General features: G+C 60.5%; 58 protein-coding genes, 3 tRNA genes and 1 pseudogene (1 of these 62 cut by a window edge). 32 read left to right on the top strand and 30 right to left on the bottom strand.

Annotated elements, in window-relative coordinates; all coding sequences use genetic code 11:
* Positions 1-403, top strand: partial view of a Stf0 family sulfotransferase gene (locus ACN0X0_RS02815; protein ID WP_417277921.1) — the 3' portion only. It extends 392 nt beyond the left edge of the window; 403 of the gene's 795 nt are visible here — the last part of the coding sequence; the start codon falls outside the window, past its left edge; it ends in the stop codon at positions 401-403.
* Between the two features lie 20 nt (positions 404-423).
* Here ACN0X0_RS02815 and ACN0X0_RS02810 read toward each other — a convergent pair whose 3' ends face one another.
* Both ACN0X0_RS02810 and ACN0X0_RS02805 read right to left on the bottom strand, forming a co-directional pair.
* A complete protein-coding gene (locus tag ACN0X0_RS02810) occupies positions 424-855 on the bottom strand; it encodes a nuclear transport factor 2 family protein (protein WP_226549793.1) in 432 nt (143 codons plus the stop codon).
* Positions 856-955: 100 nt separating this feature from the next.
* Positions 956-1,810, bottom strand: a complete 855-nt coding sequence (locus ACN0X0_RS02805; RefSeq protein WP_417277920.1) for an SDR family oxidoreductase — start codon at positions 1,808-1,810, stop codon at positions 956-958.
* Between the two features lie 110 nt (positions 1,811-1,920).
* Between ACN0X0_RS02805 and ACN0X0_RS02800 the strand changes: the two genes are divergently transcribed.
* The 6 genes from ACN0X0_RS02800 (at position 1,921) to ribD (ending at position 5,368) form a co-directional block, all read left to right on the top strand.
* Positions 1,921-2,310: a winged helix-turn-helix transcriptional regulator gene (locus ACN0X0_RS02800; RefSeq protein WP_417277919.1), complete on the top strand. Its 390-nt coding sequence runs from the start codon at positions 1,921-1,923 to the stop codon at positions 2,308-2,310.
* A 119-nt stretch (positions 2,311-2,429) separates the two neighbouring features.
* Positions 2,430-2,687, top strand: a complete 258-nt coding sequence (locus ACN0X0_RS02795; protein WP_417263559.1) for a hypothetical protein — start codon at positions 2,430-2,432, stop codon at positions 2,685-2,687.
* Positions 2,688-2,793: 106 nt separating this feature from the next.
* Positions 2,794-3,243, top strand: coding sequence for a hypothetical protein (locus tag ACN0X0_RS02790; protein ID WP_417277918.1), 450 nt, complete (start codon positions 2,794-2,796; stop codon positions 3,241-3,243).
* Entirely contained in the window at positions 3,240-3,659 is a 420-nt protein-coding gene (locus ACN0X0_RS02785) for a secondary thiamine-phosphate synthase enzyme YjbQ (RefSeq protein WP_417277917.1), read from the top strand. The genes ACN0X0_RS02790 and ACN0X0_RS02785 overlap by 4 nt, the downstream gene beginning before the upstream one ends.
* A gap of 141 nt (positions 3,660-3,800) precedes the next feature.
* Positions 3,801-4,268 (top strand): transcriptional regulator NrdR, encoded by a 468-nt coding sequence (gene nrdR, locus ACN0X0_RS02780; protein WP_167600004.1) that lies wholly within the window; start codon positions 3,801-3,803, stop codon positions 4,266-4,268.
* The gene (gene ribD / locus ACN0X0_RS02775) at positions 4,265-5,368 is read left to right on the top strand and encodes a bifunctional diaminohydroxyphosphoribosylaminopyrimidine deaminase/5-amino-6-(5-phosphoribosylamino)uracil reductase RibD (protein WP_417277916.1); all 1,104 of its coding nucleotides are present in this window, start codon (positions 4,265-4,267) and stop codon (positions 5,366-5,368) included. The genes nrdR and ribD overlap by 4 nt, the downstream gene beginning before the upstream one ends.
* On the opposite strand, the gene ACN0X0_RS02770 is transcribed toward ribD, so the two are convergent.
* The 3 genes from ACN0X0_RS02770 to ACN0X0_RS02760 all read right to left on the bottom strand — a co-directional run bounded on the left by ACN0X0_RS02770 (position 5,354) and on the right by ACN0X0_RS02760 (position 9,800).
* On the bottom strand, positions 5,354-7,105 hold the full coding sequence (locus ACN0X0_RS02770) for a capsular polysaccharide biosynthesis protein (protein WP_417277915.1): 1,752 nt from the start codon (positions 7,103-7,105) through the stop codon (positions 5,354-5,356). The genes ribD and ACN0X0_RS02770 overlap by 15 nt on opposite strands.
* Before the next feature lie 5 nt (positions 7,106-7,110).
* Positions 7,111-8,241: a polysaccharide biosynthesis/export family protein gene (locus ACN0X0_RS02765; RefSeq protein WP_417263564.1), complete on the bottom strand. Its 1,131-nt coding sequence runs from the start codon at positions 8,239-8,241 to the stop codon at positions 7,111-7,113.
* 254 nt (positions 8,242-8,495) lie between these two features.
* Positions 8,496-9,800, bottom strand: coding sequence for a capsule biosynthesis protein (locus tag ACN0X0_RS02760; RefSeq protein ID WP_417277914.1), 1,305 nt, complete (start codon positions 9,798-9,800; stop codon positions 8,496-8,498).
* 251 nt (positions 9,801-10,051) lie between these two features.
* Here ACN0X0_RS02760 and ACN0X0_RS02755 point away from each other — a divergent pair, with 251 nt between their 5' ends.
* From ACN0X0_RS02755 to nusB, 5 genes are all read left to right on the top strand, one after another.
* Positions 10,052-10,651, top strand: a complete 600-nt coding sequence (locus ACN0X0_RS02755) for a riboflavin synthase (RefSeq protein WP_417277913.1) — start codon at positions 10,052-10,054, stop codon at positions 10,649-10,651.
* The gene (locus tag ACN0X0_RS02750) at positions 10,648-11,211 is read left to right on the top strand and encodes a hypothetical protein (RefSeq protein WP_417277912.1); all 564 of its coding nucleotides are present in this window, start codon (positions 10,648-10,650) and stop codon (positions 11,209-11,211) included. The genes ACN0X0_RS02755 and ACN0X0_RS02750 overlap by 4 nt, the downstream gene beginning before the upstream one ends.
* Before the next feature lie 166 nt (positions 11,212-11,377).
* Positions 11,378-12,493 (top strand): 3,4-dihydroxy-2-butanone-4-phosphate synthase, encoded by a 1,116-nt coding sequence (gene ribB, locus ACN0X0_RS02745; protein ID WP_417277911.1) that lies wholly within the window; start codon positions 11,378-11,380, stop codon positions 12,491-12,493.
* A 3-nt stretch (positions 12,494-12,496) separates the two neighbouring features.
* Positions 12,497-13,033 (top strand): 6,7-dimethyl-8-ribityllumazine synthase, encoded by a 537-nt coding sequence (locus ACN0X0_RS02740; protein WP_417277910.1) that lies wholly within the window; start codon positions 12,497-12,499, stop codon positions 13,031-13,033.
* Between the two features lie 13 nt (positions 13,034-13,046).
* Complete coding sequence (nusB, locus tag ACN0X0_RS02735; RefSeq protein WP_417263570.1) at positions 13,047-13,532, top strand: transcription antitermination factor NusB; 486 nt, start codon at positions 13,047-13,049, stop codon at positions 13,530-13,532.
* A gap of 125 nt (positions 13,533-13,657) precedes the next feature.
* On the opposite strand, the gene ACN0X0_RS02730 is transcribed toward nusB, so the two are convergent.
* Both ACN0X0_RS02730 and ACN0X0_RS02725 read right to left on the bottom strand, forming a co-directional pair.
* Positions 13,658-14,332, bottom strand: a complete 675-nt coding sequence (locus tag ACN0X0_RS02730; protein ID WP_417277909.1) for an acyltransferase family protein — start codon at positions 14,330-14,332, stop codon at positions 13,658-13,660.
* Between the two features lie 115 nt (positions 14,333-14,447).
* Positions 14,448-14,672, bottom strand: a pseudogene (locus tag ACN0X0_RS02725) (acyltransferase family protein); the annotation flags it as partial.
* Positions 14,673-14,901: 229 nt separating this feature from the next.
* On the opposite strand from ACN0X0_RS02725, the gene ACN0X0_RS02720 reads away from it, so the two are divergent.
* On the top strand, positions 14,902-15,213 hold the full coding sequence (locus ACN0X0_RS02720; RefSeq protein WP_417278220.1) for a hypothetical protein: 312 nt from the start codon (positions 14,902-14,904) through the stop codon (positions 15,211-15,213).
* A gap of 301 nt (positions 15,214-15,514) precedes the next feature.
* Complete coding sequence (locus ACN0X0_RS02715) at positions 15,515-15,982, top strand: MmcB family DNA repair protein (RefSeq protein WP_417277908.1); 468 nt, start codon at positions 15,515-15,517, stop codon at positions 15,980-15,982.
* A gap of 56 nt (positions 15,983-16,038) precedes the next feature.
* Here ACN0X0_RS02715 and ACN0X0_RS02710 read toward each other — a convergent pair whose 3' ends face one another.
* Complete coding sequence (locus ACN0X0_RS02710) at positions 16,039-16,230, bottom strand: DUF6324 family protein (protein WP_167600017.1); 192 nt, start codon at positions 16,228-16,230, stop codon at positions 16,039-16,041.
* A gap of 188 nt (positions 16,231-16,418) precedes the next feature.
* Between ACN0X0_RS02710 and ACN0X0_RS02705 the strand changes: the two genes are divergently transcribed.
* Positions 16,419-16,495 (top strand) — tRNA-His (locus ACN0X0_RS02705).
* A 627-nt stretch (positions 16,496-17,122) separates the two neighbouring features.
* On the opposite strand, the gene ACN0X0_RS02700 is transcribed toward ACN0X0_RS02705, so the two are convergent.
* Complete coding sequence (locus ACN0X0_RS02700; protein ID WP_417277907.1) at positions 17,123-17,458, bottom strand: DUF6476 family protein; 336 nt, start codon at positions 17,456-17,458, stop codon at positions 17,123-17,125.
* On the opposite strand from ACN0X0_RS02700, the gene ACN0X0_RS02695 reads away from it, so the two are divergent.
* The 4 genes from ACN0X0_RS02695 to ACN0X0_RS02680 all read left to right on the top strand — a co-directional run bounded on the left by ACN0X0_RS02695 (position 17,457) and on the right by ACN0X0_RS02680 (position 21,856).
* Positions 17,457-18,473 (top strand): RluA family pseudouridine synthase, encoded by a 1,017-nt coding sequence (locus tag ACN0X0_RS02695; RefSeq protein ID WP_417277906.1) that lies wholly within the window; start codon positions 17,457-17,459, stop codon positions 18,471-18,473. The two genes, ACN0X0_RS02700 and ACN0X0_RS02695, sit on opposite strands and share 2 nt — an antisense overlap.
* A 209-nt stretch (positions 18,474-18,682) precedes the next feature.
* Positions 18,683-19,579 (top strand): RNA polymerase sigma factor RpoH, encoded by an 897-nt coding sequence (rpoH, locus tag ACN0X0_RS02690; protein WP_417263576.1) that lies wholly within the window; start codon positions 18,683-18,685, stop codon positions 19,577-19,579.
* 107 nt (positions 19,580-19,686) lie between these two features.
* Positions 19,687-20,655 (top strand): Gfo/Idh/MocA family protein, encoded by a 969-nt coding sequence (locus ACN0X0_RS02685; RefSeq protein ID WP_417277905.1) that lies wholly within the window; start codon positions 19,687-19,689, stop codon positions 20,653-20,655.
* 424 nt (positions 20,656-21,079) lie between these two features.
* On the top strand, positions 21,080-21,856 hold the full coding sequence (locus tag ACN0X0_RS02680) for an esterase/lipase family protein (protein WP_417277904.1): 777 nt from the start codon (positions 21,080-21,082) through the stop codon (positions 21,854-21,856).
* A 97-nt stretch (positions 21,857-21,953) separates the two neighbouring features.
* On the opposite strand, the gene ACN0X0_RS02675 is transcribed toward ACN0X0_RS02680, so the two are convergent.
* Positions 21,954-23,123 (bottom strand): dipeptidase, encoded by a 1,170-nt coding sequence (locus ACN0X0_RS02675; protein WP_417277903.1) that lies wholly within the window; start codon positions 23,121-23,123, stop codon positions 21,954-21,956.
* Positions 23,124-23,266: 143 nt separating this feature from the next.
* On the opposite strand from ACN0X0_RS02675, the gene ACN0X0_RS02670 reads away from it, so the two are divergent.
* Together ACN0X0_RS02670 and ACN0X0_RS02665 are read left to right on the top strand one after the other, a co-directional pair.
* Positions 23,267-23,584 carry a DUF4389 domain-containing protein gene (locus tag ACN0X0_RS02670; protein WP_167600024.1) on the top strand — a complete coding sequence of 106 codons (318 nt, stop codon included), beginning with the start codon at positions 23,267-23,269 and terminating at the stop codon, positions 23,582-23,584.
* 1 nt (position 23,585) lies between these two features.
* Positions 23,586-23,855, top strand: coding sequence for a DksA/TraR family C4-type zinc finger protein (locus ACN0X0_RS02665; protein WP_167600025.1), 270 nt, complete (start codon positions 23,586-23,588; stop codon positions 23,853-23,855).
* On the opposite strand, the gene ACN0X0_RS02660 is transcribed toward ACN0X0_RS02665, so the two are convergent.
* The 4 genes from ACN0X0_RS02660 to ACN0X0_RS02645 form a co-directional block, all read right to left on the bottom strand.
* Positions 23,856-24,335, bottom strand: a complete 480-nt coding sequence (locus tag ACN0X0_RS02660) for a GNAT family N-acetyltransferase (protein WP_417277902.1) — start codon at positions 24,333-24,335, stop codon at positions 23,856-23,858.
* Positions 24,332-26,167 carry a M3 family oligoendopeptidase gene (locus tag ACN0X0_RS02655; RefSeq protein WP_417277901.1) on the bottom strand — a complete coding sequence of 612 codons (1,836 nt, stop codon included), beginning with the start codon at positions 26,165-26,167 and terminating at the stop codon, positions 24,332-24,334. Before ACN0X0_RS02655 ends, ACN0X0_RS02660 begins: the two co-directional genes overlap by 4 nt.
* A 72-nt stretch (positions 26,168-26,239) precedes the next feature.
* Positions 26,240-27,205 carry an alpha/beta fold hydrolase gene (locus ACN0X0_RS02650; RefSeq protein WP_417277900.1) on the bottom strand — a complete coding sequence of 322 codons (966 nt, stop codon included), beginning with the start codon at positions 27,203-27,205 and terminating at the stop codon, positions 26,240-26,242.
* Positions 27,206-27,211: 6 nt separating this feature from the next.
* The gene (locus tag ACN0X0_RS02645) at positions 27,212-27,502 is read right to left on the bottom strand and encodes an SCP2 sterol-binding domain-containing protein (RefSeq protein WP_417277899.1); all 291 of its coding nucleotides are present in this window, start codon (positions 27,500-27,502) and stop codon (positions 27,212-27,214) included.
* Between the two features lie 90 nt (positions 27,503-27,592).
* On the opposite strand from ACN0X0_RS02645, the gene ACN0X0_RS02640 reads away from it, so the two are divergent.
* From ACN0X0_RS02640 to ACN0X0_RS02620, 5 genes are all read left to right on the top strand, one after another.
* On the top strand, positions 27,593-28,162 hold the full coding sequence (locus tag ACN0X0_RS02640; RefSeq protein ID WP_417277898.1) for a tetratricopeptide repeat protein: 570 nt from the start codon (positions 27,593-27,595) through the stop codon (positions 28,160-28,162).
* Between the two features lie 61 nt (positions 28,163-28,223).
* Positions 28,224-31,109, top strand: coding sequence for a helicase-related protein (locus tag ACN0X0_RS02635; protein WP_417277897.1), 2,886 nt, complete (start codon positions 28,224-28,226; stop codon positions 31,107-31,109).
* On the top strand, positions 31,110-31,490 hold the full coding sequence (locus tag ACN0X0_RS02630) for an RNA-binding S4 domain-containing protein (RefSeq protein WP_417277896.1): 381 nt from the start codon (positions 31,110-31,112) through the stop codon (positions 31,488-31,490).
* Between the two features lie 53 nt (positions 31,491-31,543).
* Entirely contained in the window at positions 31,544-31,882 is a 339-nt protein-coding gene (gene fdxA / locus ACN0X0_RS02625) for a ferredoxin FdxA (RefSeq protein WP_417263588.1), read from the top strand.
* Positions 31,883-32,296: 414 nt separating this feature from the next.
* On the top strand, positions 32,297-32,806 hold the full coding sequence (locus ACN0X0_RS02620; RefSeq protein ID WP_167600034.1) for a CarD family transcriptional regulator: 510 nt from the start codon (positions 32,297-32,299) through the stop codon (positions 32,804-32,806).
* A gap of 346 nt (positions 32,807-33,152) precedes the next feature.
* Here the strand turns inward: ACN0X0_RS02620 and ACN0X0_RS02615 are convergent, their stop codons facing one another.
* Positions 33,153-34,874 carry a hypothetical protein gene (locus tag ACN0X0_RS02615; RefSeq protein WP_417277895.1) on the bottom strand — a complete coding sequence of 574 codons (1,722 nt, stop codon included), beginning with the start codon at positions 34,872-34,874 and terminating at the stop codon, positions 33,153-33,155.
* A 183-nt stretch (positions 34,875-35,057) separates the two neighbouring features.
* Entirely contained in the window at positions 35,058-35,822 is a 765-nt protein-coding gene (gene cobS / locus ACN0X0_RS02610) for an adenosylcobinamide-GDP ribazoletransferase (RefSeq protein ID WP_417277894.1), read from the bottom strand.
* A 73-nt stretch (positions 35,823-35,895) separates the two neighbouring features.
* On the opposite strand from cobS, the gene cobT reads away from it, so the two are divergent.
* Positions 35,896-36,912, top strand: a complete 1,017-nt coding sequence (cobT, locus tag ACN0X0_RS02605) for a nicotinate-nucleotide--dimethylbenzimidazole phosphoribosyltransferase (protein ID WP_417277893.1) — start codon at positions 35,896-35,898, stop codon at positions 36,910-36,912.
* 30 nt (positions 36,913-36,942) lie between these two features.
* On the opposite strand, the gene ACN0X0_RS02600 is transcribed toward cobT, so the two are convergent.
* The 3 genes from ACN0X0_RS02600 to ACN0X0_RS02590 all read right to left on the bottom strand — a co-directional run bounded on the left by ACN0X0_RS02600 (position 36,943) and on the right by ACN0X0_RS02590 (position 43,301).
* On the bottom strand, positions 36,943-38,829 hold the full coding sequence (locus tag ACN0X0_RS02600; protein ID WP_417263592.1) for a monovalent cation:proton antiporter-2 (CPA2) family protein: 1,887 nt from the start codon (positions 38,827-38,829) through the stop codon (positions 36,943-36,945).
* A 220-nt stretch (positions 38,830-39,049) separates the two neighbouring features.
* The gene (locus ACN0X0_RS02595; RefSeq protein WP_417277892.1) at positions 39,050-42,115 is read right to left on the bottom strand and encodes a hypothetical protein; all 3,066 of its coding nucleotides are present in this window, start codon (positions 42,113-42,115) and stop codon (positions 39,050-39,052) included.
* A gap of 181 nt (positions 42,116-42,296) precedes the next feature.
* Positions 42,297-43,301, bottom strand: a complete 1,005-nt coding sequence (locus tag ACN0X0_RS02590; RefSeq protein ID WP_417277891.1) for a hypothetical protein — start codon at positions 43,299-43,301, stop codon at positions 42,297-42,299.
* Between the two features lie 132 nt (positions 43,302-43,433).
* On the opposite strand from ACN0X0_RS02590, the gene ACN0X0_RS02585 reads away from it, so the two are divergent.
* Complete coding sequence (locus ACN0X0_RS02585; protein WP_417263595.1) at positions 43,434-43,859, top strand: hypothetical protein; 426 nt, start codon at positions 43,434-43,436, stop codon at positions 43,857-43,859.
* A 3-nt stretch (positions 43,860-43,862) separates the two neighbouring features.
* Here the strand turns inward: ACN0X0_RS02585 and ACN0X0_RS02580 are convergent, their stop codons facing one another.
* Positions 43,863-44,591 (bottom strand): dienelactone hydrolase family protein, encoded by a 729-nt coding sequence (locus ACN0X0_RS02580; protein WP_417277890.1) that lies wholly within the window; start codon positions 44,589-44,591, stop codon positions 43,863-43,865.
* Between the two features lie 119 nt (positions 44,592-44,710).
* Positions 44,711-44,794 (bottom strand) — tRNA-Tyr (locus ACN0X0_RS02575).
* A 155-nt stretch (positions 44,795-44,949) separates the two neighbouring features.
* Between ACN0X0_RS02575 and rlmB the strand changes: the two genes are divergently transcribed.
* The 3 genes from rlmB to ACN0X0_RS02560 all read left to right on the top strand — a co-directional run bounded on the left by rlmB (position 44,950) and on the right by ACN0X0_RS02560 (position 46,917).
* Positions 44,950-45,747 carry a 23S rRNA (guanosine(2251)-2'-O)-methyltransferase RlmB gene (rlmB, locus tag ACN0X0_RS02570; RefSeq protein WP_417277889.1) on the top strand — a complete coding sequence of 266 codons (798 nt, stop codon included), beginning with the start codon at positions 44,950-44,952 and terminating at the stop codon, positions 45,745-45,747.
* Positions 45,748-45,956: 209 nt separating this feature from the next.
* On the top strand, positions 45,957-46,394 hold the full coding sequence (locus tag ACN0X0_RS02565; RefSeq protein WP_417263598.1) for a CoA-binding protein: 438 nt from the start codon (positions 45,957-45,959) through the stop codon (positions 46,392-46,394).
* A gap of 4 nt (positions 46,395-46,398) precedes the next feature.
* Positions 46,399-46,917, top strand: a complete 519-nt coding sequence (locus ACN0X0_RS02560; RefSeq protein ID WP_417277888.1) for a hypothetical protein — start codon at positions 46,399-46,401, stop codon at positions 46,915-46,917.
* Positions 46,918-46,946: 29 nt separating this feature from the next.
* On the opposite strand, the gene ACN0X0_RS02555 is transcribed toward ACN0X0_RS02560, so the two are convergent.
* The 5 genes from ACN0X0_RS02555 to hisA all read right to left on the bottom strand — a co-directional run bounded on the left by ACN0X0_RS02555 (position 46,947) and on the right by hisA (position 49,682).
* A complete protein-coding gene (locus tag ACN0X0_RS02555) occupies positions 46,947-47,255 on the bottom strand; it encodes a phosphoribosyl-ATP diphosphatase (protein WP_417263600.1) in 309 nt (102 codons plus the stop codon).
* 21 nt (positions 47,256-47,276) lie between these two features.
* Positions 47,277-48,074, bottom strand: a complete 798-nt coding sequence (gene hisF, locus ACN0X0_RS02550) for an imidazole glycerol phosphate synthase subunit HisF (protein ID WP_417277887.1) — start codon at positions 48,072-48,074, stop codon at positions 47,277-47,279.
* Positions 48,075-48,134: 60 nt separating this feature from the next.
* On the bottom strand, positions 48,135-48,596 hold the full coding sequence (locus tag ACN0X0_RS02545) for a DUF2867 domain-containing protein (RefSeq protein ID WP_417277886.1): 462 nt from the start codon (positions 48,594-48,596) through the stop codon (positions 48,135-48,137).
* Between the two features lie 79 nt (positions 48,597-48,675).
* Positions 48,676-48,963: a hypothetical protein gene (locus tag ACN0X0_RS02540; RefSeq protein ID WP_417277885.1), complete on the bottom strand. Its 288-nt coding sequence runs from the start codon at positions 48,961-48,963 to the stop codon at positions 48,676-48,678.
* Positions 48,960-49,682 (bottom strand): 1-(5-phosphoribosyl)-5-[(5-phosphoribosylamino)methylideneamino]imidazole-4-carboxamide isomerase, encoded by a 723-nt coding sequence (gene hisA, locus ACN0X0_RS02535; RefSeq protein ID WP_417277884.1) that lies wholly within the window; start codon positions 49,680-49,682, stop codon positions 48,960-48,962. The genes ACN0X0_RS02540 and hisA overlap by 4 nt, the downstream gene beginning before the upstream one ends.
* Positions 49,683-49,836: 154 nt before the next feature.
* Between hisA and ACN0X0_RS02530 the strand changes: the two genes are divergently transcribed.
* Positions 49,837-50,220: a DUF2147 domain-containing protein gene (locus ACN0X0_RS02530; RefSeq protein ID WP_417277883.1), complete on the top strand. Its 384-nt coding sequence runs from the start codon at positions 49,837-49,839 to the stop codon at positions 50,218-50,220.
* 83 nt (positions 50,221-50,303) lie between these two features.
* On the opposite strand, the gene hisH is transcribed toward ACN0X0_RS02530, so the two are convergent.
* The 4 genes from hisH to ACN0X0_RS02510 all read right to left on the bottom strand — a co-directional run bounded on the left by hisH (position 50,304) and on the right by ACN0X0_RS02510 (position 53,839).
* Positions 50,304-50,942 (bottom strand): imidazole glycerol phosphate synthase subunit HisH, encoded by a 639-nt coding sequence (gene hisH, locus ACN0X0_RS02525; protein ID WP_417277882.1) that lies wholly within the window; start codon positions 50,940-50,942, stop codon positions 50,304-50,306.
* A 20-nt stretch (positions 50,943-50,962) separates the two neighbouring features.
* Positions 50,963-51,550, bottom strand: coding sequence for an imidazoleglycerol-phosphate dehydratase HisB (gene hisB, locus ACN0X0_RS02520; RefSeq protein WP_417277881.1), 588 nt, complete (start codon positions 51,548-51,550; stop codon positions 50,963-50,965).
* Between the two features lie 104 nt (positions 51,551-51,654).
* Entirely contained in the window at positions 51,655-53,490 is a 1,836-nt protein-coding gene (locus ACN0X0_RS02515; RefSeq protein ID WP_417277880.1) for a hypothetical protein, read from the bottom strand.
* A gap of 274 nt (positions 53,491-53,764) precedes the next feature.
* Positions 53,765-53,839, bottom strand: a tRNA-Gly gene (locus ACN0X0_RS02510).
* Positions 53,840-53,893 lie beyond the last annotated feature (54 nt).

Raw genomic sequence — 53,893 nt, 5'->3', positions numbered from 1 at the left:
TTATCGGGGCGACCTTTTGGGACAGGCGATTTCTTTTGAGAAGGCCAACCAGACCGGGCAATGGATCAGCGGAGCGCCAGCCAAGGGCAAGGCAACCTATCGCTACGGCAAGATCGTCAAGGCGGCGGAGAACCTGCGATCACAAAACCTCGCCTGGGCCGCCTATCTGGCCGATCATGAGGGCGAGGTTTTGCGGTTAGATTACGCCTCTTTGATCGCGGCGCCCGAGTTTAAACTGACCGAGATCCGCGATTTTCTCGACCCGGAAAGCACGGCCCAACCGCAGCCGTCCGAACGGACGCAGAAGCAGTCTGATGGCCTCTCGAAACAGTGGCGAGAGCGGTTTCTGGACGACATGCGCCCAGAGCACGCCTGGATCGCGGAGCCCTTCGCGTTGGAGTAGCGCCGCTCTCGTTCTGACGTTTACGGCGCAGGCGTCCACATCGGGTTGCCAGAGGCGGTGTCGCGCACTTCGGGCTGCAGCACATCCCAATGCTCGGCGATCTTGCCGTCCTCGACGCGGAACATGTCGACGCCCACCATCGGCTCAGGGCCCCAGCCCGTCGCGCGGAAATGCACGGCGACCATCTGGGCCTCTTCATCGGCGATCACGTTGCCGATCTCATAGGCAAAGCCTTCGGCAGGGGCGCTGGCGAAACCGCGCAGGGTGTCGAGACCATTCGGAAAATTCGGATTGTGTTGGATGTAGTCTTCGCGGAACAGGCGGTCGATGGCCGCCACATCCGGTTCGATGAAGACGGCAGTGACGCCCGCGATCACGATGTCGCGCGCGCTTTCTGCTTGTGTCGCGATGGGGGCGGCGATCAAGGCCGTCGCCAGTAAAAACTGTTTCATCTGTGATCTCCCTTTGTGACATTTAAGCGGTTCGCGGCGCGGCTGGCAATCAGCTCCGCGCCGCGAGGACGTTTAGGCCAGAATGATTGGGCCTAGATGTTTAAGCGAGCGCGGCTTTGATCGTCTCGGCAATCGGCTCGGTCGGGTGGCCGATCAGTTTGGACAGCGTTTTGCTGTCGTCAAACAGCGACCCTTTGGCGGCTTTCGCGTCCGAATCCGCGAGAATCGCGGCGAAGGGGCCGGGCAGACCAGCGCCCACGAGCGCCTCGGTGAACGCGGCTTCGGGCATGTCGGTGTATGTGACCTCTTTGCCGGACAGTTCGGTCACGGTGGCGGCATATTCGGTCAGCGTGTAGGCCGCGTCACCGGCGAGTTCGAGAACTTCGCCGTCATGACCGCCAGCGAGCACAATGGCGGCGGCTTCGGCGTAGTCTTTGCGCGATGCGGTGGCGAGTTTTCCGTCCTGCGCGGCGCCAAAATGCTGACCCAGTTCAAGGTCTTGGCCCAACGTCATGGTGATGTTTTCGGAATACCAGCCGTTGCGCAACAGGGTGTGGGGGATGCCGCTATCCTTGAGTGCGGCTTCGGTCGCGAGATGCTCTTCGGCCAGCGCCATGTTGCCCGTGTCGGCATTCAGGATCGAGGTGTAGGCGATGAATTTGACGCCTGCGGCTTTGGCGGCTTTGATGACATTGCCGTGCTGGGTGGCGCGCTGGCCGACTTCGGAGGAGGAGATCAGGAGCAGGCGGTCGACACCGGCAAAAGCGGCTTCGAGGGCAGCTTCATCGGTGTAATCGCCGCGGCGGGTGGCGATGCCTTTGGCGGCATAGGCGTCGGCGGCTTTGTCGGAGCGGACGAGGGCGAGGATGTCGTCTTTGGCGACAAGGGTGGCGAGGTGATCGACGACGAGGTGACCGAGTTGGCCGGAGGCGCCGGTGACGAGATAGGTTGTCATGATCTTTCCTTTTGGGATCGTTTCGAATATAGGTCTCATTTAGAGACCTAAATCGCCTTTGAAAAGGAGGCAGGTTTTCGGTCCCAGGTTACATGAAGGGAACCTAGGTCATGCGGGATATGCAGCTGAGCCGCCTTGAGGAATGGAAGGCGATGGGATTCGATTTCCAGAACTGCCCTGTGCGGCAGGTGCTGGATCACGTCGCGGCGAAATGGACCTCGCTGATTCTGCTCGAACTGGAAAACGGGCCGCAGCGGTTCAACGCGCTCGGCCGTGCGCTGCCAGATATTTCCAAACGCATGCTGACGCAGTCTCTGCGCGATCTCGAACGGGACGGGTTGGTCGCGCGCGAGGTCTTCGACACGAAACCGCCTTCGGTCGTCTATAGCCTCACGGAGATGGGGCGCTCGTTCCTCGAGCCGCTGCACCATATGATCGTCTGGGCCGAAAGAATGATGCCCCAAGTCGAAGCCGCAAGGGCGCAGTTCGACAAGAGCTGAAATCTCGGGCAAGGCCCCGCGACATGGGCCTTATCCACAGGAAATTCGGGCCGAGATGAAACTCGATTAACCTTTCAGGCGTTTCTTAATCAGAGCTGCAACAGCGATGAGAGAAACACATGACCAAGACGACTAAAATACTCGCCCTGATCTGTGCTGCCCTTGCGGGGGCTGCGATGGCCTCCCCCTATGTGCCTTTGAGCGACGAGCATCTCAATCCCGAGCCGGTTCTGATCAAGGTGCCAGCCGAAGATTTGGATCGCTGTGTCGCGACATTGGAGCAGGTTTTTCTGGGGCCCGTTGAACAGGCGACCGTTCAAAGCGCGTCTCTGACGGAGGCTGAGGCGGGCCCGACCGTGCGGTGCGTCGCGGAATAATGTCATGTGTGCGGGGGAGAGCAGTTTCCCCGTATGCAGGCCGGGAGAGCCGCGATAGGCTGGACCCATGAAAGCACAATTCCTTATTTGCATGAGCTGCGCCGTGATGGCCCTTCCATCTTTCGCACAGGCTCAAGACGAGCCACTGTTCCAGTGCCAGTTTGTCAGCGGCAAAGAGGTCACGCTGCGCACATCTGCGCAGGGCATGTCCTATGTTTTCGGGCGCCCGAACGCCAAGCCTGAACTCTTTCTGCTGCGCAAATATGACGAGATCGGCGTGACGCCTTGGAATGGGGTCGGCGGTTCGATTTGGGAAGTTATTGAGTTCAGAAACGCCGATGTGACCTATCGCATCTGGGGGGATTTTGACCGCATGACCGAAGCGCATGAGATCACCGGCGGTATTATGGTTGAGCGGGGCGAAGAAGACTTGGCGCGTCTGGAGTGTCTGCCCGGTACTGTGACCTACACGCCGTTTTCTTTCTCGGATGCTTATGAGGCGGCGGGGTATTGTTGGAGTTTCGACGACAGCCAGTGGCAGGAGCAGTGCGAATGAGCCATCGCGTTTTCGAGATCACGACGCATGGCCCCGGTCTCTATGAATTCACCGCCGATCTGGCGCGTTGGGTCGCGGGGGAGGGGTCAATGGAGGCCGCACTCACCGTGATGGTGCAACACACCTCCGCCTCTCTCGTCATTCAGGAGAACGCCGACCCGGAGGTGCAAACCGATCTTGCCGCGTTTTTCCATCGCTTGGTGCCGCCGACCACCGATCCGTCCATGGCCTATCTGACCCATACCTACGAGGGGCCGGACGATATGCCCGCGCATATCAAATCCGCGATTTTGCCCACAACACTCACAATTCCTGTTCTAAATGGCCGAATGACGCTTGGAACATGGCAAGGTGTTTACCTTTTCGAACATCGCAGCCGTCCGCACACGCGTCGGGTCATGGCGCTCTTGCGATGACCGTCTGAAAAGAGTGTCCCCACAACATCTAGCGATGCAAATTATCACTACCCAAATTCTGGGCTTCCCCCTATAGTGCCTGTGGATAACTGGGGCAAAGACCCCAGATGACTGAGGCAGTGATGAGATAAGGGGGCGCAGATGCGTTGTCCATTTTGCGGAAATGTCGATACCCAGGTGAAAGACAGCCGTCCGGCTGAAGATCATGTTGCGATCCGTCGGCGACGGTTCTGTTCGGCCTGTGGCGGACGCTTTACCACATACGAGCGCGTGCAACTGCGCGATCTCGTTGTGGTCAAAACCAATGGCCGGCGCGAGGATTTCGACCGCGACAAACTAGAGCGTTCCATCCGCATCGCGGCCCAGAAACGCCCGATCGAACCGGAGCGTCTGGATCAGATGATCTCTGGCATCGTGCGCCGTCTTGAGAGCATGGGCGAGACGGATATCCCGTCGAAAACCATCGGCGAGATCGTAATGGAAAGCCTTGCGCGGATCGACACCGTCGCCTATGTGCGCTTTGCCTCGGTCTATAAAAACTTCCAGGCCGCCGACGATTTCGACAAATTTGTCAGTGAGTTGCGCCCGGATCCCAAGTCTGACGAATGAGCCAAACTTTTGATGAACGCCACATGCGTCACGCGCTGTCCTTGGCGGCGCGTGGGCTTGGGCGGACGTGGCCAAATCCCGCCGTCGGTTGTGTGATCCTCAAAGACGGTCGCGTCGTTGGACGTGGCTGGACCCAGCCTGGCGGGCGACCTCACGCAGAGGCCATGGCACTCGCTCAAGCGGGCGATCTGGCGCGCGGCGGCACGGCCTATGTGACGCTGGAGCCCTGTTCCCACCACGGCAAAACGCCCCCCTGTTCCGAAGCTCTGATCAAGGCGGGCGTGTCGCATGTCGTCGTCGCCTTGGGTGACCCGGACCCGCGGGTGAACGGCAAGGGCTTTGCGATTTTGCAAAGCGCAGGTCTCTCCGTCACCTCGGGTGTGCTTGAAGCAGAGGCACGCCGCCAACAACAGGGCTTTCTCTTCAAGGTCACCAAAGGCCGCCCGATGCTGACGCTGAAATTGGCGCTCTCTTGGGACGGGCGGATCGCCACCGCAACTGGTGAGAGCCAATGGATCACCGGCCCACAAGCGCGGCGTCGGGTGCATGCCATGCGCGCCAATCACGACGCGGTTCTGGTGGGCGGCGGCACCGCGCGGGCCGATGATCCGGGCCTGACCGTGCGCGGTCTGGGCGTCTCGCATCAACCGGTGCGGGTGGTGATGTCGCGTCGTCTCGACCTGCCTCTTAACGGCCAACTGGCGCGCACGGCGCAGGAGGTGCCGGTCTGGATTCTTCATGGTCCGGACGTCAGCGCAGAGTTGAAATCGGCCTGGACAGGCCTCGGCGCGGAGCTGATCGAAGTTGGCGTTCTGGCCGGACATCTCGACCCGCAGGCGGCTTTCCAAGCGCTCGGCGCGCGTGGTCTGACGCGGGTGTTTTGCGAAGGGGGCGGGGCCTTGGCGGCCTCGCTTTTGTCGGCGGAACTGGTCGATCGCGTCGCTCTTTTCACCGCAGGTCTGGCGATCGGCGCCGAAGGCATGCCGGGTCTGGGTGCGCTGGGATTGGACCGTCTGGCGGCGGCGCCGCGCTATCGGTTGGAAAGCTTTGAGCGGATCGGACCAGACGCGCTGAGCCTTTGGAGCTTACCGGAGACCTAAAAGAGCGGCGCGCAGTTGGCGCAGTTTCGCAAGCGCAAACTGTGCGGCGCGGCTGCGCCCGTTTGGTGTCGATGCCAAAAGCTCCAACGCCTCTTCAGGCGACAAAGGCGCGCCGGTTTTCGGGTCAAAATAACGTGGATAATCAATGAGAACCGCATGGGCGAGGCCCATCACATCGGGCCGTGCCGCGCGCCGGGCGGGCGTGGAACCGAGGTCAGTGGTCAGCCCCCATCCGGCATAAAACGGCGCGCCGGTGCAGGTCACGGGCGTGCCGCGCAGGAGCGCCTCGAAGCCAATTAGAGAGGTCATGGTCCAGACCTCGTCGCAGGCCTCTATGAGGGCCAGCGGATCGGCTTTGTGAGCGATCACATCGGCAATTTGAGCCGCCTCTGAGAGTTTGCCGCGGCGCAGGCCCGCTTCGACATCCGGGTGTGGTTTGTAGACAATCACCGCCTCGGGATGGGCGGCGCGGGCGGCCTGCAACAGCGCAAGGTTGGTCGCAATCTCCCCGGCACCGAGACGGATCGAGGCGTCATCCTCTACTTGTCCGGCGACCAGAAGCCGGTGCCCCTCCGGCAACGCAGGTTGGCCCTCTCCGACATTGTATTTGCTCAGGCGCAGCTCCGTCAGGCGGCGCACGAATGTCTCGGCACGCTTGCGTTGCCGGTCGTTGAGGTCCACCCGCGCGCTGATCAAGGTTTCGAGCCGCGAAGGGCGGGTCGGATCGAAGTAAATTCCCAGATCGTCGAGCACCAGAGACAGCGGGCGGACGAGGGCTGCACCGAGACCACGCGAGCGTAGAAAGCCGTCCTCAAGGCGCAGGTCAGACTCCGCGCTCTGCCCCCATGCAAGGTGGCGCGCGCCTTCGCTCTTATGCCGGGCAATCTCTTCTGCATTGTCGGAAAACACGATTCGGCTCTGTCCCAGATACTGCCGCAAGAAAGGGCGCTTCCAAGGCAAAATATTTGAGGCGACATAGCCCGCTCTGTCGTCGCTTTCGGCCCGAATTCGGGCCTCCAGGCGGCTCAGGATGTCTTCGATCTCAAGTTCGGTGTCCCCGCTCCGCCATGCCGTCGACATCATCATAGCACCGCAGAAAAGCTGCGCGCGGGTGAGGCGGCGGGTGCTGTGAGGATTAGGATTCTCGTCCTGTGTGAGATCGAGGCTGCCGTACCAAGGACGCCCAAAGACCCGTGGGCGATGCCCCACCAGAATGGCGTCAAACCCGGCACCTGCACTATGAGTATAGACCGACGTGGCATTTTCCAAAAGCGGGTAGAGCGGTGCATCAGCGTGCAAAAGCGTCACGCGCGGGTCGTTGTGATTTACGAAAAAACCATCTTCGCAGGTCAGGATTGCGACCTGCGCATTGAGCAATTCTGTCTGCGCAAAGACCAGCATTTCGGCCATATCGGCCTCAGTCGGGGCCGCTTGCGAGGCGCGGGGCTGATCCAAAACGAGCACATATGGAACATTCGGAAGCGTCTTTTCGGACGTATGCGCCGAAAACTTAGACACTTCCAATGAAACCAGCCACTCGATTGCATCGCGGGCCCGCGCGAGTTTCGCGCTGTCGTCCAGCCCGCTCTCGGCCAGAAGAGCGTCCCAGTCCTGCCGTGTGACGCAGGCAAGATCAGGCTCTGCGAGAACCCGTTGGAACAACAGGGGCGGCGCAAAGGAAAGCCGCCCGGACACTGTCGGGGCGGCTTTGGATGCGATGCGGTCGGGATCGACCATGGGCCTTAATTGGCGAGGTTGCTGAGCGAATTGGCCGAGGTCGCGGTGCCAGTGATCGCGCCCAGAGTTTTCTGCCATTGGACGAACGGCGCCTCGGTGACGTAAAGCGTGTCTTCGTCACGGATCAGGAAGTCGCGTGCGAGGAACAGCCCGTTCGGCTGGGTCAGGTCCAGCACATAGATCATGCGTTGCGTGCCGACCAGATCGTCACGGCCCATAACCTGTTTGGCGATTTCTTCGGGTTCGTTGCGGAACACGAAGACGCCGGTCGGATCGGCGGCATTGGTCTGCAACCCGCCGACTTGGGCGATGGCTTCCAGCGCGGAGAGGTTGCGGGTCTCAAACGAGATCACGCTTTGACCGCCGGTTGCCCCCATCGCGGTGAAGGACCGGGGATCGGCTTCTACGAGAATGCGGTCGCCATCGCGCAGAGGGATGTCGTATTTCGGGTTCTCGTAGAGATCGGCGAACCAGACGGTGCCGATTGAGCTGCCGCGAATAACCTTGACCTGCGCCACATCGGGTTCGACGGAGACGCCGCCCGCTTTGGCCAGCATGGCGGTGAGGCGACGGGTCGGGCGCTCGATCGGGTAGACGCCCTGACCGGCGATTTGACCCGTGATGGTCACGGTGGCGCCATCGCCGGCGGCGCGGGCGACCATAACCTGCGGGTCAGGGGTCTGGGTGTCGAGTTTTTCGGTGATGATGCGGCGGATGGCCTCGGGGCTGTTGCCCGCGGCTTTGACGCGGCCCGCATAAGGCACAAAGATGAAGCCGCCGCCATCTACCTGAACCTCGGAGAGGACGGTCGCATTTGCGCCTTGGCCCGCCAGAAGGCCATCATCGACGTTTTCCCAGATGGTGAGCGACAGCACATCACCCGGCGCAATCGTGTCAGACCCGATCACGCCCGCGTTTTGGAACGCGGAGGAAAAGCCGAGCTCTTGATTGATGGCGGTGGCGGCGTTGACGCGGTCATTGACGGTCACGACGAAAGAATCACCTTTTTCCAGAACGGAGCCAGCAAAGATCTCTTTCTTGTTCGGACCAGAACGCGGCAAAGCACACGCGGACAGGCTTGCAGCCACGGCCACAAGCGTGATGGCGCGGGTGATGCGCGATGTCAGGATCTGCACTGGTCGAACTCCTCTGCCCCATATTTTTATCGGGTTTAATCAGAAGATTAATGAATAGCGAGTCAAAAATCCACCGTGGCGACCGGACGCGATGCGGTCCCCAAAGGGGTGTTGCGGGAAGGTCGCTGGTCCCATAGGGAGTGTGGTCGAGAGAGGTTATGCCTCATGATCTAGGGGCAAAATCCGCGTCTTGGATGTCGTTTTGTGGCCTTAATCGCCGTGGATCGCTCTGCTCAGCGCTTCACTTCACGGATTTACTTTACAAGGCGCAGCGGTTGGCGTGGCGGCGCGGTGCCGGACAGAAGCGCCACATCAGGGGCGTCCTGAGACAACATCAGATCGACGACCTGACGCATCAACTGGCGCCGTCCGCGTTTGGAATAGAACCCGCCGGGCACTTGCGAGGTTTCCAGCAGGAACTGTCGGTAATCGCGATAGGCGCGGGTGTCGGGGCGGTCGGGCTGGGCGAAAAACGCCTCAAGGGCTTGATGCGACACGAACTCCGGTTTGTCGTAAACGGCGCGACCCAGAATGCGCAAAGGGATGCCCAGAGACAGCACCTGCTGCCCGGCGGTGGAGTTCACTGTGACGGCGGAGCGTGCGCTGTGCAAAAGCCGCTGCAACTTGCCGCCCCGAACGTGATGCACACGGTGTTCTACCCCGAATTCCGCAGAGATGCGGCGAATTTCGTGACGCAGGTTGCGGCGGTCGTTTTCCAGAGGATGCGCCTTGAACACCAGATGATGATGCGGCGGCGCGCCGCGCGCAAATCCCTCGATCACATCGGCGATGAATTCGGGCATGGTGGAATAGGGGCTGTGGACCTGAAAGCTGGTGTCATGTTCGAGCTGCAACAGCGCGATATGGAACGGATGCCCGTCGGTAAGGATCGAGCGCGTGTGCCACGCTCGCGACAGCCAATGTTGCGGCATCATCGTCAGGCGTTTGAAATACAATAGAAATTCTTTGGTGACCGGCAATTCGCGATGGCCGCGATAATGTCTAAAGGCGGAGTTTCGGAACATCACGAACCAATGATAGAGCGCGCCGTAAAAGATGTGTTGGCGCATATCGCCCCAAAGCGCGGGCGGCTCGATATTGTCGTGGTCGATCTTGTCCAGGGCGGCGCGCATCTCCGCCACAGTCAGCGACATGAGGGTCGAATTGCCGTTCGAGCCGTCGCGCTCATAGGTGACCCAATAGGGACGGATATAGCCCTCTTCGAATACATGAACGGTCAGCCCCATCTCGCGGGCTTTCTCGATCGCCAGCGCATGGACGGGGCGGGTGTCGCCATAGAGGACAATGTCGGTGACGGATTTCTCGCGCACAATCTCAGCAAAGCGGGCGGGCCAGTCATCGGCGGGCTGGGTGTAGGGCAGGAAGCTTTTGGTCGAGAACCAGAACGCCCGGTCACCGGCGTTGAAGCCGACACGCCAGACTGTGGCGCCAGCGGCGCGCAGCATTTTGCCCAAAGACCAGAAAAACGGCCCATGCGGTCCCTGCAACATCAGGAACACGCGCGTTTTCGCGGTGGTTTGGACCTCTGGGTGTTTCATGGCGTCGTCTTTGAGCCTCTCGGGCTGTCTTGTCATGGTTAAAGTGTTGCTTGCCTAAAAAATCGGGCGGATTTGTGGCCGCTCGGTCGCAGAGTGGACCGCAGAGAAAACAGGTCGACGGCAGATCTATAGGACACCATTTCCGAAAAAGGTGAAGATTCGCTGAGCGGTCTCGCGACAGCATCGCTTGCAGCAGAACGCCGGGAGCGCTACCTCTGGACGCAAAGCACTTGAGCCCGACAGGAGAAGACATGTTCACAGGGATCGTCACGGACATCGGCACCGTTCTGGAACTGGAAAAGCGCGGTGATTTGCGGGCGCGGATCGGCTGCGCGTATGATGTGGATGGGATCGAGATCGGGGCGTCGATTGCCTGTGACGGCGTGTGCCTCACCGTGATTGCGCTCGGAACCGATCCGCAAAACTGGTTCGACGTGGAAATCTCTGCCGAGAGCGTGTCGAAGACCAATATTTCGGCGTGGGACTTGGGCAAAAAACTCAATCTTGAGCGCGCCTTGAAACTCGGGGACGAATTGGGCGGCCATATCGTGTCGGGCCATGTCGATGGCGTGGCCGAGATCATCGCCATGGTGGACGAGGGCGACAGCACGCGGATCAAGTTTGACGCGCCGGAGGCCCTGGCGAAATTCATCGCGCCGAAAGGCTCGGTGGCCTTGAACGGCACGTCTTTGACGGTGAACGAGGTCGAAGGCACCAGTTTTGGCATCAACGTCATCCCGCACACTCAAGAGGTGACGACCTGGGGCCGCGTGAAAGTGGGCGATAAGGTCAACCTCGAGATCGACACGCTGGCGCGCTACGTGGCCCGTCTCCAAGAGTGGCAGGCATGACGCCTCTCCACGGCGTCGGCCACAATGGCGGCCCGGCTTTTGAGGGCGGAGTGAGCTATCGTCGCTATCTTTGGAAGAATGCGCGCAAGGGGTTGATGGGGGAGACCCTGCCCATCGAGGTCATTCGCCGTCGGGTGCGCCGCGCCGAAGAGCTGGGTCTGCCCTATAAATCCTACGCTTCCATCCGCGCTTGCACCGGCCGCGATGTGATCGGGTTTCTGTTTTCGTCCAATGCCTTGCGGCTCATTCGTCAGGGCGATCAAATGCCCCCGGCCTATGCCGACAAACTGGCGCAGGTGAAGGCCACACGGCTGGTCGCCGCGCATCATCCGCTTGTACCGGAGTTGATCGAGGCCATGGAGAGCATCGACAAAGCCACCGCAGCCCCCGCGCCCTATGCGCCGTGGAGCACGCAGCGCGCCCGCCTGTCCGCACTTTTGGGGCCGAAACTGCCGCGCGCGGGCGTTGTGTTGATTGCCGATGCGCCCTTTGAGGCGGATTGGCTGATGGCGGGCAAGCTCGGCGGCCAGATCGAGGCACCGGTTTTCTTTGGGGCCTGAGACTTTCGAGAGGGGTTTTCAAGGAGATGCCTGTCTTTTCAGACAGGGTGCGTGAAGCGACCGGCGCCTGTGCGTGTGATGAGGCTGGCGTTTGGGCGCGCAAACCTGTACGCAAAGGCGACTGAAGCCCCAGAAAGCCGCCGAAACGACCATGCCGGAAATGCACATGACTGAGACACTCAAGACCGATAGCGATACCTATCACGCCGCCATTTCCCCCATCGAGGAAATCATCGAAGACGCCCGCAATGGCCGGATGTTCATCCTCGTGGACCATGAGGATCGCGAGAACGAAGGCGATCTGGTGATCCCGTCGCAGATGGCGACGCCTGAGGCGATCAATTTCATGGCCACCTATGGGCGCGGGCTGATCTGTGTGACGCTCACCGGCGAACGGATCGACGCGCTGGGCCTGCCGATGATGGCCTCGAGCAATTCGTCGCGCCACGAAACCGCCTTTACCGTCTCCATCGAGGCGAAAGAGGGTGTGTCCACCGGTATTTCTGCGCACGACCGCGCGCGCACCGTCGCCGTGGCCATCGACCCGTCGAAAACCTCCGCCGATATTGCCACACCTGGCCATATTTTCCCGCTGCGCGCCCGTGATGGCGGTGTGCTTGTCCGCGCCGGTCATACCGAGGCTGGTGTCGATGTCGCGCGTCTTGCCGGGCTGATGCCCAGCTCGGTGATCTGCGAGATCATGAACGAAGACGGCACCATGTCGCGCCTGCCGGATCTGGTGGGCTTTGCACAGCTTCACAATCTCAAGATCGGGACGATTTCCGATCTGATCGCCTATCGTCGTCGTCACGACAACCTCGTGACCAAGGTGACGGAACGTGAGGTCCGCTCCGAATTCGGTGGCGACTGGAACATGCAGGTCTACACCGACGATCTGCACGGCGCGGAACATATCGTGCTGACCAAGGGCGATGTCTCCGATGGCAAGCCGGTGCTCGTGCGCGTGCACAACCTCAACCCGCTCGAAGACGTCTTGGGCATTTGCAAGACCTCGCGCGAGATGGAAGGCGCGATGGAACTGATCGCCGAGGAGGGTCGCGGTGTGGTCGTCCTGCTGCGCGACACGCGGATGAAGCTCGCCGATGAGGACGAAGCCTCGCCACAAACTCTGCGCCGCTACGGTCTTGGTGCCGAAATTCTCGCCGCACTCGGACTGCATGAGTTGATCCTCGTGACGGATAGCCCGAAACCGAAAGTGCCGGGGCTTGAGGCCTTTGGTCTCGAAATCACCGGCACACGAAAAATCACCGAAGGGGCATGAACCATGGCCGCTGCTGAACAACATCACATTCTCGATCTGCCGTCCTTCGAAGAGCCGGTGAAAATCCTGATCGTCGTGGCACCTTATTATAAGGACATCGCCGACGAGCTGGTCGCGGGCGCCAAATCCACCGTCGAGCAAGCCGGCGGCACCTGGGATCTGGTCGAAGTGCCGGGCGCTTTGGAGGTTCCCACCGCGATCTCCATCGCCGACAAGCTGTCGAACTTCGACGGCTATGTGGCGCTGGGCTGTGTGATCCGGGGCGAAACCACGCATTACGAGACGGTCTGCAACGACAGCTCGCGCGCGATTCAGTTGATGGGCCTTCAGGGGCTTTGCATCGGCAATGGCATCCTGACCGTGGAAAACCGCGACCAGGCCGTGGTGCGTGCCGAGAGCAAAGGTCAAAATAAAGGCGGCGGGGCAGCGGCTGCAGCCTTGCATCTCATTGCGCTTTCGCGCAAATGGGCCGCTCCGAGCAAGGGCGTGGGATTCCACGCGGACGCGATCAAGCTTGCCGGTGACACCAAGCCAGCATGATGGACGCAAAAGAATGACCGAAGAGAACACCCATCTGAAACCGCCCACCAAGCGCGAGATGAAATCCGCCGCGCGGCTGTACTCCGTGCAGGCGCTGTTTCAAATGGAGGCGGCGGATATGACCGTCGACAAGGTGCGCCGCCAGTTCTACGACCATTTCTTCGGTCTGGTGACCGAGGAAGAGGGCACGTTTATTGATGGCGACAGCGACCTGTTTCACGAGATCACCGAGATCGCGGTCAACGATCAGGCGAAGATCGACCAGATGACCAACCGGGCTTTGGTGGCGAAATGGCCGATCGCGCGGATCGACTCGACGCTTCGTGCTCTGTTCCGTGCCGCAGGCGCCGAGCTTTTGTCCGGTCGCACACCGCCCAAGGTGGTGATTGTGGAATTCGTGGACGTCGCCAAGGCGTTTTACCCCGATGGTCGTGAGCCGAAATTCGTCAATGCGGTGCTGGATCATATGGCCCGCGAGGCTCGACCGGAGGCCTTTTAAGGCCGTAGGGAGAACGAGCAAATCAAGCATGTGAGGCTCGACCGGAGGCTTTTTAAGGCCATATCTGGAGCCAAGCAGTTCTGACATTTTTAAACCGGGCGCTCTCAAAAGCGTCCGGTTTTCCTTTACGCGCCCACAAGCTGACGGCTGTGATTGGGAAAGGCCCGGCGCAAGAGCGCAATGGAGCCCAGGCAGAGGGCAAAGAGCACCCCGGTCATGACCGCGATATTCGCCAGTGGCGCAGTGAAGAGAGGTCGGTAACCTACCTCAAGCAGCAGGTAAATCATCGGCGCGTGGAGGAAAAACACCCCGAAACTCGCTTCCGCAAGGGACTGGCTCCACCCAAGGGGCCGGTCTGCATAGCGCTCCAACAGGCCCAGAATCGCAAAAGACAGCGCCAGCTTTTGCGGCATCATCAGGTCGATCTCGCTCCAACGCAGGCTAAATCCTGTGTGATAATTGCCGTAATGCCCCATCTGCGCGGCCAGCATCGCCAAAAGAATGGCGCTCAGCAGGAGTGGAAAGGTCAGCCGTTTCAGGAGAGGGAGGGCCGCCGCCCGGTGCTGCATATAGGTCATGCCGGTGAGATAGACGGGCGTGAAATAGATCACCGATTGCGGGATCACCATATCCTCGACCGAGCGCTGCACAATGTTGGACAGAAGGTAAAGCACCGCCAAGAGGCTGAGCTGATGGTTCAGAGACAGGCGTTGATAGGCCATGTGCAGAGGCGACATCAGGAATATCACCAGAATGGCGGGCACATACCAATAGGCGATCACCGTATTGCCGCTGAGCAAAAGATGCGCGCCATAAAGAACCCGCGCGCCGATCTCGCCCGAGGGAGGCCTCGCGCAGCACGACGAACACGGTCAGAGGCAGCGCCAGAACGAGATAGGGCAGGGCGACATTGCGGAGCTTTGAACGCATGAAACGCCGAAACGTGTAGCGCGGCACAAAGACATGTTGGAACAGAATGCCGGAGATCAGCACAAAGAACACGGTCGCGCCGGTCAGCAGGTTGATGAAAGTGCCCTGCGCCAGCGTCGGGCTGTCGTAATGCGCAAGCAGGATGCAGTGGGAGGCCACGACAAAGACAATCGCCAGCGCGCGGAAATGGGTGATGGCATGGAGCGTCATGGGGTCCTCATCTTCGGCCAGTTTTGGGGCGTGTGGCGTGCCGCTTTTGACCAGATAACAGGCCAATCATGGAGATTTTGAGGCTGGATCGGGGTCTTTCGATGCGCGGCATCGCGAGAGACCAGCCGCTACATCCTGTCACCTGTTGTCATATGCAGGATTTGATATAGATTCTGTGCTATAGAACTCAGAGTCTCATGTCGGGAGCGCTGCCATGCCACAATCTGCCATGCCCAAACTGGTCAAACTCTACATCACTCAGGTGCTGATCGGCTTTGCCATCGCCGCCGCTTTTGTCGCGACGCTTCTCTATTTCAACGTCGCCAACCTCTGGCATCTGGTGACGCACAATGACGTCGGCATCATCGCTGTGATAGTCTTGTGGTTCGCCAATGGCATTGTCTTCTCCGGCGTGCAATTTGCCATTTCGATCATGCGCATGGCCGAAAGCGAGGATGGTGATCAGGGCGGCAAGCGCGATGATATTCCGCTCACCGCTCTTGAGCCGATCCCCGTTGAGGCGCAGTCCCGGCGCCGCTAACTTATAGACTTTCCAATAAAAAACGCGCCCCGAGAGGCGCGTTCTTTGTAAGGCGGCGGGGGACCACAGCATCCGTAGCGACGCTTTGCTCCCGATGCCTGATATATCAGGTGGGCGCCAGGTAACAAAACCAGGGTCTTGACAGAGCCAGCTCCCATTCGGTTGCGTAAGGCCTCCGGAGACTTGCGCCCATGTGTACGAAACGAGCAGATCCCGCCTCAGCCCGAGATAGGGCGAACCACGGCAAAGGACAAGGGGCAGGGCGTTGAAATTCTCCCCCACTTGCGCCAGATAATTCCCCATGCCCGATCCAACAGACATCACCACCTATCAACCCGGCCAACTTCTGGCCCGCGGCGTCTCGCGCCACATGCGCAGCCATGATTTCACCTGCGTCGAGGAACTCGTCCCTGCGCGCGGTCTGCGCGTCGATGTCATGGCGCTGGGGCCAAAAGGCGAGGTCTGGGTGATCGAATGCAAATCCAGCCGCGCGGATTTCATGTCGGACAGCAAATGGCAGGGCTATCTGGAATGGTGCGACCGCTATTTCTTCGCGGTCGATGCCGAGTTTCCGGTCGAGATCCTGCCCGAAGACGCGGGCCTCATTTTGGCGGATGGCTACGGCGCCGAGATCGTGCGGATGCCCGATGAGGACAAACTGCCCGCCGCTCGGCGTAAGAAAATCCACATGATCTTTGCCCGCACCGCCGCCGCGCGGCTCCAGAGCTACCGCGATCCGGGCGTCGCCGGAATGTTCAAAGAAAAATAGTCTTCTTCGTGGGAAAAATACTCCCGCCAGAGGCAAACAACCTCTCAGGCGTGAGCTTACTTCGCCAACTTGCGCGCCTGTGCCGCCGCTGCGCGCAGCTCTTCGGCGATCTCTTCGGCCTCTTCCGGTTCGAAATCCATCGGAATCTCGATGCCACCCGTCGCCTCAATGAACATGCGCACCATGCCAAGTGTGGTCGGCCCGATCTGAAGATTGGCTTCGATGTCTTTTTCCGAATTGATACCCATGATGGCTCCTTTGTGGATGAGAAAGGCGTTTACGCGTTTGAGGCAGATGAGGCAAGCCGGCTCTGGGCGCGCGCGGTCTCGCCCTTTGCACAGAGAAGTGTTTTGCGAAAAATCTGCCTGCCAAAGCGTGGTTTTGTCCAAACTGCCTCTTGCATTCATCATCACAGGACAGTACATCCCCCGACAGTGCCGCCTTAGCTCAGTAGGTTAGAGCGCCTGATTGTGGATCAGGAGGTCCCCCGTTCGAGCCGGGGAGGTGGTACCACTCCCCCCCCACACACATATACACGACATGTTATGGTACGCCGCAGATGGCTTCGGCCCGCGCGCCGTTCCGCATCGCCATATCCCCCCCCATCAGCAGATCCGAGTGATCCGTCTTCTGACGCTTTCGGCCGTCACCCTTGTCTGGCGATGGCGGGGGGTATTTCGGCTGGGATGGCGCGGTCTGGCGCGGTCTGACACGCGAGATTCACGTGGCCCAGCCGACGGGACGTTTGCGCCGCGCATGGACCAGGGCGATGCGCGACAACATGGAGCGATTCATTCGCCTAAGTCCTGAACTTCAAGGCAAAATTTCCGGGTTGCATTGGGCTGCGACAAAATGTAGCAATTTGTGGAATTGCATGTTAGTCTTCCAATTAGGGAGGACATGATGCACCTTTATGTCGTAGGATTGGCCTATTCGGCCCTGGTCCTGCTTCCGGTCGCATTGTTCGCTTATGCAGCCTGTGAATGCTGCAAAGGTCGAACAGACGACGGAGCAGTCTGACCTTAAAAGAACACTCCCGACTGTTGGCCTGTCATGGGCCTCATGTTCGGGGGGAGGAACGCGGCGCAGGGGAGGGCGCCGCGTTCTCTGTTTCAGAGGCGGGATTTTTAAAGGGGCGGGTTAATTCGCACCAGTCTCCACCGCAACTCTCTGGCGCAGCGCGCCGGTCGCGGCATCGAAAATCAAAATCTCGTCCCCGGCCACCACCGCGACCCAATCGGAGCCGCGCGTCACCGCCTCCGGCGTGACACCTTCGGGCAGATCGAGCGCCTCGGGCCAGCTCAGCGCAGGTCCTGTATTCTCAAAATCCGGGAAGCGCGTGACAAGGAAGCCAATCAGCACTAGAAACCCGACAATCATCACCCCCAAAAGCCCGGTGACCAGCCGACGCAACAGCGTCAGCCCCGCCGCGTCTTTCGGGTTCAATTCGAAGTCCTTACCTACCGGATCATCCATGACTGTCACCGTTTCTTTTACCATCGGGGAACACCCGCCCAAACGTCTTGATAAGGCGATTGCTCGCGATGTGCCAGAAGAAGCCACGCTGTCGCGCTCGCGGCTTGTGAAACTTCTGGCCGAAGGCGCCGTAAAGGTGAACGGCGCGGTCGTCACAGATCAAAAGGGCAAGGTTGAAGAGGGCGATCTGGTCGAGATCACGGTCGAGGAAGCGACCGAGGTCGAATTGAAGGCCGAAAACATCCCGCTCGACGTGATCTACGAGGATGACGACCTGATCGTGGTGAACAAACCCGTCGGCATGGTCGTCCATCCGGCGCCGGGCAGCCCGTCGGGCACTTTGGTCAACGCCTTGATGCATCATTGCGGCGACAGCCTGTCGGGGATCGGCGGCGAAAAACGCCCTGGCATCGTGCATCGGATCGACAAGGACACCTCGGGCATTCTGGTTGTCGCGAAATCCGACAAGGCGCACCAAGGCCTTGCGAAACAATTCGAAAAACACACGGTCGAGCGCAAATATTTCGCGCTGGTCTATGGCGCGCCGGACCCGATGGACCCGCGGCTGCGCGGCGTCAAAGGCGTGAGTTTCGAAGGCTCGAACATTCTGCGCATCACCACAATGCTGGGCCGTCACAAGACGGATCGGCAAAAGCAGGCGGTGTCCTTCACAGAGGGCCGCCATGCGATCACCCGCGCGCGCGTGCTGGAGCTATACGGCACGCCGGCACAATTGGCGCTGGTGGAGTGCTGGCTAGAAACCGGGCGCACCCACCAAATCCGCGTGCATATGGCGCATGCCGGGCACGGGTTGGTTGGCGATCAGACCTATGGCGGGCGGCGCAAACTCAATCACAAGGCGCTCTCCGAGGCGGCGCGCGATGCGGTGGATGCCTTCCCGCGTCAGGCGCTTCACGCCGCTGTTTTGGGCTTTATCCATCCGGTGACACGCGAAGACATGCGGTTCGAGGCGCCTTTGCCGGAGGATATGCAGGGGCTTCTGGATACGCTCTAAGCGCCCGGTCTTTGTAACATGCGGCCACATCGTTGTGAGCCGGGTGAAATCTTGACGGTTTTGCTTGGGGAACTTTTTGGCTTGGGTCATGGTTTGTTCAGACCTTGGACATAGGAATATGCGTGCCGCCCCTTGAAAGCGCTAACAGGCCTTCCCAAATGGCATGTTAAGCCTTATAACATAGGCGTGACGCGGGAGAGATGTGAGAGATGAGTAATTACGCCAATTTGCCGGCTCCGAGCCCCGAACAGGGCCTGAACCGCTATTTGCAGGAAATCCGCAAGTTCCCGATGCTGGAACCCGAGGAAGAATACATGCTGGCGAAACGCTGGGTGGATCATGAGGACGCCACTGCGGCGCATAAGCTTGTGACCTCGCACCTGCGTTTGGCGGCGAAAATCGCCATGGGCTATCGCGGCTACGGCTTGCCGCAGGCCGAAGTTGTGTCGGAGGCCAATGTGGGCCTGATGCAGGCGGTGAAACGCTTTGATCCGGAAAAGGGCTTTCGCCTCTCGACCTATGCGATGTGGTGGATTCGTGCGAGCATTCAGGAATATATCCTGCGCTCTTGGTCGCTGGTGAAACTCGGGACGACGTCGGCGCAAAAGAAACTCTTTTTCAATCTGCGCAAGGCCAAGGCCCGCATCGGCGCCTTTGAGGACGGTGATTTACATCCCGATAACGTCAAACAGATCGCCACCGATCTGGGCGTGACCGAGGATGAGGTCATTTCGATGAACCGGCGGATGTCGGGCGGGGACGCCTCCCTCAATGCCACCGTCGGCAATGACGAAGAAGGTTCTGCGCAATGGCAGGACTGGCTTGAGGACGAGAGTGCCAATCAGGCGGCCGATTACGAGGCCAAAGATGAGATGGACACCCGCCGTCAGCTTTTGGTGCAGGCGATGGATGTGCTCAATGAGCGCGAAAAAGACATCCTGATGCAGCGCCGTCTCAAGGATCAGCCGGTGACGCTCGAAGAGCTGTCGAGCCAATATGAGGTCTCCCGCGAACGCATCCGCCAGATCGAGGTGCGCGCTTTTGAGAAACTGCAAAAACGCATGCAGGAGCTGGCGAAGGAACAGGGCATTCTGGAAAGCGCTTGATCTGATCGGCAAATGAGAATTTCAAAGGGGTGGCTATGCGGCTGCCCCTTTTTCTTTGCGCCGCTATGACGCATGATGGCGGTAACATGATAAAAGGAGAACGGCACATGACCCCTGTCCGCTTTGGCGTTTTGGGCGCTGCAAATTTTGCCCGCGAACATATGGCCCGCGCGATCCATGAGGCGGAAGGCGCCACTTTGGCGGCGCTGGCCACCTCATCCGAGGACAAAGCCGCACCGTTTCAGGCCTTTGCTCCCGATCTCAAGGTCTTCACCGATTACGACGCCATGCTGGCCTCGGACGAGATCGACGCGGTCTATATTCCGCTGCCCAACCACCTGCATATCGACTGGAGCCTCAAGGCCCTCGCGGCCGGGAAACATGTGCTTTGCGAGAAACCGATCGCGATGAAGGCGGAGGAGATCGACGCGCTGATCGTCAAACGTGACGAGACGGGGCTGATCTGTGCCGAGGCCTTCATGATCGTGCATCACCCGCAATGGGCGCGCGTGCGGGACCTTTTGGCGGCGGGCGAGATCGGCGATCTCATGCGGGTCGAGGTCGGGTTTTCCTTTGACAACCCGGACATGAACAATATCCGAAACCGGCCTGAAACCGGCGGCGGGGCCTTGGGCGACATCGGGGTCTATGCCATGGGGTCGACGCGGTTTGCGACCGGGGAGGAGCCGGTTGAGATCACCCATGCCGAGATCACCCGCGAGAATGGCGTCGATGTCAGCGCCGAATTTTCCGCGCGCTTCCCGAGCTTTGCCTATCACGCCTATGTCTCCATGCGCATGGCACCCTTCCAGGAGGTGCGGTTTCATGGTTGCAAGGGTCTGATCATCCTCAAAACCCCCTTCAATGCGGGCACGGCGGGGCTGGCCGAGATCGAAATTCGTGACACCCAAGGCGGGCTGAAACTCGAACGTTTCCCCCGCGTGCGCCAATACGTCTGTCAGGTCGAAACCTTTGTCCGCACGGTGCGCGACGGGGCGGACTATCCGTGGAGCTTGGAAAACGCGCGCGGCACGCAGGCGATGATCGACAGCGTATTTGACGCGGATCAAGGCTAAGCCCCGCGACTCGCGCTATTCTATAGATGTTGGAACGGCAAAGGAGGATGACATGAGAATGTCCCGCATGACTGGCCAGAACAACATGGAGGATCCGCCGCAATAACCGGTGCTTCCGGCTCAAGTGTTTCGAACCCGTGGAGGGATGTTGGACCGCAGGGCAGGAGCAGGGATTTGGAGGGTTCGATCACGGGTGCCGCCGATTGAGGCTTGTGACCCCGGATGAAGCGAGACGGAGGAGCATGTGCCCCCTCGCTCAAAGGGCCGACGCCTGTGATGACGAACCTGCCGAATGGATCGGTAAGCGGTGACAGCTGTTTGGCTGTGGTATCCTCAGGGAGAAAAATGGATGGGCGCCCAGTGGGCGCCCTTTGCGTTTTGTGCACCCTTGTTTTGTCATGAACCTTCGGCCATATGACCGCCCATGAAGAGTTTGTTTTACGCCTTAGCTTTCAGTGGCTTGTCTCTGCCCTTGGCGGCTGAACCATCCGCCGATCCAGAGACCCGCTGCGTGATCTTGCTGCATGGTCTCGCGCGCACCGATGCGTCGATGTTGGTGATGGAACACGCTTTGCAGGCGGCGGGCTACCGGGTCGTCAATCACGGGTATCCGTCGCGCGAGGCGCCCGTGGCGCTCCTGGCCGATCCGGCTCTGCGCGCGGCGCGAGCGGGGTGTGATGAGGACATCTCTCCCGATGTGGTAACCCACTCCATGGGCGCGATCCTCTTGCGCAGTTTTGCCGCCGATCACCCGGAGCTGGACTGGGGCCGCGTGGTCATGCTGGGCCCGCCCAATCATGGCTCCGAGATCATAGACACCTTTGGCGACTACGCGGCTTTTGAGACGGCCAATGGCCCGGCGGGATTACAGCTTGGCACAGAAAGTCTGCCGGATAGTCTGCCGCCCGTGCCCTTTGAGACCGGGGTGATCGCCGGGAGCCAGTCTCTGAACCCGATCCTCTCAGCCGTCATTGAAGGCGAGGACGATGGCAAAGTCTCCGTTGAAAGCACCAAGGTCGAAGGCATGACGGCACATCTGACCCTACCGGTGACGCATACCTTCATGATGCAGAACCCGCGCGTCATCGTTCAGAGCTTAAGCTTTCTGAACACGGGCGCGTTTGAGCCGGAACTGAGCGCGGGGGACGCGCTCAGCGAGTTGTGGGACTTGGGCGTCGAAAGCGTTTCTCAAAAACCTTGAGGCACTCAATTTTTGAGAAACGCAGCAATATCAATTCAGTGTGGCAACGTTTTCCGCTCAATCTGAAACAGATTAAACGAAAAACGCTTGAATAGGTTTAATCGGGCAAAACCGCGCCCAGAACCCGCATCATATTGCCGCCCATGACGCCGGCGATCTGATCTTCGGTGAGGCCCTGATCCATGAGCGCCTGGGTCAGCGCCGCAAGTTCCGAAGTGTCGAATTCCACCGTGACCGAGCCGTCGTAATCCGACCCAAGCGCAACATGATCGGCACCGACCAAATCGACCGCCGCCTTGATCGTTTTGGCGACCCCTGCGGGCGAGGCGTCACAGGTCACATCCGCCCAATAGCCGATGCCAATGACGCCGCCGGTGGCCGCGATCTGTTGCATCAAACCGTCTTCGAAATTGCGCTTCACCGGGCAATGCGAATGGATGCCGGTGTGCGACAGCACCAGCGGCTGGTCGGTCATCTCGATCACCTCGCGCGCCATCAGCGGCGAGGCATGGGCCAGATCAATCACCATCCGCTTGGCGATCATCTCATTCACTACGGCGCGGCCAAACTCGGTCAGGCCAGTGTTTTCCTCACCATGCAGAGAACCGCCAAGCGCGTTGTCGAAGAAATGCGTGAGCCCCATGAGCCGGTAGCCCGCGTCATAAATCCGGTCCAGGTTGGCGAGGTCTCCCTCCAAAATATGCCCGCCTTCCGCGCCCAAAAGCGCACCGGTCAGGGGCAGGCCTTCGGCGCGCGCGGCCAGAACCGCGTCGAGGTCGGATTTGGTGCGAATGATCCGCACCTGATCCGGGGCCTTCTCCTCATAGCCCTGCATCCGTTTCGCCATGTAAAGCCCGCGCTCGGTCAGATTGCCCCAGCTTTTCACGGGCCAAAGTTCCCCGATGGCCAAAAGCGTGATGTTGTCGCGCGCCTCCGTGGAATTGTGGTCGTAATTTTGCCCGGCGGGGCTTTTGGTGACGGCGGTGAAGACCTGGACCGCGACATTGCCTTCGCGCAGGCGCGGGAAATCGACGTGGCCGCGATTGCCGCGTTTCAACAGGTTGCGGTTCCACAAAAGGCTGTCGGCATGCAAATCACCGATCACGATCCGATCATGCAGCGCCTGCGCCGCCTCTGTGACGGGGTAGGGCGCGTGTTCGACCATGCCGTTCTGGCCCTTCTCGACGATCCCCGGCAAAACGCCGAAGAAAAACGCCGCTCCCGCGACGATGATGACGCCAAGGCCGCGGCCAATCCATTTGATCATTGAAAATCCTCCCGTTTTGACGTGAGCCTAGGCGCAGTCGCAAAAACGCCCAAATGAAACCTCGCGTCATCTCACACGATCATGATGATTTTGGTCGCGCGGTCTTCGCGTTAAACTGCTGACACATAAAAAAGGAATCATCCATGGCCGACCCGCATGAATTCGATCACGTGATGCCCGAAATGGGCGGCAAGAAACCGGCGCGGCCCGAGGAAATTTCCGAGAACATCGGCGCGCGTATCCTCTATTCGATCATCATCTGGGTGATGATGAGCTTTGCCTCGACCATAATCGGCGTGTTGGCGGTGTTGCAGGCGATCATCATGTTGATGAATGGCAAAAAGCCCAACGACCGGGTGGCGGATGCGGGCACGGATATCGGCATCTGGTTCGCCAAGGCGACGCGCTACATCACCGGCGACAGCGAGGTGAAGCCCTGGCCTTGGACGGAGCTCGACTAAGATGGCAGGCGGCTGGGCAAAAGATGGCGCGGTGAGCGAACAGATCGAGGCCTCGATCTCCGACGAATTGGCGCGGATGAAACACCATCGCGCGCCGGTGGGCGAAAGTTTCACGGAATGCGCCGAATGCGGCGAGGACATCCCAGAGGCGCGGCGCAAGGCCATTCCGGGCGTGAAGCTCTGCATCGACTGTCAGCAGGAGCGTGATGGCGCCTATAAGGCGCGCGGCGGCATCAACCGGCGTGGGTCGAAAGACAGCCAGTTGAAGTGATCACCTGAGATCAAGCCGTAGGATGTGCTGCGGCCCGAAGCCGCCGCCATGATAGAGCGCGCCGGTGTCGGTAAAGCCGCCGTTCAGATAGGCTTTGCGAGCATGGGGGTTGCGGCAATTCACCGTGAGGTAGCAGAGGCTACGCTCCGGGTAAGTCTCCGCCAGATAGGTCTTGAGCGTCGCGCAGGCCTTTGATGCAATCCCGCGTCCCTGCGCCTTGTGATCAATCAGAAACATCCGAAGCCCAAGCGCGCCCGGCTCTGCGAACTCGTGGCTCTCGGCATAGCTTCGATCAATGGCGAAAAAGCCGACGGGCTTGCCACCTTCCTCGATCACATGACCGTCACGATCCTCGGGCGCGCTGCCCATGGTCTCGGCAGGCATCCCGGAAAACTGCGCCTGCTCCGGCGGCAAGGAAAACCCCGCAACACGGTGCAACGCGCTGCGGGGCAGGGGATTTATTGTGAGGCCGGAGCTCACTCCATCGCTTCCAACTCATCAATAAAGCCAGAGATCATGCTGAGGCCCTTGTCCCAGAATTTCGGATCGGACGCGTCGAGACCGAAGGGTTCCAAAAGCTCCTTGTGGTGTTTCGAGCCGCCCGCTTTGAGCATGTCGAAATACTTGTCCTGAAAGCCGTCGGGCTGTTCCTGATAGGCCGCATAGAGCGCGTTTACCAAGCCGTCGCCAAAGGCATAGGCGTAGACGTAGAAGGGCGAATGCACGAAATGCGGCACGTAGGACCAATAGACCTCGTAGCCGTCCATGAATTCAAACGCCGGGCCGAGGCTTTCGCCCTGCACCGACATCCAGAGCTTGTTGATCTCGTCAGAGGTCAGCTCGCCGCCCTTGCGCGCGTTGTGGAGTTTGCATTCGAAGTCGTAAAACGCGATCTGGCGCACGACCGTGTTGAGCATGTCCTCGACCTTGCCGGCGAGCAAAACCTTGCGCTCGGCGGGCGTTTTCGCGTCTTTCAACAGCTTTTGGAAGGTCAGCATTTCGCCAAAGACCGACGCCGTTTCCGCCAAGGTCAGCGGCGTGTTGGCCAACAACTCGCCCTGACCCGCGGCCAGAACCTGATGCACGCCGTGGCCCAATTCGTGGGCGAGGGTCATGACATCGCGCTGTTTGCCCAGATAGTTCAGCATCACATAGGGGTGCGCGTCGGTGACGGTCGGATGTGCAAAAGCGCCCGGCGCTTTACCCGGTTTTACGCCCGCGTCGATCCAGCCATCGGTGAAGAACGGCTTGGCGATCTCGGCCATTTTCGGCGCAAAGCCCGCGTAGGCCTCCATCACCGTGTTCTGCGCCTCGTCCCAACCGATGGTGCGGGTTTCTTCCAGCGGAAGCGGCGCGTTGCGGTCCCAGACCTGCAGCTTATCAAGGCCCAACCAGCCACGTTTCAGCTCGTAATAGCGATGCGACAGTTTCGGATAGGCCGCAACCACGGCGTCGCGCAGCGCCTCGACCACCTCGGGTTCGACGTCATTCGACAGGTGGCGGCCTGTCTGCGGCGTCGGCATGCCGCGCCATTTGTCCTCGATGTCGCCCATCTTGGCCAAAGTGTTGTGAACACGGGTGAAAATCTTGATGTTGCTGCCAAGAACCTTAGCGACTTCCTTGGCCGCCGCCTCGCGCACGGTGCGGTCGGGGTCGGACATGAGCGTCGTCGTCGCCTCAAGGCCCAGCGTCTCACCATTCACCTCGAATTTGAGATCGGCGACGGTTTCATCGAAGAGTTTGTTCCACGCCGACGCGCCCACGACGGACATATCGTGTTCGTAGCGTTCCAATTCGTCAGAGAGCTGATAGGGCCGCATTTTGCGCATCCGCTCAAAGATCGGCCGGTAGCGTGACAACCCGTCATGCTTGAGCATCTCTTCAAGCGTCTCCTCGGGAATGCGGTTCACTTCGAGGGAGAAAAACACCAGCGGCGCGGTGTAAGTCGTGATCTTGTCCTGAATATCGGAAAAGAATTTGGCGCGCTCACCATCGACCGTGTTCTGGTAATAGAGGAGCCCCGCGAAAGAGCCCAGACGCCCGGCGACCTGTGAAATCCGTTCGTCGCGCAGGATGCATTCATACATGCCCTCGCCATCGAGATCGGCGAGCTTGCCCTCGTAATCCTCGGCAAAGCTGGCGCAATGTTCCTCGAGCCAGTCGAGATCGCGTTTCACCTCGGGGGCGTCGGTGGCGGGGTAGAGGTCCGTCAGGTCCCAATCCGGCAGGTCTCCGAACTTCTTCGCGCCGCCCTCGGCACTTGCATCGAAAACTCTGTCTTGCCGCTCTCGCTGCGTCATGGTGAACCGCATCGCATCACTCCTTATGTCTTTGACACAAGAGATAGGCGCTCTGCGCGGGGGATGCAAAGGGGGGAGGGCGGTTTAGCCGTTGCTTTGCTCAAAAAGCGCGGCGAGCCGGTCGTAGAACAGCTTGCGCGTGGCGGGCGTCTCCATCGGCACCTCGTGGCGTGCGCCCGGCACAATCACCAATTCGCAGGACGGCCAACGCGTCGCCAAATCCTTGACCGCTTGGGTGTTCACGATCTTCTCGTCGCCACCGAGAAAACACAAGACCGGCACATCCGGCAAATCATGCTCGAACGCCCAGTCGTTTTCCCGGATCGCCTCCGTGACCCAATGCGAAGACGGCCCGCCAAGCCCCAGATCGGGCTGGGCCACGACCTGATCGGTCATGTAATCGAACATCTCGCGATCCGAGGTCAAAAGATTGTCCTTGAACCCGTGCCAGATCATGTAGGTCTCGGGTTTTGTGCCCGGTGCGCGCAGGTTCTGAAGCCCCAGCGCGTGCAGCACCGGAGAGGCAAACCGCACCAAAAGTTTCTGAACGGGCGTCAGGCCAATCCCCCACATCGGCGCGGAAAATCCGGCGGCCTGAAAGGGTTTGCCCTCAATGAGCGCCCGGATGCCAATCGCGCCACCCATAGAGTGGCCGATCAGGAACCACGGCTTTGGCATGGCGTGTTCTTCGGCCAGATTTTCGACGAGCGCCATCACCGCATCGAGGTCCTTTTGGTAGTCCTGAAAATCCTCAACATGGCCGATGCGCCGGTCTTTCAACAGACGCTCCGCAATGCCTTGCCCGCGCCAGTCGATCGCCAAAGAGGCAAAGCCACGGGCGGCCAAATCCGCCGCCCCGCGACCGTATTTCTCAATGCATTCGGTGCGCCCGGGCAGGATGAACACCGTGCCTTTCGCGCCCTCTCGAGTATCCTGCAAGGGCCAAAGTCCGACCCTGATCCGCACCCCGTCCGAGGTGGTCAGCCAATAGGCCGTGCCGCCCTCCGGCCCTTGGGCCAGATCGGCAAAATAGGGTGCGGTTTCGGTCATCTGCGATCAGGCCAGAACAGAGCCCAGTTGCATCGCAAGGCCCATGTCGCCATCGACCGACAGTTTGCCCTGCATAAAGGCGGCGGTCGGGTTCACATCGCCCTCGATGATGCCTTGAAAGGTCTCAACATCGGCGGTCAGGGTCACATCGGCCTCGTCGTCAGAGGCGCGCGCGCCGTCACCATCGACCAGAATGGCGCCTTCGCCTTCGATCACGAATTTTGCGACACCGGCGTCAAAACCGCCATCCATCTTTTCGTTCAGGGCTGCGACGGCTTTGGTGATGAGATCGCTCATGGGTTTTCCTTTGGTTGGTCTTTGCGGAGCATATAGGCACTCATTTGTGACTTTGAACATCCGCCTCAGAAAGCTACTATCGAAAGTGTTATGAAAGCATTGCGACAATTTCTCAAATGTGCCGTTACGTTTCCGGCCCTGTTCTGTCTATTTTTTGCCGGACAGCCGGGGTTTGCGGCGGATCAGGCGCGGCTTGATACGCTTTTTGCCGAATTGTCCGAGGCCGATCCCTACGGTGCCGGTCAGATCGAACAGGAAATTGCCATGGAGCTGTCGCGCTCTGGCTCTGACGCGATGGATTTGCTGTTGGAGCGGGGTCGCGCGGCGATGGAGGTCGGCGATGTCCAAGGCGCGATTGGCCATTTGACCGCTTTGGTGGATCACGCGCCCGAGTTCACCGAAGGCTATAACGCCCGCGCGACGGCCTATTTCATGGCCGGGCTTTATGGCCCCGCGATTGCCGACATCGGTCAGGTTCTTGACCGCGAGCCGCGTCATTTTGGGGCGCTGTCGGGGCTGGCGCTGATCTTGGAAGAGATCGGGGATAACCCGCGCGCGATGGAAGTCCTCTTGCAAGTCCAGAAGATTCACCCGCAAATGCAGGGGCTGTCGGATCGGATTGCGCGTCTGGAACTGGTCCTTCAGGGCACGGCGCTCTAGAATCTCTCTGGCAAGAACAAGAATCTGGCAAGAACAAGAAAACGAAGGACATGGCGGGCCAATGACAGGCATGACCGGTCGGATCACGGCAGTGCTCGGCCCCACGAACACAGGCAAAACCCATTACGCCATCGAGCGCATGCTGTCCTATCGCACGGGCGTCATAGGCCTGCCTCTGCGGCTTTTGGCGCGCGAGGTCTACGACCGCATCGTCGCCGCGCGCGGGCCGTCGGTTGTGGCGCTTGTGACCGGCGAAGAGCGCATCGTGCCACCCCGCACGCAATATTGGGTCTGTACGGTCGAGGCGATGCCCACCGGCATGGGGTCGGATTTTCTCGCCATTGATGAGATTCAGCTTTGTGCCGATCCCGAGCGGGGCCATGTCTTCACCGACCGGCTTTTGAACGCCCGCGGCACCCATGAGACGCTGTTTCTGGGCTCGGATTCGATGCGCTCCGTGATTGCGCAACTGGTGCCCAAGGCACAATTCATGCACCGCGACCGGTTTTCCCGCCTGACCTACGCAGGGTCGAAAAAGATAAGCCGCATGCCGCCAAGGGCCGCGATTGTCGGGTTTTCTGTGGATGATGTTTACGCCATCGCGGAGCTTCTGCGTCGGCAAAAGGGCGGCGCGGCGGTCGTCATGGGCGCGCTTAGCCCCCGCACCCGCAATGCGCAGGTCGAGATGTATCAGAACGGCGATGTCGATTATCTCGTCGCCACGGATGCCATCGGCATGGGCCTCAATCTCGATGTGACCCATGTGGCCTTTTCCTCGACCGTGAAATTCGACGGGCGGCGGATGCGGCCCCTGATGCCCAACGAGCTGGCGCAGATCGCGGGGCGCGCCGGGCGCTATCAGACCGACGGGACGTTCGGGGTGACGGGCGAGGCGGAGCCGTTCGACGAAGAGGTGATCGAGGCCATCGAGGAGCATCGGTTTACCCCGCAAAAGAAACTCAACTGGCGCAACTCCCGACTGGAATTCGGCACGGTGGATCGGCTGATCGGCTCTTTGGAGATGCCGCCAGAGGACCCGTCTTTGGTGAAGGCGCGCGAGGCGGATGATTTGCAGGCGCTGAAAACCCTGTCGGATCTGAAATCCGTGCGCCCGCGTCTGCGCGGCTCAAAAGACGTGCGGCTCCTGTGGGATGTGTGTCGCATTCCCGATTTCCGGGGAATCAGTCACGGCGAACACACCTCGCTTTTGGAGCGGATTTTCGAGTTTTTGCATGAATATGGGCGGGTTCCCGACGATTGGATGGCCAGCCAGATCAAACGCATTGACCGCACCGAGGGCAATATCGACACTCTGTCTAAAAGACTCGCCTATATTCGCACTTGGACCTATGTTGCCCAGCGTGAAAACTGGGTCGATGACGAAAGCCATTGGCGCGGCGCGACCCGCGCTGTAGAAGACCGATTGTCGGATGCATTACATGGTGCACTGACGCAAAGATTTGTGGACCGGCGGACGAGCGTGCTCCTTCGGCGGCTCAAGCAAAAGGAGGGCCTTGTGGCCGACGTGAACGATAAAGGTGAAGTGACGGTTGAAGGCGAATTCGTCGGCCGTCTGGAAGGGTTCCGCTTTCAGCAGGACAAGGCGGCAACGCCCGATGAAGCCAAGACGCTGGCCCAGGCCGCGATGGCGGCATTGGCGCCGGAGTTCAGCCTGCGCGCTGACCGGTTCTACAACGCGCCCGACACGGAAATGGATTTCACCGAACAGGGTGGCCTGATGTGGGGCGAGCACGCTGTGGGCAAACTGGTGCCCGGTGACGATGCTCTCAAACCGCGCGCTGTGGCCTTTGTCGACGACGGTGTCGCGCAAGACGTGGTGGAGAAAGTCCAGCGCCGGTTGCAGCATTTCATCGACCGCAAGATCGCGACCCTTTTCGAGCCGCTGTTGAACATGTCCCGCGACGAGGCCCTCACCGGTCTGGCGCGCGGCTTTGCCTTCCGTCTGGTGGAAAACCTCGGTGTGATCCCGCGCGAGCAGATCGCGCAAGAGGTCAAAGAGCTGGATCAGGATGCCCGTGGTGCGCTGCGCAAACATGGCGTGCGCTTCGGTCAGTACACGATCTTCATGCCGCTTTTGCTGAAACCGGCACCGACGCGTCTGCGTCTTTTGTTGTGGGCGCTCAATGCGAAATTCGACGTCTTCCCCGACAGCCCGCCGCCGGGTCTGGTGACCATCCCTGCCGTGGTGGAGGCGCCTGAGGGCTACTACGCCATGTCCGGTTATCGCCTCTCCGGTCAGCGCGCGATCCGCATTGATATGCTGGAACGCCTCGCAGATCTGCTGCGCAGCCAGGACAGCCGTGGCGGGTTCGAAGCCAACCCGGATATGCTGTCGATCACCGGCATGACCTTGGAGCAATTCGCCGACCTGATGGGCGGCATGGGTTACAAGGCCGAGCAGGGCGAGCGCGTGAAGGTGAAAGCCGTCGATCAGGTGATCGAGGCCGAATCTGCACCGGCTGAAAATGCCGATGAGGCGCCTGCCGATCTGTCCGGTGTGGCCGCCGAGATCCCCGACGAGGGCGAAGCACCTTCTGCCGAGATCGCCGAACCTGCGCCCGTCGAGGATGAGGCCGCAGAGTTTGCCGAGACCGAAGTGCCCGAAGGCGTGGCGGCTGACGCCGGTCTGCCGGAAGAGGAGAAGGAAGTGTTCTACACCTTCACCTGGGGTGGCAACCGGGGCGGCAACCGCAACGCTGGCCGTGGCCCGCGTCGTGAAGGCGGGGATCGTCCGCAGGGTAAGAAGGGTGGCGGCAAACCGCAGGGTAAAAAAGGCGGGAAACCGCGCCGTGACGGTGGTCGTGATGGCGGCAAGGGCGGCAACCAGCCGCAGACCTTCTCTTCCAAGCCGCCGCGCAAGGAAAAGCAGATCGACCCTGACAACCCCTTCGCAGCTGCGCTCATGGGGCTCAAGGACAAGAAGTAAATGGAAAAGCGGGAGACCATTCGTCTCGACAAGTGGCTGTGGTATGCCCGCTTTTTCAAAACCCGCGGGCTGGCGGCCAAGACCGTCACCGGCGGGCACGTGCGGGTCAACTCTTCGAAAGTTTCCAAAGCCTCGACCTCTGTGGGCGAGGGTGACGTTTTGACCTTTCCGCAGGCACGCCACATCCGGGTGATCAAAATCGCCGCCTGCGGCACGCGGCGCGGCCCGGCGCCTGAGGCACAAACCCTCTATGAAGACCTCAGCCCGCCCGTGGTCTCGAAGGACCCTGTTCCGTCTGTGCCACGGTTCGAGGGAAAAGGTCGTCCGACAAAGAAAGATCGTCGCATGACGGACCTTTCGCGCCCTGACATGCTTGATTGATCGCGCACTTGGGGCTAGCAAAGGCGCAAATGATCAGATTTGGATGAGCCGCAATGACCTACGTCGTGATTGATAACTGCATCGCCTGTAAATACACCGACTGTGTCGAAGTTTGCCCCGTGGATTGTTTCTACGAGGGCGAGAACATGCTGGTGATCCATCCTGACGAATGTATCGACTGTGGCGTCTGTGAACCGGAATGCCCGGCCGACGCGATCCGCCCGGACACTGAGCCGGACATGGAGAAATGGGTCGAGCTGAACCGCAAATATGCCGAAGCCTGGCCGGTCATCCTTGAGAAAAAAGACCCGATGCCGGGCTATGAGGACAAGGACGGCGAAGACGGCAAGTTGGAGAAATACTTCTCCGAGGCGCCGGGCGAGGGCTCCTGAGTCGGCGAATCTCCTCGAATCAAGTGTATGATTCGCGTCTCAAAGGGCCCCGCTATTAAGGGCCCTTTTTATATGCAGCGCGCTCTATAAGTCCTTGATTCACGGGTAACCCCCTGAAAACGGGGGGCTCTTACGGCCCGTTAATTGCACTGTGCTTTCTTCGGGGCGTTTTTTGTGCTATGATCATTCAACCACGTTAGGACATATCGACCTCAACCCCCTGAGCAACGCTTTTACGGGGATTGAGTTTTTCGCGCCTAAATCCGGGCTCTGACGCCAAAGCGGCAGGGGATATTGCAGATTGGTTTCGGGCTTTTGTGTGTGCTCGGACCTGATGCGATCCGGGGCGGCGCGAAAGGGCGATGCGGCCGGTAAGGTGGTGCCAACGGTCCCGTCTGAGGAAAAAACCTGCAAATGAGCAAGACCAAGAAATCCGAATTTCGCCCCAACGATTATGTTGTTTATCCGGCCCATGGTGTCGGTCAGATCATGTCGATCGAAGAACAGGAAATCGCGGGCATGTCCCTTGAACTTTTCGTCATCGCCTTTGAAAAAGACAAGATGACGCTGCGCGTTCCGACCAACAAAGCCGTCGAATCCGGCCTGCGGTCGCTGTCCTCGCCGGAACTGATTCAGGACGCGATGAAGACCCTGAAAGGCAAGGCCAAGGTCAAACGCGCCATGTGGTCCCGCCGCGCGCAGGAGTATGAGCAAAAGATCAACTCCGGCGACCTGATCGCCATCGCCGAAGTGGTGCGCGACCTGCACCGCACCGACGACCAGCGCGAGCAGAGCTACTCCGAGCGTCAGCTTTACGAAGCGGCACTCGATCGCCTGACCCGTGAAGTGGCCGCCGTCTCCGGCTCTGACGAGGCGGATGCGCAGAAGAAAGTCAGCGACGTGCTCGTGAGCCGCGCCGCCTGATTTCTGAGTATTTCAAGCACAAAGGAAACCGCCGGGAGGGAGACCTCACCGGCGGTTTTCTTTTGCGATTATGGCGCAGGCTCCTCGAACGGTCAGGGCCACTGTTCGAAGAGCCTGCGGTGTGAAGCGCATCAAGGCACGCTTCTGTCGTCACTCCAATGAGGCTTGGCCGTGACGCCGATGGCACGGCACAGGACGGTGACATTCAACTCGAACATACTCATGACCCATCCCCCGCACCCTCTTGCACCGTGCAATCGACCTGTTTTTCTACAAAAAGTCAGGGATTTCCACATTCCCCAGATGGGGTAAGCGCATCAAAAAAGCGGTATGAGTGTGGAAATTTTCACGCCATTCGGGTCAAATGCGCCAGTGCTTTGTCCCAGGCGCGGAAGAACACGAAGCGGCCCGCGTTCTCGACGGTCTCGATGTCGATCTCCGGGTAGCGCGCGGCATGTTGGGCCAGCATGTCTGGCGGGATTTCCGTGTCTTCGGCACCTTGCAGGAACTGCACCGGAAGGCTTTGCGCCATGGCACGCAGATCCTGCGACCAATCCATCGTCATCTGTTCAATCGTGGTCCGGGTGAAAATATCCGCGGCGTTATAGTCCTTCGACAGGGTAAAGTGGCTTCCGTTGAACAGGGCCTCGCGCATGTCCGGATCGTCCAGCAAGGCCAGATCGCCCGGCGCATCGGCGAAAATGTTGCGAATGAACGCGTCCTTGCCGGCCTTCTGCGCCAACGCGAACCCGGCCTTGATCAAAAACGGCAAAAGTCGCGGCGTGTGGCGGGCGGTGGCGAGAATCATCCGGTGCCATTTGTCCATGCAGGCGATCTGGTTGGGTTCGGTCACCGGAAAGACCGCGCCACAGCCGACGACGCCGGTGATGAGATGCGGAAAGAGTGCTGCGAATTTCGCGACGAACATCACATCGACGCCAAGCGCCAGATGCGGGCAGGGGCAGAGGTCTAGATGCGCCACCAGCTCGGCGATGTCGCGGGCGTAATGCTCCGACAGGCTGCCTGTTGCGGGGGGCGTGTCCGAGGGGCCGTAGCCACCGCGCAGAGGCAGGATCACGCGAAGCCCCAAAGCGCGGGCCTGTGCCTCCGCCGCCTGTGGCCAATGGGTGAAGCCGTAATCCATCGGCCAGACCAGAACGGGTTTGCCCGTAGGCGCTCCAAATTCGCGGTAGTCCAACCGGCGTCCGTCGCTCAGTTCTATGCTTTGCCACGGAACCGCGGGTCTGACTGCATCCTCACCGGGCTGCGTCTGTGATCCACCCGGCGCGGTCGCCATGTGCATCATCATTAAGACGATGCGGATCAATTCGGCCTGCGAGCGGGTGTCGGTCTTGCTCAGGATGGTTTTCACCTGGGTGCGGATCGTATCGACGGAGCGTCCGCGCGCGGTGGCGATTTCCTGGATGTTTTCGGATTTGATCAGGCGTTGAATGACGGCGATCTCGGCGGGGGTCAAAGCAAAGGCGGCGGCTAGAACCGCATCGAAGCCCTCCGGCCAGATCAGCTCGGAGGAGAGGATCAGAACCACCGGCCCGGCCTTCGGCAAGACCTCTGCGTGCAGTTTCAAAAGCGTCGGGCGGGAGTGGTCGTCCCTGTGCAATTCCAAAAGCGTATCGGCAGCATCCTTGCCCGCACCGCGCGGGTTCAGATGTTTCTTGACCAGAGCCAGCAGGGTCGCACGTGTGTCCTCGGGGAGGGCGGCAGAGCCGAGCGGCGCTCCGGTCTCAACTCCGAACAACGATGCTGCGGGGCCGTTGGCGGCCAGAACGGAGAGGCGGGCGTCGACCAGAATGGCGGTGGATTGCGAAAACCGCGCCATGAGGGCCGCGACCTCATCGCCTTGCGGCTGTGCCGTGCTGCGGGCGAGGATTTCTTCGGCGCGATGGAAATGTTTGAGCAAAGCATGCTCCGACAGACCGGCGGGTACCGTTTCGCGATCCATATGCGGCAGGAGACGCGCATAGCATTTCGGGCATTCGGGCGCGAGGGCGACGTCATAGATTGCGGACAGGATATCGTCCGGCGGGGAGATGCGGGTCTGGTTCATTGCGAGCCGAGGGCTAGGAGTGGAGATCTGCCCTCAGGATCGCTTGTGGATGGTGTTGGACAAAGGCTTTTCTGGCTGCATGGGAAAAGCGGATGATTTTTCCCCCTGAAATGGTAGGGGGAACCGGACCTTTCGTGACGAATCCTGCCTGAATGCTGTGCAAAATAGACGACTGCACATGTTTCAGGCGAGTGTCGCGAAGACCGTCAAGGCCATGATCTCCGCCACATTTTGCGTCGCGCCCAGCACATCGCCGGTCTGGCCGCCGATCTTCTGCTTGGCGATCCGGGCGGTGACAAAGGCGGTCACGGTGACGGCAGAGGCGGCGAGCACGGCGGGCACAAAGCCGACCACGATCCAGGACATTATGAATGCCACGACCGCACCAAGGCTTGCGGCATCGCGTGGCGGGCGACCGGTTTGGACCGAAAGGCCGTCCCCGCGCGCGGGCGGCATCAGGGCCATGAGATAGGGCAGGGGCGCGCGCGACAGCATGGCGCTGGCGATCACCGTGGTGACGATCACATCCCCATGCGCCAGCGTCGAGAGCGCCGTGAAGCGCAGCAGAAGAGACAGGATCAACGCCAGAACGCCGTAAGCCCCAATGCGACTGTCGCGCATGATCTCAAGGCGCCGTGCACGCGCGAACCCGCCCCAAAAGCCATCGGCACAATCGGCCAAACCGTCTTCGTGCATCGCCCCCGTGACGATCACCAAAGCCGCCAAGGTGAACCCGGCGATCAGCCCGGCCCCAAGTGTGAGCCAGCCCGCAATCGTGGCCACGGCCCCCGCGATCAGCCCCACGGCCAGCCCCGCGAGCGGAAAGGCCCATGTCGCCTCCGCCGTGCGCGAGAACCCGGCCCGGACCGGAATGCGGGTCAAAAGGGCAAGTGCTGTGACGACATCGCCGGGCACAGGTTGGAAACGCGGCTTGAAACGGGGGATCATGTGAAATCGCTCCTGTCCTTGTGGGTGCTCTCGGGATAAAACCCCGGCACGACAAATACAATGAGGACGACCCATGGTTTTCACCGGTGCTTTTTCCGATCTCGCTGGCTTTGAACATCTGTTGAAACAGGCCCCCGGCCCGGATTTGGCGGCAAAAGAGGCGGCGGAAACGCGCAATGCGCAGCTCACGAAACCGGCGGGCTCCTTGGGGCGGCTCGAAGAGATCGGCATCTGGTACGCCAGCTGGCGCGGCGAAGGGCGGCCCAGGATCACCCAGCCGCAGGTCGCGATCTTTGCCGGCAACCACGGCGTAACGGCGCAGGGCGTCTCGGCCTTTCCGGTGGAAGTGACCGTGCAGATGGTGGCGAATTTCCAACACGGCGGCGCGGCGATCAACCAGTTGGCGCGCAACGCGGGCGCGTCGATGTCGGTGCATCCGATCGCTTTGGACCGCCCGACCGGGGATTTCACCGAAACCGTTGCGATGTCTGAAGAGGACTGTGTCGAGGCGCTTTTGATCGGCTGGAACGCGGTCAACCCGCAGTCGGATTTGCTGGTCGTCGGCGAAATGGGCATCGGCAACACCACTTCGGCTGCGGCCATTGCCAACGCCCTGTTTGGCGGCGCGGCGGCCGATTGGGTCGGGCGTGGCACGGGCATCGATGACGCAGGGCTCAAGATCAAGGAAGAGGTTTGCGCCGCCGGTGTGGCGCGCCACGCAGGCAAAACGCCTCTGGAAATTTTGGCCGCTTTGGGCGGGCGCGAAGTGGCGGCGATGGCGGGCGCGATTGCCCGCGCGCGGCACCTGCGCATCCCTGTCGTGCTCGATGGCTTCATCTGTTGTGCGGCGGCGGCCACTTTGGAGCGCGCCGTGCCGGGCGCTTTGGATCACTGCATCGCAGGCCATGTGTCGGATGAGGCCGCGCATCCGGCGGTGCTCAGCGCTTTGGGCAAAGAGCCTCTGGTCGCTCTGGGCTTGCGTTTGGGCGAGGGCTCGGGCGCGGGGCTTGTGATCCCGCTGGTGAAGGGCGCGGTCGAATGCCTGTCGGGCATGGCGACCTTCGCCGAGGCCGGTGTGTCGGACAAATAGGCTGACAGAGAAACGAGGGGGCGATGCTGTTCAGGCCGCATCGCCTTTCTCGCGTTTGCGTTCCAATTCCGTGACCAAAGCCGCCTCGAATTCCTTGTCGAGCGCCTGAGACCGCGCGACATAGGCGGTATTTTCCGACACCGGTTTGCTCGGGTCCCAAAGCTCGGCCAACGCCCGCATCGCTTCGCGGTCGTGTTGGTAATAGGCCTTTTCCGTGACGGCGGCGTCATATTCGGAAAAGCCCATTTCTTCCAACACATAGCGGCCAGCGCGCAGCGAGCTGTCGAACATCTCGCGCACGATCTTATCGGCGCCCGCCTTATAAAGCTCATAGACGTGGATGCGGTCGCGCGCGCGCACGATGATAAACAGATCGGGCCGCAGGTTCCGGGCATATTTCACAAGCTGCGTCGCGGCCTTCGGGTCATCCAATGTGATCACCAAAATACGCGCCGTGTCGATGCCTGCGGCATGCAAAAGTTCGGGGCGGGTGGGGTCGCCAAAGAAGCCCTTGAAGCCGAATTTACGCATCAGCTGAATGGTTTTCAGATCGTGATCCAGTACGGTGGTCTGAAAGCCAGAGGCCTGCACCAGCCGGTTCACGACCTGCCCAAATCGTCCGATCCCCGCGATGATGATCTTTTGTTGATCGTCGATCTCATCGGCCGGGGTGTCCTCGGCCCGGTCCGCGAGCCTCATCCGCAGATAGTCCTGTAGCATGAAGAACAGCGGCGTGAACAAGAGCGACAAAGCGATGATCAACAGCACCCGCTCGCCCATGAAGGACGACAGAACCCCCTGTTGCAGCGAGAAGGTCGTCAGCACCATGCCGAATTCCCCGGCCTGCGCCAGCGACAATGTGAACAACCATTGCCCGCGTTGGCGCAGTTTGAAAATTCGCCCGATGACGTAGAGGATCAGCCCTTTGGTGACCATCAGCGCAAAGGTCAGCCCGATCAAGGTGATCGGATCGTGGAACAAAATGGTGAAATTGATGCCTGCGCCGACCGCGATGAAAAACAGCCCCAACAACAGCCCCTTGAAGGGCTCGATGGAGCTTTCAAGCTCGTGGCGGAACTCGGAGTTCGCCAAAACCACACCGGCGAGGAAGGTGCCCAAAGCTGGAGACAGCCCCACAGCGGTCATCAGCCAGGCAATGCCGATCACGATCAACAAAGCGACGGCGGTGTAAATCTCGCGCAGGTTGGCGGAATGGATGTAGCGAAACAGCGGGCGGGTCAGGAACACCCCCGCCAGAATGATCGCCGCGACGGCGCCCAGCGTCACCAAAGTGACGCCCCAGCCGGGCAGCCCCTCGACCAGAGTGGCACTGTGCCCAGCGGCGTTTTCGAGATCGACAGCGCGGCTGATCGAGCCGTCGGGGTTGATCGACAGGGCCGACCCCACGGCCAAAAGCGGCATCAGCGCCAGCATCGGGATCACCGCGATGTCCTGCGTCAGCAAAACGGAAAACGCCGCGCGCCCGCCGCCCGTGTGCATCAGGTTCTTTTCCGACAGCGTCTGAAGCACCACCGCCGTCGACGACAGCGACAGGATCATGCCAAGCGCCAGCCCCGTCTGCCATGTCTGCCCGGCCCAGATCGCGGCACCCATGATGGCGGCCCCGGTCAAAACGATCTGCAATCCGCCCATGCCCAAAAGCTTGTTGCGCATTTCCCAAAGGCCGCGCGGGTCCAACTCGAGCCCGATGAGAAACAGCATCATTACCACGCCAAATTCGGCGTAATGCAGCAAATCTTCGCTCTCGTTGTGCTGTACCAGCCCCAAAATCGGGCCGACAATCATCCCGGCCAAGAGATAGCCCAAGACGGAGCCAAGCCCCAAGCGGCGCGCCAGAGGCACGGCGATGACCATGGCGGCGAGGTAGATGACGGCTTGGGCCAGAAGGCCTTGCATGGGCGTGGTCCTTATCGGGATGTGCTGGATCGGGATGAGATGGGGCGGGTGATGTCGTGAAACCTATATTCACGCCTCATTACAGAGAGGTAAAGCCCCGCCGTTCCCGACAGGAGCATGGCAAGAGGGATGTGTGATTTTTCTCGGACGATTGCCTCAAAAAGAATGAGGTCTCCGGGATGCAACGGCGCTTGGTCCGCTGCATCCCGGCGGGGCTGTGTTACCCTTGGATTTCAAGCGTCACAGAACGCCCGTTTTTGACATAAACGAGGCTGTCGGAGCCGATGGATTGCACTCGTCCACCATCCAGCTTGTCGCCGATTTTCACTTTTGCGAACCGGCCCGACGGCAGGCGCACAAGCGCGCGGCGATCAGAGCTTGAGCCGTAGACGCCCATCAGGTTCAGTTTGCGCAGAGAGATCGCATTTTTGACGGTCGCGGCGCGGGCCACATTGGCCGGGTCGGATTTCGGCAAGGGCGAATCCGGCACGCGGGCGGTGACCTGTGTGGCGGCGGAGGTCTGGGTGGTGCCAGCCTCTGCGGCGGCCGCAGCGGCGGCTTCGGCGGCGCGCGCGGCGGCGGCGAGTTTCTCGAAATCCTGCGGACGGGCTTTCGGGACCAAAGACACCGCGACCACCGGCGCCGTGCGCGGTTGCGCGTCCGGGGTTTCTGTGCGGGCATCCTCTTCGGCCAGCTCCTGCGCCGAGGCCGGGCGCAGCGTCGGGGCAAATCCGCCAAGCTCGGCCCGCGTTATGCCGCCCAGATTGGCCTTTTCAGTGTTCTCGACAAGGCTTTCGGGCCGCAGTTTCGGCTGGAAAGCGGCAAGCGCCAGACGCACGGGATCGTTTTCATCAACCTGCGCAGGGGCCAGAGCCGCCTCGACAGCCTCCTCCACCGCACTGCCGGGGCGGGGTTTAGAGACGATGTCCGGGCGACCGGCATAAACGACGGTGCCGTCCGGTGTGACCGTGCCCTCGGGCGTGGCGCGAATGAACCCGTCTTCGTCATAGTCATAGCGCGTGCCCGGAGGCGCAGGTTGCAGGGCGGCGCGCGGCGCAGGCTCGCCGATGTGGCGCGCCGGATCGGGCAGGGCGCCCGCGTCCTGCGAGGAAATCCGCGGGTCGATGGAGGCTGTGTAGACCGCGTTGAGATCGTCCTCACCGGTCTCCCCCGTGCCATTGTCCGGTGCCAGCGGCCAGATGCCGGTCGCCGCATATTGCGCATTCAACGCCTCGAGATCCGGTTCCGGAAGCTCATTTTGTACGCCCGGCGGCTCAGGCAGAGCGGCCTGTTCCAAAAGCTCGGGCGTCAGCTCCGGTTCGTCCTCGAGGGCGGCCTCATCTGTCGCGGCCTCAGAGCCATCGGCAAGGGTGGTGTCCGGGATCACGACGGTTTCATCCGCCAAATCCACCAAATCACCGGAGGTTTCATCGGACTGTTCCAGCGCGCTGGTTTCTACGCTGGTCTGTGCGCTCTCCGGTTGTGCATTGTCCTCGGGAAGCATCCCAACGACCAGCCCGATGAGCAAAAGCGCCACCACAAGAATGCCGGTCAGGATCAGCCCCATGCGCGGCGATCTGCGCTCCGTCCGGCTGCTGCGGCGGGCGCCAAAGACGGTCAACGCCTCGGCCTCGTCGAGCGTGTTTTCCACACGGTCGAGACCGGCGGCCCGGTCGGACATGGGCGTCATGTCGGACGCGATCCCGGTATTTGTCGCGTTTTGCAGGCTCAGCGTCGCGGCCTTGTCCGCCGCTTCTTTTTTCGCCTCTTCCTTTTTGGTCCTGTCGTCCTTGGCCTTGTCCATGCGCGTCTTGGCCGCGGTCGAGAGCCCCGACAGAGATTTCAGCGCCCCCTTGGCGGCCTGTTTGGCCGCCGCCTTGGGCGCTTTCTTGTCGGCGCCATTCAGAGCGCGCGGCTCGGGGACAAGCGGGCTTGCGGGCATGGGCGGCGGTTCCGGCAAGGGTGCGGATTTGCCCGGACGCGGCGCCTTGGGTTTAGGGGCCTCGTCCAGTTCCTCCACCGGCAGATCGCCAGAGGTCACCGCCACATGCGGGTGCTCTTGGACAGGCTTCTGGACCGACTGAGGGCCCTCAGCAGATGTGTCTTGCGTGTCGCCCGACGTGGGTGCGGGGGCGGCAGGGCCAAGCGGCTTATGCGCGGACGTGTCGTCTTCGGAGACGGCAGAGAACCGGGCCGGGCGCGCAGACAGGCGCGGTGCGGCAGCTGTATCGGCTTCGGCAGCTGCCTCGGTGGCCGTCAAGCGGCGGCTTTGGAATGCGGAGGGCGTGGGCGCTTCGGGCGGCGTGTCCTCTGTCGGCGCGATCTCGGCTTTGGTGACCTCCGCTTCCGTAATCTCTGCGTCTTTCGCGGTGTCGGCCTGCGGCTCAGCCGGGATTTCGTCCTGTTTCTCGTCCTGCGTTTCGCTCAGTGGTTCGTCCGGTGCCTCACCAAGTGGTTCGGCGGTCGCATCTTCTCCAAGCTCCGCCTCCTTGCGGTCCGGCAAGTCTTGCGCCGTCCCCCCGTCCTCTTGGGTGCCCTGCTCCAGAAGAAGTTCCTCTTGCGGGGCGTCCTCTGGTTTGTCCGCAGGAAAGTCTTCAGGCAAGTCCGCAGGCAAGTCCTCAGGCACGTTCGAGCGAACTTCGAGGGGGGCCTCTTGGACCGGTGTCTCGGCAGGCGGTTCGACCAGCGTCTCGAGCGGCTCCGCAACGGGCACCACCGGACCGACCGGCGGAGGCGGCAGTTTGCGTTTGGGCAGGATGTGTATGGCGCTTTCGTCCGGCTCGACCTTTGTGCCCGCACCGATCAGCGCATCGGCGGCTTTGGCGCGACCGAAAAACGGCTCGCCCGCGTAGGTTTCAGCCTCGGGCAGGGCCACGAAAGAGACCGGGTTGAAGCGATGCTCCGTGGCGAAACTTTCCGCCTCTTCAAGGGTTTCACGGGCGATCACCGCGACTTGCACCTGGCCGTTCGTGACCGTGCTGTCCCAGACCAGATCGTCCACAGCATAGGGTGTCGCGCCATCGAGGGCGGCGCGGATCGCGGCATCGCGGCTGGCTTCGCCCAGATCGGGAAGGCTGCGATAGAGAATTTGGCTGTTCGGAATCACCAGTTTGGTGGCAAGCCCCGAGGTCGAGACAGAGGTGGCGAGCTTGCGCAGCTCAGAGAGTTCCGCGGCCATATCGGGCGCGTCCAGGGCGACCTCGCCCATCTGATGCCAGCCGCTCGAGGCGCGGTGCAATAAAACGATGCCGTCATGGCTCAGGTTGAGGGCAAAATTCGGTTTCATTTCCGCAGGCTGGCTCGATTATTGGGTCTGAATTCTGAATGTCGTGGCACCCTAACGCAGCTTTGGGAGCGGGCCAAGGGAAACCCGAGCGCCTTGCCACAGATGTGAGCGGCGATGGCGGAACCTTGCCGGGCGGGCCAGTTTGGGGGTGTTGCTCGGTGAGATGTGGCGTGACCTTGTGTCACCGCATCCACAATCCGGCCTTCTTGATCTGATTGCGGATCATCTTTTCGCGTCGAGGCAGGTGATCACGGTCGAACATCGCCCGGATTTTGTCGCCCTTCGGCTGATAAACGAGGCGTTTGATCGGCTCATACTCCTTCAGCGCCTTCTTGATCCAATTGGGCGCCGCAACTTCGCGCAGCACGTCGACCACATGATCGTTTTCCCGCGCAAACAACAGCGGGAAGGTGCGGTAATGACAGGAGATCGCGCCATCGAGCGTGTCCTCGGGGAGGGTTTGCCGCGCGCCGCCGAAAGAGTGGATCACCAGCGGCAGAGCGACTTGGTCGAGCCATGGATCAAAGACTTGAAGGCTCGCCGCCTCGGGCGGATTGTCGCGGATTTCGAGGGCGTATTCGAGGAAGCGTTCGCCGAATTTGCGTGGGCACTCATAGAAAAAGAAACCCGCGTTGAAATAGAGATAGCGCTTCCAATATTCGTCCGGCTGGTCGAGATCGAGCGTGCTTTCGAACTCTAACCCGAAGCGATCGTAGAGCGATTTCCAAATCTCGGTGTAGCCCGGTCCGTACAGCTCAATCTGCGGCCATGTGCCCTCGACTTTTTGCGAGGCACAGGGGCGCGTGAAATCGAAGGGCACGGAGGACACAGGCCCGGTGATCAGCGTATCGCTGTCGAAAAACACGAAAGGCTCGCCCTCAGGTAGCGCCAAAAGCGCCTCGATTTTATTGCCGTAGGGATAGCTCTGGCCGAAATGACGGCTTTCAAAGGGCAGAATCTCCGCCCCCAGCCGTTTGAAGGCGCTCAGTACATCGGCCTGTTTCATCCGCGGATCGTTGTGCCATGTCTCGCCCGGTTGCGGTTCTGCGATGAACAGACGGCCTTTGAAATCCGGGTCCATCGCGCGCAACGAGGCCGCGAACAACAGCGCCTCATACATCAGCCGCCCGTCCTGTCCGATGACGACAATGTTGAACGGGGTTTGGTTTTGAGGCTTACTGGACATGTGAACTCTAAAGGGCAACTCGAATGGAAATCGGGGGAGGCGGGAGACCTCAGGGTGGTTCGAACCGACTATAGGACGGATCATCGTTTATCAAAAGCCGTTAATTCCCCTGTAGTTAAAAGGATTGTTTCCATGGTATCCGGAACGACACGCGCAGGTCTGACGACGCTTTTCTGCCTCATGGCGACGGGCGTCGCGGCAGAGAATTTCACCACCGCCGCAGAGGTCAAACCCATCTTGCAAGCGACCAAGCCGCAATGGATCGCGGTGCGCAATTATGACGGGCAGGACCTGTTGTATTTCACCAATCTTCTGAGCTGGCGCTGTGGGTTGACCGAGGTTTTCTACGGCGTGAACGGGGGCGAGATGGTGCCTTTCGTGATGGAGCCCTGCTACCTCGACACGGCGCAACCCAATGCGCTCAAGGCCGAAAGCTTGGACGCGATCCTCGTCAGTTTTCCGCCGGGGACCATCGAGACCATCGATCTCAACGTGACTTTTGATGACGGCACGGCGGAACAGGCGCATTACGAGCGCAAGGCCGTGGAGATTCAGTGAGCGCTAGCGCAACACTTCCGCCAGAAAATCCACCAGCGCGCGCCAGCTTCGCGCGGTGGCTTTGACATTGAATCCGAACCCGGGCTGCGCGCCCGGTTTGGCGGCGGGGTTGGTAAAGGCGTGACCGGTGTTGCCATAGGCGTGGAGCTGCCATTTTGCGCCGCGCTCCGTCATTTCCTGACCAAAGGCCAGCACGCTGTCGGGACGCGCGAGCGGGTCGTCCCAGCCGTGCATCACCAAAACCTCAGAGACGATTTTCATGTCGGGCGCTGTTGTTGCCCGGTCGAGAATGCCGTGAAAACTCGCGACGCCGCCGATCTCGACACCCTCGCGCACCAGATCGAGCACCGCCTTGCCGCCAAAGCAATAACCCATCGCGGCGGTGCGTTCCGCGTCCACGAGCTCATGCGATTTCAACGCCTCCAACGCGGCCACCATGCGCGCGGCCAATGTGGCGCGGTCGGCGTCAAGTTTATCCTTGGCGGCATGGGCCTCAGCGGCATCTGTGGTGGTCCAGCCCTGTCCGTAATAGTCGATGGCGAAACCGACATAGCCCAAAGCCGCCAACTCCTGCGCACGGGCTTCTTCGAACTCTGAGCGACCCCGAAACGCAGGGGCGACCATGACGCCGGGGCGCGGACCAGTGAGGGCGTCATCCCAATGGAGCGCGCCGATGAAGGGCCCGCCAATCTCGGGGCCGCCGTAAGTGATCTCAATGCATTGCAGGGCCATGTCGCTCTCCTTTTACGATCGCCTCAAATGTGGCGGATCGGACGGGAGTTGCAAGAGGGGAAGGGAGATCGATGACCAAACGCCAGCGAACCAACACTAGATTGTCAGAGGGGGAGAAGTGGTGGGCGACCCTGGAATCGAACCAGGCATGAGTCTCCTCGGCGGAGTTACAGTCCGCTGCCGCACCTTGCAGCCCGTCGCCCACTTTCACGCTGATCTGTGATCTCTCACCGACCGTTTGCGTTCGTGTGGGCGGTGGATACCTATGGGCGCGAGGGGCGTCAACAGGAAAATTACTTGTTCTTCGAGATTGCCTGCGCCAAGAAGGGCCAGCCACCAGAAACGGGACACCAAAGCCATGAAAAAACCCAAATGGGTCGTCGAAAAAGAGCAAGCAAAGCGCAAGTCTGCGCAGGAAACCGTCTGGCTGTTTGGTTTGCACGCGGTGCGCGATGCGCTGGCGAATCCGGCGCGAGAGAAATTGCGGCTTTTGGTGACGAAAAACGCGATGGCGAAACTTGAGGTGGAGATTGCCGCCTGCGGGATTGAGGTCGAGGAAATCGACCCGCGCAAATTCCACGACCCGCGCAAGTTCGACATTCCTGTGGACCCGACCTCCGTGCACCAAGGCGCGCTTTTGGAGGTCAAACCCCTGAGCTGGGGTTCGGTCGAAGAGGTCTGTCTGGCGAAAGGCGAAGGCCTGCCTTTGGTCGTGCTGCTCGATCAGGTGACCGATCCGCACAACGTCGGTGCGATTCTGCGCTCGGCCGAGGTGTTTGGTGCCGAAGCCGTCATCGCGACCGCGCGTCATGCCGCGCCTGAGACCGGCGCCTTGGCGAAAACTGCCTCAGGTGCGCTGGAGCGTCAGCCGTATCTGCGGGTGCGCAACCTGTCGGAGACCATCGTGAAGCTGCAAGAACTGGGGTTCACCTGTCTGGGCCTCGATGGCGAGGCGGACGAGACCATCGACGAAGCCCTTGCGTCGTTGTCGGATCGTCCCGTCGCTTTGGTGATGGGGGCCGAAGGGCCGGGCTTGCGGGAAAAGACCAAGGAAACCGTCGATAAATTGGTGAAAATCCCCTTCGCGCGCGGCTTTGGCTCGCTCAATGTCTCGAACGCCGCCGCTGTCGGGCTTTACGCCGCTTCTCAACGCTGAAAGCGCGGGGGCAGGCGCGTCCGATTCACGATGCGTTCACGTTTTTCTTACAAACTCTTCCATATCGAGAGTCTCTCCCTATCTCTTCAGGTGAGACGCGCAAGCTGGAACACGCGCGTAGCTCTCACTGTCCCTCGTTCCATACCTTCGCCCGGGCCTTCTGTTCGTCAGAGCCCGGGCTTTTTTCTTTTTGAAAATGCGCTACCTTCATGCTCATGACATATGTTGACCAACTGACCGACGCCGACATCGCCCGCATCCTTGGCGACACGAAAGTGATCGCCCTCGTGGGGGCCTCCCCGAAACCGGACCGCCCGTCTCACAGGGTCGGCACATTTCTGGCCGCGCGTGGCTATAAGGTGATCCCGGTCAATCCGGGACAGGCGGGCAAGGAGCTGTTCGGCCAGACCTGTGTCGCGGCGCTTTCAGACATCACCGAACCGGTCGATATGGTCGATATTTTCCGCAGGTCCGAAGAGGTCGAACATGTGGTCGATGACGCGCTTCATGCGCTTCAAGGTTTGAAATACATCTGGATGCAGCTCGACATCGTCAACGAGAAAGCCGCAGCCCTTGCGCGCGCGCAGGGCGCCGAGGTGGTGATGGATCGCTGTCCGGCGATTGAGATCCCACGGCTGGGTCTTTGATCCCATGAGCTTTGTCGTATTTAACGCGCTGCGTCTGGGGGGTGTCGGCACCATGCGTTTTTTTTCGGCCCTATACGTTGCTGCTCTATTTGCATTCGCAGCGGAGGCTTCGGACTGCAACGATAGAAACAGCCAGTGTACGGAGGTCGTTGGCTGTGTTCTTGGAGCGCCAAACGAAATGTTTTTCGGTGAGGTTTATGGAGTCTCAGATGGAGATTTTGGAGTGATCACGACGAAGGGCGCGCAGTGTCGGGGGGCGTTCGAGAGAACGCAGGAGGGAACTGCAGTGGTCGAAACCGAATGCTCTGATGGCCGCACGGGGAGCGCAGTGTTCGACTATTTCGACCTGAAATCTGGCACAGGCCGCGGTGCTGGTAAGATGTCGGACGGTGCTCAGATCGTTTTTTGGTCGGGAGAGAACTTAAAGGCATATTTCGAGAGCGGGGAGGGGGCAGGATTGTCCGAATTTTCTCGCTGTGCTTCGGATGCGCTTGAGGCGCTGAATGCTGGGGCGACACTCTAAAATACGGGCCAACATATATGGCCGTCGGGTTAGCGCGAGGCCTTTTCCGCAATCCCCGAAAGTCCCTGACGGCGGGCCAGTTCAGTCAGCACATCGTCCAGAGCCACATCGCGCGCGGCCAACATGACCAGCATATGATAGAGCACATCGGCGGCCTCATAGGTGAGGTTTTCGCGGTCGTTCTTCACCGCTGCGATGATCGCTTCTACGGCCTCTTCGCCGAATTTCTCGGCGCATTTCTCCGGCCCTTTGGCGAGGAGTTTCGCGGTCCATGAGGTTTCCGGATCGGCGCCTTTGCGTGACAGGATCACTTGTTCGAGTTCGTTGAGAACGGACATGAGCAGTTCCTTAATTCAGTATTACTTGAGGCGCATGGGGATGCCCTTAGAAGCCATATATTCCTTGGCCTCTTGGATCGTGTAATCCCCGAAGTGAAAGATGGAGGCGGCCAGAACGGCGCTGGCGTGGCCTTCGGTGACGCCTTCGACGAGGTGGTCAAGATTGCCGACCCCGCCCGAGGCGATGACCGGGATGTTCACGGCGTCCGCGATGGTGCGGGTCATGCCGAGGTTGAACCCCGCGCGGGTGCCGTCGCGGTCCATGGAGGTCAAAAGAATCTCGCCCGCGCCCTTGCTTTCGATGAGCTTGGCAAATTCCACGGCATCAATCGGGTGGCCATCTTTATCGAGCGCGGCTTTGCGCCCGCCGTGGGTGAAGATGGCCCATTTGATCGGGTTGCCCTCGGCGTCCCACTCGATGGTTTTCGCATCAATCGCACAGACGATGCATTGGCTGCCGAAGTGATCGGCGGCGCGGGCGATCACGTCCGGGTCGGCCACGGCGGCTGAGTTAAAGGACACTTTGTCGGCCCCCGCCAGCAAAAGGTTGCGCACGTCTTCCGTGGTCCGCACGCCGCCGCCGATGGTCAGCGGCATAAAGCACTGTTCGGCGGTGCGGGTGGCGAGATCGTACATCGTGCCACGGTTCTCATGGGTCGCGTGGATGTCCAGAAAACACAGCTCATCCGCCCCCGCCGCGTCATAGGCCCGAGCGCTCTCGACCGGGTCGCCCGCGTCGATCAGGTCCACGAAGTTCACGCCTTTCACCACACGGCCATCGGCCACGTCGAGGCAGGGGATGATGCGGGTCTTGAGCATGGGGCGCGCCTTTTTGTCTCTCGCCCGAGTCTTTAAAGCGCAAGGGGGTCGGATGCAATGTCAGGTGCCAGGATTTGCACGTGCGATCCGGCGCATGGCGTCCCGCACGATCAGCACGTGAAACGGTTTGACCACCATCAGATAGGCCCGCCCCAGCGCATTGTTGCGATGCACCCAAGTTGCCATATGGATGCGGCCCGCGTCCTGACGGATGCAGATGCGGAAATTCAGATGGGTGTCGTCGGTGCCGATGATCAGCTCATCCGTGCCCTCGTATTCCACCGGAAAAATCGCGCCCTCGCCGCTGTCTGCGGTCTCTGTTTTCAGGCCGAGAGGCTTCACGATCCGATTGCGCAGGTTTAAGAGTGCATCGGCCCAGCCGGGCATGGTCAGGCCGATGTTGGCTGCCTCTCGCGGGGACAGCGCACTTTTGACTGCGTAGCCGTCGATGAAATCGCCGTTTTGCACTTTCGTCCAAAGACGCGAAGTGGAGGGGAGGGAGGTGTGTTGAACCTGTGCCATCGGAACTCTCTGCGTGATGTTAATCGCGTTCACTTAACGGCGAACCATGGCGCAAGGAAAGGGACAGCTTGACGCAGGGTTATTTTCGGCGGGCGCGTCGGATCAGATCCACGACAATCAGGATCATAAGTGCGAGGCCCAAAAGGGTGGCGAGCGGCAAGGTCAAGATCAAGAGCCAGCCTGTCATGAACAACCCGCCAAGCGTGCTGCCCCAGTCATGCCCGTTAACGACGCAAGGATAAACGCCCGCCTCATCTACACGGCAGCCATGGCGCTCTGCGAACCACGACACCCAGATCAACGCCGGGATCGGGGCAAGGCAGAGCGCGATGCCGAGGGAGAGGAGGGCGTAGAGTGCCTTTTTCAAGCCTTCATCACCTTGAGCGCTTCCGCCAGATCAATCGCCCCATCGTAAAGCGCGCGGCCGGAGATGGCCCCGTTCAAAGGCGCACCGCAAGCCTTGAGGTTTTCCAGATCGGCAATCGAGGACACGCCGCCACTTGCGATCACCGGGATCGACACGGCGTTGGCGAGCGCCGCGGTTTCCTCAATGTTCGGCCCCTGCATGGCGCCGTCGCGGTTGATGTCGGTGTAGATGATCGCGGAGACGCCTGCGTCCTCAAAGGATTTGGCCAAATCCGTGGCGTTAACATTGGTCTCTTCGGCCCAGCCCTTGGTCGCGACCATGCCTTTGCGCGCGTCGATGCCGACCGCGACGTGACCGGGGAAAGCCCGCGCCGCTTCGCGCACCAGATCGGGGTTTTCGACGGCCACGGTGCCGAGAATCACGCGCTCCAGCCCTTTGGACAGCCACATCTCGATCGTTGCCATATCGCGGATGCCGCCGCCCAGCTGCGCGGGCACTTTGCATTGTTTGAGAATTTCTTCCACCGGCGCCGCGTTCACCGGTTCACCGGCAAAAGCCCCGTTCAGATCGACAAGGTGCAACCACTCACAGCCCGCTTCGACAAACTCCAGCGCCTGCGCCGCCGGGTTCTCGTTGAACACGGTCGCTTTCTCCATCTCGCCTTTGTAAAGCCGCACGGCATTGCCGTCTTTCAGGTCGATGGCGGGGTAGAGGATCATGGCGCGGGGCTCCTGTCGTGAAATCGTTGCGCTCCCTTTGGCATGATTGCGCAGGAATTGCAAAACCCGCTTTGAGTTGCATGTGCCGCTGCGTTAATCTTGCCTCAAAGCGCCGAACCCGCTCAGGGTAGGGGCATATTTGGGAGGATATAGAATGAAACATGTGATGTTTGCGGCGATTGCCGCGCTTGGTCTCGCTGCACCCGCCTTTGCCGATCCGGTCGAAGGCGTCTGGCAGACCCAAGTCGATGACGGCGCCTATGCGCATATCACCATCGCGCCCTGCGGTGACAAGATGTGCGGCACGATCAGCCGGACCTTCAACAACAGCGGCGAATACAATTCCGCCAATAAAGGCAAGCCCATCGTCTGGGACATGGTCGCACAGGGCGGTGGCGATTATAAGAACGGCAAGATTTGGCAGCCCTCGACGGGCAAGGTCTACAACTCGAAAATGGCGCTCTCCGGCAATACGCTGAAGGTCTCCGGCTGCGTCGGTCCGATCTGCAAAGGCCAGACCTGGAGCCGCGTGCAGTAAGACCTTTCCGTTTCCACTAAAACAAAAGGGGCCTCAAACGGGCCCCTTTTTCATGTCTTCTTCGTGGTAAAAATACTCACATCCTACGGTGCCCAGCCGAGGAAGTTCGACACGATGCGCAGCCCCGCGTGCTGGCTTTTCTCCGGGTGGAACTGCATGCCGATCATATTGTCGCGCGCCACGATGGCGGTGACCTCCTCGCCATAGTCGACATGCGCCAGACGATGCGCCGGGTTGGTGACCTTGAAATGGTAGGAATGTACGAAATAGGCATGATCGCCCTCTGAAATGCCGTCCAGAACCGGGTGCGTGTTCGATATGTGCAAGTCGTTCCACCCCATATGCGGCACTTTCAGCGCCGGATCTGAGGGGGTGATTTTTACCACCTCGCCGCCGATCCAGTCGAAACCTTTGGTTTCTTCGTACTCAAGACCACGGGTCGCGAGCATCTGCATGCCGATGCAAATTCCCATGAAGGGACGGCCTTTTTCGGTCACCACCTCCGAGATCGCTTCGAACAGACCGGTGTAATCGAAAAGCTGTTTCTTGCAGGCCGGAAAGGCGCCGTCGCCCGGCAAGACGATGCGGTCGGCCTTGGCCACCACGTCGGGTTCCGAGGTCACCACGATGGTGCCGGAGCCACGCTCGCGCGCCATGCGCTCAAAGGCTTTATGGGCGGAATGCAGGTTTCCGCTGTCGTAATCGACGAGTGCTGTCAGCATGTCAGTCTCTCTTCAAAACCTTAAAGCGCGCCCTTGGTCGACGGCAGGCTGTCGGCCATGCGCGGGTCGATCTCAAGCGCCATGCGCAGCGCACGGGCGACCGATTTGAACGCCGCCTCTGCGATGTGGTGCGAATTGATGCCATGCAGCTTGTCGATGTGCAGCGTGATGCCGCCGTGGGTCGAAAGCGCCTGAAAGAACTCGCGCACCAACTCGGTGTCAAACGTGCCGATCTTGTCGGTCGGGAAGTCGAGATTCCACACCAGAAACGGTCGCGCCGAGAGGTCGAGCGCGCAGGCGACCTGCGTGTCGTCCATGGCGAGCGCAAAGTGGCCGTAGCGGTAGATGCCCTTTTTGTCGCCCACCGCTTTGACCAGAGCCTGACCGATGGCGATGCCGGTGTCCTCGACGGTGTGGTGATCGTCGATATGCGTGTCACCCTTGGCGCGGATCGTCATGTCGATGAGGGAGTGGCGCGACAGCTGGTCGAGCATGTGGTCGAAAAAGCCCACGCCCGTCTGGTTGTCGTAAATGCCGGTCCCGTCGAGGTTGATCTCGACTGTGATCTCGGTTTCCGCGGTCTTGCGGGTGATGCTCGCCTTACGCATGGAGGCCTCTTGGTTCTGGGTGCTGCGCCCTTATAGGCGCGGGGGCGGGGATTTGTCGAGAAAGCAGTCGCGCGCGTCCTGTGTTGCCCCCATATTGCGCAGCCTCACGGCAGGAAATTGTAATAGACGGGATAGAGCGTGCCCGATGCGTCGCGTTTCGTGCCGGCCACATGGAGCTTTTCGTCGTCGGCAAAAACGATGTCGCTGATCTCCACATCGTCGAAGGTGGCATGGGCGTAGGGCAGCCCTTCCGAATCGACAAAGGCGATGGCGCTATAGCGGCTGTTGTTGCCCCAGTTCCGGATCAAAAGCGCAAAGCGGTCGCCTGTGGTCAGGACCGCCTCCGTGATTTGGGCGCCATCGGAGGCGTTGAAATCGTCACGCGCCAGAAAGACCGTGCGTTCGCGTTGCTGACTGTCGTCTGCCCTGCCTCGGGTCCAAGTATAGAAAGCGTCGCCGGAGTAGCTGCCGTCGCTCTGGCGTTGGCCCTTGAGGCCCGCCAGAGCGCCCGCCACCAGGTGGGTCTCACCCTCGCCAAGCGCGAAAGCGGTGGTGACCATGCCGCGTTTCTCACTGTCTGCTTGGTCGTAGTCGCCCGCCGAGGCGTCATCCATGAGCGACAGCGCGTCACGCCATTCGGTCCAGCCCTCACGGTAGTCATAGCCGCCGTCCACGCGATCATAGGTCTCTTTGACCCAGTAGCTGACGCGGTCGGTGACCGGGCCGCCGCCATTCTGCATTCCTCCGGCCATCATGGTTAGGCTCGAGTCGCGGTCGAGGCGCAGCGAGAGGGTCGAAAGCTCGCGCCTCGGCTGGCCCTCGGGGGTGTCGTCAAACGTGTAGCCACTCCAATCCCCGGAAAGTCCGTCGAACATCACGACTTCTTTCTCTTCCGTGGTGCCAAAATATGTCATTTCGCCCGACGCGAGCCATGCGACGGCAGCGCCTGAGCGGGCCGTGGCGAGGATGAAGCGGTCCTCGTTGATGTCGACACGGTTGCCCAGCTGACCGTCCTTCTCGAGGAGGTAGACAAAGGGCCAAACCGCCTCGTCGTCATAGGCGGCGAAGGCGGCGAAAGATATTCCTCGTCCTCTCGCGTCCATCAGCACATGGGCAGTTTTGACCTTGGTCACCGTACGCGCAGGGGTGGTGTAGCTGTTGGCGGTGGTATCAAAACGGGTGACGAAACCGTGGTCCTCACCGTCGATCCCCGCGAAAAGAACTTTGCCCTGCCCGGAGGTGTCGAGGCTTGTAAAGCGGACGCCCTCGAAGGGGGTGAAGGTGATGGATTTTTCGGCGCGCCGCTCGGGCGTGTTAAGCCAGGCCAGATCGGAGGAGGAGGGGAAGTTGCGGCTTTTCGTGTCGACATCCGCGATCCAGACATAGGCAGCGGTGGCGATCATGCCGATCATGCTCAGCGCGAGGAAGCGGTCCTTCATGGTCCAGCCAGAGGCGTTTGAGGGTTTGTCCTTGTCTGCGCTTTTTGCGGGTTTTGTGCGTTTCCGCTTCGGCTTGGGGTCGGTCTTCGGTTCGCTTTTAGGCTCTGGCTTTTTTTGTGCGGCGGGCTCCGCTTCTGTCGTCGATTTTGTCGTCTCTTTCGGCTTCGAGGTGCCTTCGCGGGCTGCCGCGCCTGTTGCGGACCCAGAGGTGGACCCCGTGGCGGCCCCTGAGGCGGCGCCCGCAGCACCTGCCGCAGCTTCCTCGAAGGTCTCGATTACCAAAAGCATCTGCCGCCGGTCGAGAATGGCATCGACCGGCGGGATCTGGATCACGCGACCGGTTTCTCCCGCCTTGATGCCGATGCGCTTGCCCGTGGCCGTTTCCGCGACGATCACCCGTGTCTCCGCCTCGACCATCGCGCCGATCGTGGTCAGCACCTCCTTGACGCGAATGGGATAGAGCTGTGCCGCTTTCGGCGACATGACGGTTTTGATGGCCATTCGGGGGAACCCTGTTCTTTCGAGCGCTGAAACTGTTGGCGTGCAAAATGCGAGGCATCTTCACACAGCGCAGTTTTCTTTATGGCTTCCCACGGGTCAAGCGTGTGGTCAGATTTAGGCAGAAAAATATGAGTAAAATGGCAGGTTTGCCGGGCGCGGCCGGTTTTGTAGCCGGGGAGGGGCACGGTCGCAGAGGCACCTGACCGGCGGCAAAAAGCGGTGACCCCATTCCTTAAGGAATGGCGTTTCGCAATCTGCAGCTTTGAAGAGAAATTGGAGCGGGCGAGGCGATTCGAACGCCCGACCCTAACCTTGGCAAGGTTATGCTCTACCCCTGAGCTACGCCCGCTCGCGTCCAGCCTGTGCATCGGCTCGGTTACGTGAGGCGGCTGGGTGTGCCGTC

The sequence above is a fragment of the Celeribacter sp. genome (genome assembly GCF_048270365.1).
Classification (GTDB): Bacteria; Pseudomonadota; Alphaproteobacteria; order Rhodobacterales; family Rhodobacteraceae; genus Celeribacter.
This window is presented reverse-complemented; position numbering and strand designations above follow the sequence as displayed.

Excerpts from the sequence above, each read along its gene's own strand:
- ACN0X0_RS02790 (WP_417277918.1), top strand. The coding sequence starts at position 2,794 with ATGGCCCTTCCATCTTTCGCACAGGCTCAAGACGAGCCACTGTTCCAG.
- ACN0X0_RS02600 (WP_417263592.1), bottom strand. The coding sequence starts at position 38,829 with ATGCAAGGCCTTCTGGCCCAAGCCGTCATCTACCTCGCCGCCATGGTC.
- ACN0X0_RS02685 (WP_417277905.1), top strand. The coding sequence starts at position 19,687 with ATGACCCCTGTCCGCTTTGGCGTTTTGGGCGCTGCAAATTTTGCCCGC.
- cobT (WP_417277893.1), top strand. The coding sequence starts at position 35,896 with ATGGTTTTCACCGGTGCTTTTTCCGATCTCGCTGGCTTTGAACATCTG.
- ACN0X0_RS02670 (WP_167600024.1), top strand. The coding sequence starts at position 23,267 with ATGGCCGACCCGCATGAATTCGATCACGTGATGCCCGAAATGGGCGGC.
- ACN0X0_RS02565 (WP_417263598.1), top strand. The coding sequence starts at position 45,957 with ATGCTCATGACATATGTTGACCAACTGACCGACGCCGACATCGCCCGC.
- hisF (WP_417277887.1), bottom strand. The coding sequence starts at position 48,074 with ATGCTCAAGACCCGCATCATCCCCTGCCTCGACGTGGCCGATGGCCGT.
- ACN0X0_RS02710 (WP_167600017.1), bottom strand. The coding sequence starts at position 16,230 with ATGGGTATCAATTCGGAAAAAGACATCGAAGCCAATCTTCAGATCGGG.
- ribB (WP_417277911.1), top strand. The coding sequence starts at position 11,378 with ATGACTGAGACACTCAAGACCGATAGCGATACCTATCACGCCGCCATT.
- ACN0X0_RS02675 (WP_417277903.1), bottom strand. The coding sequence starts at position 23,123 with ATGATCAAATGGATTGGCCGCGGCCTTGGCGTCATCATCGTCGCGGGA.
- ACN0X0_RS02640 (WP_417277898.1), top strand. The coding sequence starts at position 27,593 with ATGAAAGCATTGCGACAATTTCTCAAATGTGCCGTTACGTTTCCGGCC.
- rpoH (WP_417263576.1), top strand. The coding sequence starts at position 18,683 with ATGAGTAATTACGCCAATTTGCCGGCTCCGAGCCCCGAACAGGGCCTG.
- ACN0X0_RS02545 (WP_417277886.1), bottom strand. The coding sequence starts at position 48,596 with ATGGCACAGGTTCAACACACCTCCCTCCCCTCCACTTCGCGTCTTTGG.
- ACN0X0_RS02720 (WP_417278220.1), top strand. The coding sequence starts at position 14,902 with ATGCCCAAACTGGTCAAACTCTACATCACTCAGGTGCTGATCGGCTTT.
- ACN0X0_RS02635 (WP_417277897.1), top strand. The coding sequence starts at position 28,224 with ATGACAGGCATGACCGGTCGGATCACGGCAGTGCTCGGCCCCACGAAC.
- ACN0X0_RS02805 (WP_417277920.1), bottom strand. The coding sequence starts at position 1,810 with ATGACAACCTATCTCGTCACCGGCGCCTCCGGCCAACTCGGTCACCTC.
- cobS (WP_417277894.1), bottom strand. The coding sequence starts at position 35,822 with ATGATCCCCCGTTTCAAGCCGCGTTTCCAACCTGTGCCCGGCGATGTC.
- ACN0X0_RS02645 (WP_417277899.1), bottom strand. The coding sequence starts at position 27,502 with ATGAGCGATCTCATCACCAAAGCCGTCGCAGCCCTGAACGAAAAGATG.
- ACN0X0_RS02770 (WP_417277915.1), bottom strand. The coding sequence starts at position 7,105 with ATGGTCGATCCCGACCGCATCGCATCCAAAGCCGCCCCGACAGTGTCC.
- ACN0X0_RS02615 (WP_417277895.1), bottom strand. The coding sequence starts at position 34,874 with ATGAACCAGACCCGCATCTCCCCGCCGGACGATATCCTGTCCGCAATC.
- ACN0X0_RS02810 (WP_226549793.1), bottom strand. The coding sequence starts at position 855 with ATGAAACAGTTTTTACTGGCGACGGCCTTGATCGCCGCCCCCATCGCG.
- ACN0X0_RS02795 (WP_417263559.1), top strand. The coding sequence starts at position 2,430 with ATGACCAAGACGACTAAAATACTCGCCCTGATCTGTGCTGCCCTTGCG.
- ACN0X0_RS02785 (WP_417277917.1), top strand. The coding sequence starts at position 3,240 with ATGAGCCATCGCGTTTTCGAGATCACGACGCATGGCCCCGGTCTCTAT.
- ACN0X0_RS02750 (WP_417277912.1), top strand. The coding sequence starts at position 10,648 with ATGACGCCTCTCCACGGCGTCGGCCACAATGGCGGCCCGGCTTTTGAG.
- ACN0X0_RS02580 (WP_417277890.1), bottom strand. The coding sequence starts at position 44,591 with ATGGCCCTGCAATGCATTGAGATCACTTACGGCGGCCCCGAGATTGGC.
- ACN0X0_RS02530 (WP_417277883.1), top strand. The coding sequence starts at position 49,837 with ATGAAACATGTGATGTTTGCGGCGATTGCCGCGCTTGGTCTCGCTGCA.
- ACN0X0_RS02585 (WP_417263595.1), top strand. The coding sequence starts at position 43,434 with ATGGTATCCGGAACGACACGCGCAGGTCTGACGACGCTTTTCTGCCTC.
- fdxA (WP_417263588.1), top strand. The coding sequence starts at position 31,544 with ATGACCTACGTCGTGATTGATAACTGCATCGCCTGTAAATACACCGAC.
- ACN0X0_RS02740 (WP_417277910.1), top strand. The coding sequence starts at position 12,497 with ATGGCCGCTGCTGAACAACATCACATTCTCGATCTGCCGTCCTTCGAA.
- ACN0X0_RS02760 (WP_417277914.1), bottom strand. The coding sequence starts at position 9,800 with ATGAAACACCCAGAGGTCCAAACCACCGCGAAAACGCGCGTGTTCCTG.
- ACN0X0_RS02595 (WP_417277892.1), bottom strand. The coding sequence starts at position 42,115 with ATGAAACCGAATTTTGCCCTCAACCTGAGCCATGACGGCATCGTTTTA.
- nrdR (WP_167600004.1), top strand. The coding sequence starts at position 3,801 with ATGCGTTGTCCATTTTGCGGAAATGTCGATACCCAGGTGAAAGACAGC.
- ACN0X0_RS02800 (WP_417277919.1), top strand. The coding sequence starts at position 1,921 with ATGCGGGATATGCAGCTGAGCCGCCTTGAGGAATGGAAGGCGATGGGA.
- ACN0X0_RS02555 (WP_417263600.1), bottom strand. The coding sequence starts at position 47,255 with ATGTCCGTTCTCAACGAACTCGAACAAGTGATCCTGTCACGCAAAGGC.
- ACN0X0_RS02515 (WP_417277880.1), bottom strand. The coding sequence starts at position 53,490 with ATGGCCATCAAAACCGTCATGTCGCCGAAAGCGGCACAGCTCTATCCC.
- ACN0X0_RS02560 (WP_417277888.1), top strand. The coding sequence starts at position 46,399 with ATGAGCTTTGTCGTATTTAACGCGCTGCGTCTGGGGGGTGTCGGCACC.
- ACN0X0_RS02680 (WP_417277904.1), top strand. The coding sequence starts at position 21,080 with ATGAAGAGTTTGTTTTACGCCTTAGCTTTCAGTGGCTTGTCTCTGCCC.
- hisA (WP_417277884.1), bottom strand. The coding sequence starts at position 49,682 with ATGATCCTCTACCCCGCCATCGACCTGAAAGACGGCAATGCCGTGCGG.
- ACN0X0_RS02655 (WP_417277901.1), bottom strand. The coding sequence starts at position 26,167 with ATGCGGTTCACCATGACGCAGCGAGAGCGGCAAGACAGAGTTTTCGAT.
- ribD (WP_417277916.1), top strand. The coding sequence starts at position 4,265 with ATGAGCCAAACTTTTGATGAACGCCACATGCGTCACGCGCTGTCCTTG.
- rlmB (WP_417277889.1), top strand. The coding sequence starts at position 44,950 with ATGAAAAAACCCAAATGGGTCGTCGAAAAAGAGCAAGCAAAGCGCAAG.
- ACN0X0_RS02630 (WP_417277896.1), top strand. The coding sequence starts at position 31,110 with ATGGAAAAGCGGGAGACCATTCGTCTCGACAAGTGGCTGTGGTATGCC.
- ACN0X0_RS02695 (WP_417277906.1), top strand. The coding sequence starts at position 17,457 with ATGACTGTCACCGTTTCTTTTACCATCGGGGAACACCCGCCCAAACGT.
- ACN0X0_RS02650 (WP_417277900.1), bottom strand. The coding sequence starts at position 27,205 with ATGACCGAAACCGCACCCTATTTTGCCGATCTGGCCCAAGGGCCGGAG.
- ACN0X0_RS02590 (WP_417277891.1), bottom strand. The coding sequence starts at position 43,301 with ATGTCCAGTAAGCCTCAAAACCAAACCCCGTTCAACATTGTCGTCATC.
- hisH (WP_417277882.1), bottom strand. The coding sequence starts at position 50,942 with ATGCTGACAGCACTCGTCGATTACGACAGCGGAAACCTGCATTCCGCC.
- ACN0X0_RS02665 (WP_167600025.1), top strand. The coding sequence starts at position 23,586 with ATGGCAGGCGGCTGGGCAAAAGATGGCGCGGTGAGCGAACAGATCGAG.
- ACN0X0_RS02620 (WP_167600034.1), top strand. The coding sequence starts at position 32,297 with ATGAGCAAGACCAAGAAATCCGAATTTCGCCCCAACGATTATGTTGTT.
- ACN0X0_RS02755 (WP_417277913.1), top strand. The coding sequence starts at position 10,052 with ATGTTCACAGGGATCGTCACGGACATCGGCACCGTTCTGGAACTGGAA.
- ACN0X0_RS02700 (WP_417277907.1), bottom strand. The coding sequence starts at position 17,458 with ATGGATGATCCGGTAGGTAAGGACTTCGAATTGAACCCGAAAGACGCG.
- hisB (WP_417277881.1), bottom strand. The coding sequence starts at position 51,550 with ATGCGTAAGGCGAGCATCACCCGCAAGACCGCGGAAACCGAGATCACA.
- ACN0X0_RS02715 (WP_417277908.1), top strand. The coding sequence starts at position 15,515 with ATGCCCGATCCAACAGACATCACCACCTATCAACCCGGCCAACTTCTG.
- nusB (WP_417263570.1), top strand. The coding sequence starts at position 13,047 with ATGACCGAAGAGAACACCCATCTGAAACCGCCCACCAAGCGCGAGATG.